Origin of the sequence: Ochrobactrum sp. BTU2, from assembly GCF_024539785.1 — a bacterium.
GTDB lineage: Bacteria > Pseudomonadota > Alphaproteobacteria > Rhizobiales > Rhizobiaceae > Brucella > Brucella anthropi.
The window spans coordinates 55,349-112,574 of sequence record NZ_JAHWRG010000001.1 but is presented as its reverse complement, the minus strand read 5'-3'; the positions used below and the strand labels follow the sequence as shown (position 1 = coordinate 112,574).

Below are 57,226 nucleotides of genomic sequence, written 5' to 3'. Positions count from 1 at the left end.
CTAGGCGCTGGATGATGCGGAAGATCGTATCTTTCGAACCGACATCGACCCCGACTGTTGGCCCATGCAGAATTAACAGTTGCGGGTTAATGGTCAGCCAGCGACCGATCAAAACGCGCTGTTGATTGCCCCCCGATAAAGACAGTACCGGTATGGTGACATCCGGCGCTACAATCTGAAGATCCGCGACACTTTCCTCCGCAACACGGCGTGCGCGACGATCACTGATGATGCCTAGTGCATTGCGCAGGCGATCGAGGATCGGCAAGGTGATATTATCCTGTATGGGCTTTTCGAGGAAAAGGCCTTCCGTCAGCCGATCTTCCGGCACATAACCGATGCCATATTCAATGGCCTGTGCCGTCGATTGTGGTGCGATTTCGCGCCCGTTCAGGCGTACCTTACCATTCGTTGCCGGTTTGACGGCAGCAAGAGCAAGCGCAAGCTCGTTACGACCAGAATCCAGCAGTCCCGTGACACCGAGTATCTCGCCTTTTCTGAGACTGAATGAGACATCCTGAAAGGCTTCACCGTCGCCAAGCTTTTCAACTTCGAGCATGACTTCGCCCAGCTTGGGCTCGGTGCGATAGCGCGTTTGGCTAATTTCGCGACCCGTCATCCAATGACTGAATTCCGCTTTGCTATGCCCAGCGACGTCAAGTTCGGCCACTTTCAATCCGTCGCGCATGATAATTGCACGTCCGCCAAGCAATTTGCATTCATCAAGCTTGTGCGTGACGAACAACACCGCGACACCCTTGTTGCGAAGGCGCTCTACCACATGCAACAGATTTTCAACTTCCTGACGCGTCAGCGATGTCGTGGGCTCGTCCATGATAACGAGACGCGCTTCGGACGCAACGGCGCGTGCAATGGCAATCAGCTGGCGGGTCGCCAGTGGTAGCGTGTCGGTTCGGCGCGAAAGAAACGCCTTGTCGGTTGGTAGGTGCACTTCGGCAAGCGCCCGTCGCGCTGTTTCATTCAGAAGGGAAACGTTCAATCGGCGAGCAAGGCGCCCAGAGGCTTCAACAAGCTGTTCGGTAAAGGCCACGTTTTCCGAAACGGAAAGATTTGGAAGCAGCGACAGGTCCTGATAGACGGTTTCGATCCCGGCGCGAAGGGCTCCTATAGCGCCGAGATCGCCAGCACGCGAGCCTATAACCTCACCATCAATCAGTATTTGCCCTTCATCGGCAGGTTGCGCACCCGAGAGAATTTTGATCAGCGTACTCTTACCGCAACCGTTCTCTCCCATCAGATGGTAGATTTGTCCGGCTTCGATCGTCAGACTGACGTCTTTCAGTGCCTTCACGCCGCCAAAGGATTTCTTGACGTTTCTGACCTCAAGAAACGGTGGTACAGGATGTGTCGTGGCATTGACGGCGTGCATGGCGAATTCCTGAAATTATCGAATATTCTTTCCAGGACCGCCGTAGTGTGGTCGGCCCCGGAAGTCAGCTTTGGTGCGTTATTATTCGATCAGAACGGGAAGTCCTTGTAGTTGGATTTGTCCGCATCGACCCAGGCCTGCCCCTGGATGATGATGCCCTTGCCCGGTCCCTTGATAACAGTCATTTTCTCGTAACCCGGTACACCAAGGTCGATACCATCCTTGATCTCCTCGCCCTTCAGAACGAGATCGGAGACCTTGTTCATGACATAGCCAGCGTCTTTCGGATCCCAGAAGAAGATCTGGTCGACGGCGCCGCTTTCCAGATATGGGCCGGTATCTTTTGGCAGACCGAGACCGTACACACATGTCTTGTCTTGAAGACCGGCCTCCTCGACAGCGCGGCCAATCCCGATCACATCGATGGCAGAGGATCCCTGAAAGCCCTTGATATCCGGATATTTGCGGAGAATCTCCTTGGCTTTTTCATAGGCGCGGTTGGCATCGTTGAACGACTCGTTCTTTTCCGCCACCAGCTCCATGTCCGGATATTGCTTGGCGTTTTCTGCACCAGCATCAACCCACTGATTGTGAGTCAGGCTGCCCAGTGATCCAACGAAAGAAGTCCACTTACCGGACTTACCCATGCATTCAGCAAGCTTTTCGTTGATGCGTGCGCCGAAAGCCTTGTTGTCGAAGGCTTCGATATCGACGTCCGTATTGACCAGACTATCGCCTTCATGGGTGATGACCTTGATACCACGCTGCGAAGCGCGGCGCAGTACACCTTCAAGCGCTGATGGGTCCATAGGCACGATCGCAATCGCTGAGACGTTCTTGGCGACGAGATCTTCGATAATACGGGTCTGCTGGGCGGCATCCGCTTTTGCGGGTCCGACCTGGCTGGTGCTCACGTTGGGATTATCTTTGCCAAAAGCATCAACCCCTTCGTTCATACGGGTAAACCAGTTTTCGCCGGTAACCTTGACCACTGTCACGATGGTGGGCTTGTCTTGGGCAAATGCCGCCCCTGCCACGACTGTACTGGCAAGCATTGTGCCAGCTATTAGTTTGGAAAACATGCTCATATGACTCCTCCATGAATATAAGCAGATTGTTTCTTTAGGTGTTTGCCAGCATCCTTCATCTCGAAGTTGCCGGCTTTGTTTCTATTGTCGTTTTGGTCGTAACCAGTAACCCAAGTGCACGCGTGCCGATGCGAGCAACGCGAGAAGCAGAACACCCCAAGCGAGGTCGCGGAAGAAATTCGAAATGTTCATGAAGTTAAACAGGCTTGAGAGAATCTGCAGCGCGGTTGCAGCCAGCAACACACAGATGACCTTGCCATATCCACCTTCCGGCTTGACGCCGCCAAGAACGGCGATGAGGATAGCAATCAGCACATAAGACCCACCGTAATCCCACTTTACGGACGAGTTGCGTGCCGCGATGATAATTCCCGCAACGGACGCGAGCAGGCCGCACAGCGTATAGGTGATGAGGAGCATGCGTTTCTCATTGATGCCACCGTAGCGCGCTGCCTTGGCGTTGCTTCCGAGCAGCATGAGTTTCACGCCGAAAGGCGTATATTTCAGCAGAAATGAAAGCGCCGCAGCGATAACCAGAAATAGCGCGAAACACATGGGAATGCCGAGAATGGGCATGTTGCCGAAATTATCCAGCGGCTCGATGTAACCCATGCTGACGGCTGAACCGTTAGTGAGATAGACGGCTATGCCGGTAAAAAGAAGCTGTGTTCCAAGCGTAGCGATCAACGGAGTCAGGCGTGCATAGGCTATTACAACCCCATTGATAATGCCGCCAACCAGCCCGACAACGAGCGCTAGACCAGCGAATACCCATGAAAACAGCAAAGGCGCATCAGCAGCCGGAATGTAGTGGCGTGTCAGTAAGAACGCGATAATGCCAGCGAGATTTGCTAGCGCTATGCCGGACAGATCGATCCCGCCATTGCCGGAAATCATCGCCAGCATAACCCCCAGCGCAAGAAGTCCCAACTCCGGGACCTGTGAAGCCATCGACTGCAGATTATAACTGTCCATGAAATTGGAGCCGGCCAGAAAGCCGCCCGCTGCCAGAACAGCAACATTGATCAACGCCAGAAATAGCGTCTGTCGATCCAGGCTATTCGATGACACGTCCATCCTCCCGCTATCGAAGCACCTCTTTGATCATCAAACCCTGCCGCCTCCAGACAGTCTTATGACTTGAAGATCAAACTCACTTTTGACATTTGTCAGTCACTTTTGTCTCTTGTCAATATATTTCCCCCATTCAACGAGATCCTCTAAAAATGGAGCTGCAGGCTGAAACAGCCGAGCACATAGCAACACGCTCTGTCGAAGCCTAACAAGCGCGCAGAACTGCGCTAACAAATTGAATAGAAACGATCATTCATGCCTCCCAGTCCTTAGCCCGGTTATCAAAGGCCAGCGTTTCTCCCCTTTTTTTTACTTTCATACCGCATGGGTTGACATTTGTCGATCATTTATCGAATATTGTCAAAATGGCGACGGCGCTAACTGTTGCCAACGGAGGAACTGCATTGGAATTTCTGCTGGAAGTAGAAGGACTCAAGAAGTCCTTTGGTGGCGTTGCCGCCTTACGGGATGGACGGCTGAAGTTGCGAGCTGGTTCAGTTCACGCACTGTGCGGCGGAAACGGTGCAGGCAAATCCACTTTCCTGAAGATATTGATGGGGATTTATACCCGCGACGACGGTCACATCCGGCGACGTGGAAAAGACGTTGTTTATTCCAGTCCCGCTGAAGCGCTTCAGGCCGGAATCGCCATTATCGAGCAGGAATTAAGTCCGGTTCCGCATATGACTGTCGCTGAGAATATCTATCTCGGTCGCGAGCCGCTCCGTCGCTTCGGCGGAATCGACTTCAAGACGATGAACCGAAATGCTCAGAAACTTCTAGATCAGCTCGAATTCAAGATCCGTGCCAACCAGTTCATGATGAACCTGTCTGTTGCCCAGGTTCAACTCGTCGAGATCGCCAAGGCGCTCAGCCACAATGCGGAAGTCATTTTTATGGACGAGCCGACTTCGGCCATCGGCGAAAAAGAAGCGCAACATCTCTTTGCCGCGATAGAGCGCCTGAAAGCGAGCGGAAAAGGTATCGTCTATGTCTCGCATCGCCTGTCGGAAATTTTCCAGATCGCCGATACCTATACTGTGTTTCGCGACGGCAGCTATATAGATAGCGGCAATCTCGATGGCATTACCCGTGCCGAATTGATCCGGATGATCGTCGGACGGGAGCTGGGCGACGAATATATCAAGACCAATACACCAACTGAAATACCAGGCATTGAGGTCTCCGGCCTTAGCGCGCCCGGCAAGATAACCGACATCTCCTTTACAGCACATAAGGGCGAGATTTTCGGCATTTACGGATTGATGGGGTCTGGCCGATCAGAAATATTCAACTGTCTTTTCGGGCTGGATGAAGCCTCCCAGGGTGCAATCAGACTTGAGAGTAAACCCGTCACCATCCGGCGCCCCTCCGATGCCATGGCTTTGGGACTGGCCTTTGTGACAGAAGATCGCAAGCTGACCGGCCTTAACCTTGATGACAGCGTTCGCAACAATATCTGCCTTGCCAGTCTTCCCGAGATGAGTCCGCATTTTGCAATGAACCAGCGTGAGGAAACATCCGCCAGCAGAGACATGATCGAACGGTTCAGGATCAAGGTCGCGCGCGATACGATGCCCGTTTCCGGCCTTTCGGGAGGCAATCAGCAGAAGGTCGTTCTGGGAAAATGGTTCCTGAGAAAACCACGCGTTCTGCTGCTTGATGAACCCACACGCGGCGTCGATGTCGGCGCGAAACAGGAAATTTATCGCATCATCTGTGAATTTGCCGCTGAAGGCGGGACCGTCATCATGGTCTCTTCCGAGATTGATGAAGTTCTTGGCATGTCCGATCGCATCATGGTCATGCGCAGCGGACAGTCGGCAGGCATTTTTCGCAGGGAGGAAACGGACGCGCAGTCGCTGGTGCATCTTTCGACATGAAAGCCGCCCCAAAAGCACCGTGTTTCGTTCTAGAGAGGTAGAACAGTGTCCACCACAGAAAACAATTCATCGACGAGCTGGTTTGGCTCCGAACGTCGCAGACTGGTCATCCAGGAATATGGCATATTCATCGCCTTTCTGCTCCTGGTTACGATCCTCTCATTCTCCAACCAGTATTTCCTGACAGCAGGCAATATCTCCAACGTCCTGCTACAGACCTCGATCAACGGCATTCTCGCCATTGGCATGACCTTCGTCATTCTGACGCGTGGCATTGACCTCTCCGTTGGCTCGGTGGTGGCATTGGCCGGTATTGTCAGCGCCAGCTTTGCAACCACGTCGGCGACTGCGGGTGTTGCAGGCGCTCCCTATTCGCCATTTATAGCCATTCCCGTTGGTCTCTTGGTGGGCGTTGGCTGCGGCGCGCTCGTCGGCACGATTGTCTCGCGCTTCGCGGTTCCAGCCTTTGTCGCGACATTGGGCATGCTTTCCGCTGCGCGCGGCCTGACGCTCATCTATGGCGGTGGCAAGCCGGTGCCTGCTCTCATCCCGGATTTCCGCTGGATCGGAACCGGAAACATACTGGGTATTCCGGTTCCGGTTATTTTGCTCGCCGTCGTCTTTCTGGCATCGTGGTGGATCCTCAACCGTTCACGGTTCGGGCGCTATATCTATGCTGTCGGCGGCAATCCCCATGCTGCCAATACATCGGGCATCAATATTTCCCGGGTGCGTTTTTCGGTCTACGTCATCTCTGGCGGCCTTGCAGGTCTTGCAGGCATGATCCTGTCAGCTCGCACCGGCTCCGCCCTCCCGCAGGCCGGTATCAGCTATGAACTCGACGCCATCGCGGCGGTCGTCATTGGCGGCACCAGCTTGTCCGGCGGCGTCGGCCGCATCACCGGAACGCTCATCGGCGCACTCATCATTGGTGTCATGAACAATGGCCTCGATCTGATGGGCATCCAGTCCTACTACCAGCAGGTTCTGAAAGGCGCCTTGATCGTCGGCGCAGTCATGCTTGACCAGAAGCGCAACCAAAATGCGTGATCTACCCTGACTTGTAACAACAAACGTGCCGCCCGAACGGGGCCAATTATCAAAGGAGGAGAATGAAATGAAGAAACTTCTCATTGCGCTTGCCGCAGCATCTGCACTGATGGTGACACCATCTCTGGCGCAGGACAAGAAACTCAAGATCGGCGCTGCACCATACGGGCTCAATGCTGAATTCATGCAGGTCTGGTCTGAAGCGCTGAAAAAACACCCTGCCGTGGAGAGCGGAGAAGTCGACCTGACCATCTTCGACGGACGTTACGACGCTCTCGTGCAACAGGAACAATTCAACACGATGATCACGCAGAAATTCGATGCGATCATCTTCGTTCCTATTGACATCGAAGCTGGTGCTACCGCCGTTCAGGCAGCCAATGATGCAGGCATTCCGGTTGTTGGCTCGAACACCCGCGTCAACTCCGAGCTGCTTGCCGCCTATGTCGGCTCCGACGATACGGTTTCGGGCTATATGGAAGCCAAGAACGTTCTCGACAAGATCGGCTGCAAAGGCAATGTCGTCATTCTGGAAGGCCCGATCGGGCAGTCCGCACAGATTTCCCGTCTGGAAGGTAACAAGAAGGCTCTTGCCGAATGCCCGGACGTGAAAGTTCTCGAAGACCAAACCGCAAACTGGTCTCGCGCTGAGGCCCAGACACTAATGGAGAACTGGCTGACGGCTCATCCCGGCCAGATCAACGGCGTGATCGGTCAAAACGATGAAATGGCACTGGGTGCAATCGAAGCGATCAAAGCCGCCAATCTCAAAGTGGGCGATTTTTCCATTGCCGGTATCGATGGCATTACCGATGCACTGCGTGCTGTCAAGGAAGGCACGATGACCTCCATCCTGCAGGACGCGAACGCTCAGGCGCAAGGCGCCCTCGACCTCGCGATCTTCCACGCCAAGAAGGGCGACTACAAACCTCAGTCCGATATCTGGGCCCAATATCCCGATATGCCTTTCAACGACGGCAAGGGCAAGGACTACAATGTTCCATGGACGCCGGTGACGGCTGAGAACGTCGACAAGCTCCTGGAAAGCCGCAAGTAAAATTGTCTGGGCGGCCCGGCACACCCTCTCATGAAAAGTGTCATGAACGCGCCGGGCCATCAGGCTCACAATCCAGAACTCCGAGGCAAAAATGTCCGATCAAGCTCCCCAAATTGACCTGAACTTTCCGCTCACCGGAAAAATTGCCATCGTGACCGGAGGCGCTTCCGGCATTGGTGCTGCAATTTCCAAAGCTTTCATTGCCAAAGGAGCTAAAGTTGCTGTGCTGGACATTAGTGCCGACATAGCGAAAGCCAAAGCCGAGGAGCTTGGCGAAAACGCAAAGCCCTTCGTTTGCGATGTTTCCAACCAGCAATCGGTCAACGATGCGATCGCCAGCGTTATCGAACAATTCGGTGTTATCGATATTGCGGTCAACAGCGCCGGCGTGGTCTATCTGGCCCCGGCGGAAGATATATCGCTCGACTATTGGGACAAGACGATCAACATCAATCTCAAGGGAAGCTTTCTTGTCACTCAGGCCGTTGGTCGCACCATGATTGCGGCAGGCAAGGGTGGCAAGATTATCAATCTGGCTTCCCAGGCCGGAACCGTGGCCATTGAAGAGCATGTCGCCTATTGCGCGTCTAAGTTCGGCGTCATTGGCATGTCGAAGACATTTGCCGCCGAATGGGGCAAATATGGCATCTGCGTCAACACGCTTTCCCCGACCATCGTCCTCACCGAACTTGGCAAGAAAGCATGGGCTGGCGAAAAAGGTGAGGCCGCAAAGAAACGCATTCCGATTGGGCGCTTCGCATATCCGGAAGAAATCGCCGCCGCTGCAGTCTTCTTTGCCTCAGCTGGAGCAGACATGATTACGGGCGCCGATCTTCTGGTCGATGGCGGCTATACCATTCTTTGAGCCCGGCGCTCATTCACCTTATAGGAGATACCATGCAGCGCTTCATCAACAATCCGGACGAAGTCGTTGAGGATACTGTAAAGGGCTTTGTCAAAGCTCATTCCGACATCGTTCGACTTGCAGAAAACCCGCGTGTCATTGTCGCCAGAAACGCCCCGATCGCTGGCAAGGTCGGTGTCGTCACCGGCGGCGGTTCCGGTCACGAACCGGCATTCATCGGTTATACCGGCAAGAACATGCTTGACGCTGTAGCGGTCGGTGAACTGTTTTCCTCCCCCACTGCCAAGAGCTTCCATGACGCAATCCGCGAAGCTAATGGCGGCAAAGGTGTTGTCGTACTTTACGGTAATTATGCCGGTGACAACATGAACGTGAAGATGGCCACGAAACTTGCCGCCAAAGACGGTATAGAAGTTGCCACTGTTGTCGCTAATGACGATGTCTGCTCAGCCCCGGTCGATGAACGTGAAAAACGTCGCGGCGTCGCTGGCGAGATATTCATGTGGAAGGTTGGCGGTGCAAAAGCGGCAACCGGAGCCACGCTCGAAGAGGTTCGCGCAACAGCTCAGAAGGCCATCGACAACTGCCGCTCAATCGGTGTTGGTCTCGGCCCATGCACATTGCCCGCAGTCGGACATCCGAATTTCGAGATTGCGCCGGGTACAATGGAAGTCGGTATTGGTCATCATGGCGAACCGGGCGTGCGGGTTGAGCCGCTTAAGTCTGCTGCCGAGGTAGCAAAAGACATGTGCCAGATCGTGCTTGACGATCATGCACTGGCAGAAGGTACCGAAGTCGCCGTTCTCATTTCAGGTCTCGGTGCAACACCGCTCAACGAACTTTATATTCTGAATGATACGATTGAGTCGGAAATTACCAAACGCGGCCTGAAAATCCATCGCACCTATATCGGCAACTACTTCACGTCACTTGAAATGGTAGGAGCAACGCTGACAGTCATGGCGCTGGACAGCGAGCTGAAGGAATTGCTCGATGTCGAAGTGCAGTGCACCATCATTCTGTAAGGAAGAGACCTGTGCAAACACTTAATAACGCAACAGCCGGAGACATTGTACTCGCAATGGCCGACCGGATTGTCGAAAATCGCGCCTATCTCAGTGAAATTGATGGGAAAATCGGCGACGGGGATCACGGCGTCAACATGGCCAAGGGCTTCAACATGGCTGCTGAACGCCTGAAGGGAAAGAATGAAGCGCTGGCTGCTTCCCTCGATACGCTCGGCACGGTGCTCATGACCGAGATCGGCGGTTCGATGGGGCCACTTTATGGTGTTATGTTCACCGAATTTGCAGAAAAAATCGATGGGATCGACAATATCGATGCCGCTGCTTTCAGCCGTATGCTTCATGCCGGACTGGAGGGCATTCAGTCCATCGGTTCTGCCAAGGTTGGTGACAAAACCTTGCTGGATACGCTTGTGCCAGCGGTCGAAGCCTTCGATGAAGCCACTGCTACCGGAAAAACCTTTGCCGAGGCACTCGAAGCTCTGGTTGCTGCCGCTGAGAAAGGCCGCGACTCCACAATTGATCTGGTGGCGAAAATCGGTCGCGCCAGCCGTCTTGGCGAGCGATCACTGGGCGTACTGGATGCCGGAGCGACCTCATGTGCGATCATCCTTAAAGAGCTTTCCAATGGTGCGCGGGAACGATTGCAGTAATACGAGCATCTGCATTCAAATAGATTTGGCGCACTGTCGCGAAACCGGGCCGATCCGTTCTCCGACAGACTGAATCCGGTAGGAAACAAACAAAAACATTGTATTGCAGGGCAAGCCGGCAGATAGAAGGAAAAACCACGGGAATTAGTGCAAACAAGATGGCGTCAAACGGAAAAACAACCGCAAGCAAAATCGGACAGCTGGTCCCGACTGATGGCATTCCACTGCGATATGGCGACGATCCTTACGTCTGGGCTTGCTGGCTTTACTATGAAGATGGACGCACGCAAGGCGAAATCGCCGAAATCATGGGAATTTCGCGAGCCACGGTGAACAGCTATTTGGCAGATGCACGTAGCCGTGGCATCGTCAATATCTCGATCGAACCCGCACGCCTCAGTTCTCTTGCAATCGCGCAGGAACTCAAGCGTCATTTCGGTTTGAATGACTGTCTGGTGGTGCCCAATGACGACGGTGCACAGACTCTTATTGACCGGCTCGGGACAGCCGCAGCGCAGGCCATCGCCAAGCTTCTGAAATCGGGAGACATACTTGCTGTAGCCTGGGGACGAACAGTTCTCGCGATCGCCGAAAATACTCGCATATCCAACCTGCAGGACGTAACCGTCGTACAGGCGACAGGCGGAACGCGCGCCAGTTTTGCTTACACCCCCGAACTATGCGCGGCCGCCATGGCCCGGGCAACAAATGCACACCTCGTCAACATCACCGCGCCTGCCATCGTATCCAGTCCCGATGTAAAAGCGGCGATTATCGGAGAACCGATTATTGCGGAGCAATTTCAGGCGCTCAATCATGCGAACAAGGCACTGTTCGGCATTTCTTCGCTACGACCAAATTCGACAATTCACACCAGCGGCTTTTTTGAGAGCGTCTCTATACAGGATTATCTCACCAAGAATGCCGTCGGCGTCGTGGCTGGACGCTTCATCGATTCTTATGGGCAGCCCGTGTCCGGACCACTTGACGACAGGACCATCGGTATCACGCTCGACATGCTGCAAAACATCGACACGCGTATCGCCGTTGCGGGTGGCTTCGACAAGGTACCGGCAATTCTTGCAGCGTTGCGAGGCGGCTATGTCAATATTCTGATTACTGATGCTGCGACAGGGCGCGGCATTCTCAATGCGGACGGCGTGACAGAAATCGACAGCAAGCTTTCCCAGAAGCTGCGTGCAGAACCAACAGTCAATGTGTCCAGCCATTATCGTACGCATATCAAGAAATTTCTGAACAGCCCAGACGATGTCGTCGAGGAGATGCTTGACGGTGTTATCAAAGCGCACCGATCCTATCTTGCTCCGATCAAGGAATCGAAACGTGCACTCGTCGCACGTCAGGGTCCGCGCCAGGGAAAAGTTGGCCTGGTGATTGGCGGTGGGTCGGGACATGAACCCTGCTTTCTGGGTTATGTCGGCAAAGGTCTTGCCGATGCTGTAGCTATCGGCAATGTCTTTTCTTCCCCTCCGCCGGCCCCAATCCTTGAATGTGCCAAGGCGGCCTCCGGCGGAGAAGGCGTACTCTTCGTGTACGGTAATTATGTCGGAGACGTCATGAACTTCGAGATGGCTGCCGAAATGGCGCAAGAAGTTGCTATTCCGACGCGCACCGTTCTGACGACAGACGACATATCCTCTTCCCCCATAGAGGATCGCGATGGCCGTCGCGGTGTCGCAGGTAACTTCTTCATTTTCAAGGTGGCAGGTGCAGCCTGTGATCGGGGCATGTCGCTTGAGGCGTGCGAGGCGGTAACACGCAAGGCCAATCGGCGTACCTATACGATGGGTGTCGCGTTGGAGCCCTGCTCTTTGCCTCAGACGCGACGCCACAATTTTGAAATCGGTGCCGAGGAAATGGAAATCGGCATGGGTATTCATGGCGAACGGGGCGTTATCCGCGAAAAAATGATGCCAGCCGACGCTATTGTTGATCACATCATGGATCGGATTTTCAGTGAGATGAATGCGTCACCCGGAGACAGGGTGGCAGTGCTCGTAAATTCGTTCGGTTCAACGCCACTCATGGAACTGTACATCCTGTTCAGACGTGTCGAACAACGCTTAAGTGCTAAACAAATAACAATCGAAGCCAACTGGATCGGCCATTACTGTACATCGTTGGACATGAATGGAGCATCCATATCCATCATGCATCTCGATCAGGAATTGTCCGGCCTCCTATCACACCCTTGCGATACGGCTTTTCTTCGGATCAACTGACTAATGCCGCCGCCGGCGGATCATGAATTCCAGATCATCTGGGAGGTAAAAATGCAGGAAGCTGCAGCGCGTCGTCTTAGCCGAATGTTTCAGCTCATCGCCTTTTCCATGCAGGCGGAGAAAGAGCGACTTTCCGATCTCGACGGAGCTATCGGCGACGCGGATCACGGTATCACGATGGCTCTCGGCTTTTCAGCGGTGAATAGTGCGCTCGCAAAAATGGATCTCGAGAAAGCACTGCCCTCCGATATTTTCACTACTGCAGCATCCGCTTTTCTCGATGCCGTGGGTGCATCAACCGGACCACTTTATGCGACAGCATTCCGTCATGCATCAAAAGCGCTTAAATCACATGAAGCCCTCGATACTGAGGGACAAGCCATCATCGTAGAGGCGGTGACACGTGGCATTCAGGAACGCGGAAAGGGCCAACGCGGCGATAAAACCATGTTGGATGCATGGATACCCGCGATGGAGGTAGCCATCGACGCGCGAACACACAGTCTGGCCAGCCAGGAAATGTGGAGCAAAATTCTCGAAGTCGCCGAAAAAGGTACGGATTCAACCCGCTCAATGGTCGCTACGCGGGGTCGAGCTGCCCGGCTGGGCGAGCGCTCGCTTGGGCATGTCGATCCCGGTGCGGCTTCCGCAATCATCATCCTGCGTGCAATGCGCGATAGCTTCACGGAAGCCAACTGACATCTTACCTACACCGCTTTCTATCAGGGATCGGACGCTTTCGATTACAACGCAACCACGTCACGAACGGGATGCGGTCAAACGTCGAATTCGAAAAGCAGAAACACTAATCGCAGGTGTCTACAAAACTGGGGCTTTTCAGTCTGAGCTAATGTTATATGCCATGTTAAGGGCAATTATCATGGCATCAAGCACTACGTCTGAATCGCTGACTTTATTGATTGTCGGGTTGAACTTAGAGATAGCGACGCGGATTGGCTGCGAGATAGAACGTATTGATCAGCGTGTTGATATCGAACACCGGCAAACCGGATTCAGCAGCCACATAGGACGAAAACGGGCACATATTGGTGCATTCAAACAGAATAGCGCCCGGATTTTCACAGCTTGCCATGAACTCCCGCGTCATTTCCAACATCTCTTCCTTCAGCACTTCCGTGTCAAGATAATCGCGGCCTTCAATATAGGTCTGCGGAAATTCAGCATTCTGCTTCATCCCCTGCACCTGCACGGGGATTACATCGGACGACCAGCCAACGCCTTTGAAATGTGCATCATTCATATGATGCGCGCGCTCGGTAAAGACGCCGATGACTTTGCCAGGAGCCAGCATTGCATGGATGATCGGCGCCTGCATCAAGGATGAAGTGAAGACCGGAATGTTGACCGCTGCTGCGATATCCTTTTGAAACGGCCCAAGAAAGCCACAGCTCGTGGTGATGGCGCGCACGCCTTCCGCTTCCAGTTCACGAGCAGCATCAATAAAGGGTTCGATGAGTTTTGGATCAGGATTGTTGCCCATAATGCGTGTGGCATGAGCACCTTTTACTGTCTTGTAACGCACAGGAAAATCATAGGACAGCGCATTGCCGATATCGCCAGCAGGACGAGGAAAAATCGTGTCCAGCATCAGAACGCCGATCTGCTGGCCATAATTGGTGTAGCCACCTTTTAGCATCATAGTTTCATTCCTTTGAATTCAGGATAATTAGCAGCCGAAGCGTGCGGGCGAGAAGGCGCGAGCGCTTTCGGAAGGTAAGTTGTTGATTTCATCGAGCACCATATCGGCGGTCTTGGGCGCAGCGGCGATCCCGATATGACCGTGACCGAAGGCGGCAACGATCCCCTGATGGTGCGTGAGTTTGCCTATCACCGGAACGCCATCTGCAGGCGATGGCCGGTGCCCCATCCAGAGTTTGAGATTCTGCAGATCCTGCTTTGCCAGGTCGGGATAGCTCGCCAATGCGTGCTTGAGCAGCACCTCCGAGCGTCGCCAGTCGGGCGCTTTCTCCACAGTTGCCAGCTCCACCTGACCGGATAGACGCAAACCCATATTGGTCGGCGTATTGCCCATCCGCCCGGTGCTCGGCATGATCGGGATATCAAAGGGAAGCTCGGCCATCGGCAAGGTTACATGATAGCCGCGCTCGCTTTGCATGGGCACATGCATGCCGAGATCGTGCATGATACGCCCGGAATGAATACCCGCTGCCAGCACGATGTGATCGGCGGCAATACTCTCATCATTATCGAGCACAATACGCGGCGAAACACCGGTGAGAACTCTCACGACATTTCTTCGGATGAAGCGAACACCGGCTTTTTCAGCCTGCGCTGCGATACCTGCAACATAACCTCCGGTATCAAGACAATGCGCACCTTCCGTCACATGAATGGCAAAACGATAGTTACTCCCAAGAGCAGGAATACGTTCGCGCAGCTCCGCTTCCTGCCATTCGTCGAACAGAATGCCGTTATCACGGCGCAACTGCCAGCTAAGCGCTTCAGCTTCAAAGGCTGCACGATCAGGATAGGCGTAAAGCAGGCCTTTCTGCACGATGAGATGTTCCTGCCCGGTCTTGCTGGCCAGCTCAAGGTGGCGTTTCGGTCCATCATTAAGCAACCAGTTGAGCTTAGCCGCAGTTTTTGTCACCCGCGATTTTGTGGCGCCAGCAAGCAGGAAACGCAGAAGCCATGGTGTCAGCCTAGGCACCGATTTCCAGTCAAGGGTCAGTGGCCCGTTGCGATCAAGCAGAAATCCGGGGACCTGTCGCCACAGGCCCGGCATACTCATTGGAATAATCGAGGCGGGACTGATCCAGCCACCGTTGCCATAGCTTGCACTTTGCTCGCCACCCGGTTCTGAGCCGTCGCACAGCGTTACTTTCAGACCGGCTTCAGCGAGCCGCAAGGCGGTGGTGGAGCCGATAATGCCAGCCCCAACGACAATAACATTGCCTGTCATGACATTTATCCGTTCTGCGCGCGCATTTATGCGAGACCGCCATGGAAATGACTCAGAAACTCTCGGGTTGCAGCTTCGCGCGGCTCATTGATCACTTGACGAGCATCGCCGGTTTCAACGACGTAACCGTCCTGCATGAAGATGACCTTGTCGGCGACATCACGGGCGAAAGCCATTTCATGGGTCACAAGGATCATCGTCATGCCCTGCTCGGCCAGTTGCCGGATGACCGCCAGAACTTCACCGACCAGTGCCGGATCGAGAGCCGATGTAGCCTCGTCAAACAGCATCACATCGGGGCGCATTGCGAGCGCTCTCGCAATCGCCACACGCTGCTTCTGACCGCCTGAGAGCTGCTCTGGTCTGGCATCTGCACGGGCGGCAAGCCCAACCTTTTCCAGCAGTTCCATGGCCAGCTCGCGGGCAGCCTTTTTGTCCTGTTTGAGAACAGTGACCGGCCCGATCATAACGTTATCGAGAACGCTCATATGCGGAAACAGATTGAAGTTCTGGAACACCATGCCGGTATTGGCACGGAACGCCGCGAGATATTTGTCCTTGAGAGACACGCTCCCGGACGAGAAGTCTATTTTCTGCTCACCAATTGCGATGTAACCGGCATCAGGCAATGAAAGCAGATTGAGACTGCGCAGCAGTGTCGACTTTCCGGAACCGCTTGGCCCGATAAGCCCTACCACCTGCCCGCGCTCGACTGTGAGGCTGATATTGCGCAGCACCTCGATTTCGCCGAATGACTTTTTCAGCCCGCGTACTTCGATCATCGGTTCAGCGCTCATGGCTTATCTCCACAATGACGGTTCGCTCGATACGGTTCATCATTTCAGCCTGCCTTCCAGTCCATGAGCGAGCCGTGTCAGAGGGAAGAGAACGGCGAGATAAAGCACTGCAATCAGAGTGTAGGTTTCAAGCGGGCGATAGGTTGCCGAGGTGACGAGCTGGCCCTGATAAAGAAGGTCAGGCACAGCAAGAACCGATAAAAGCGATGTGTTTTTGAGCTGAAGCACGGACTGGTTGACCAGCGGCGGCACCATGCGGCGCAGTGCCTGTGGCAGAATGATCTTGCCCATGAGCTGGCCGCGGCGCATGCCGATTGCACGCCCTGCATCCCACTGCCCCGCATCAATGGAAACGATGCCGCCACGGATGATTTCTGCATAAAAGGCCGCGCCATAGAAGGTAAGCGTAATGAAAGCCGCCATGGCCGGCGAAATTTCAAATCCGATCAGCATCGGGAGTGCGTAGTAGCACCAGACCAGCTGCACCAGCACCGGCGTACAACGAAATATCTCAACGACCGTCATGATGGGGACGGTTATGATCTTGTTGCCGGAAAGCCTGCCGAGAGCAAAAACCGTTCCAACAAGAATGCCGGAAATCACAGTGATAACCGTGAAACCAACGGTGTAGCCAAGGCCCTGAAGGAATAATCCCCGATACTGCCAAAGTCCGGAAAAGTCCCATTGATAGTCCATTAATTCACTCTTTCTGACATCCCGGCAACGGCACGGGAAGACGTTGAGCTGAACAGCCAATGTCCAAGCGACAGAACATCGAATACCGGCAAGCCACAGGCTTTTGCGACGGCTTGAGCAAATGGCGGCATGTTCGTGCATTCAAGAACAACAGCACCAAGGTCGGGTTCGCGCGACTTCAACTCTCGCGTCGCATGTAGTATTTCAGCTTCAAGCGCAGCGCGATCATAAGTTCCACTGCCTTCAATCAGTTCACGAAAGGCCCCACCGTCTGGCATGCCAATCCGCGGCGTCCTGATGTCGGCGCCACAAGCAGCGAAGATCGCATCATCAAGGCTCGCTTCGTCATAGGTGATTACTCCCACTTTGCGCCGCGAGCCAACCAATGTGCTGACCATCGGCAACTGAAGCAGGCTGGAAGTGGCAATTGGCACCGAAAGCTTTGCACTCAGCGCGCTTTGGTGGCGTGCCATGAAACCACAAGATGTCACCAACGCGCTGCAGCCTTCAGCGATCAAGGCTTCACCAGCAATGACGAAGTCTTCGATCAACCCGGCGCCACCCTGACGAATAATCTTATCCGGCGATGCTCCGCTGACCTTCTTGAACCTTACCGGCATCTTCCATGATGCCGGATTGCCGACATCTCCAGGCGGACGCGGAAAGCCGGTGTCAAGCATGATGACACCGAGTGATCCTTTCTGATGCTGCATGATGGTTGACGCGTCAGAACTTCAAAGTTGGCGGCAGGTCAGATGGCTGCACGCCAACAAGCGACAGGCTGCTGACAATCCATTCATTGACCTTGCCTTCCTCGCGGCGCTTTTTAAGCCAAACATCAACGTAGTCGCGGAATTCGCCCTTTTCGTCTTTGCGCACACCAATCGTCGTTGGCTGGCTATCCAGCGGCTCTGGAACAAAAACCTTAAATTTGTTGCCAAGCTTGTGCGCCGTCACCACGGACATCAGAGCAACCTGCACAATCACATCTGCCCGGCCAGACTGTAGTGCGATAACTGTTTCATCCGCTCCCTTGAGTGCAACAAGCGTACAATTGGGCAAGGTTTTGCGGGCGAAAAGATCCTGTGTGGAACCGAGATCAACCGTGACGCGGATTTCCGGCTTGTTCAATTCTTCCCAATTTTTGACCTCGCGGTCCTTGCCGGTGATGACGGTAAAGACGTTATCCATCATGGCTTCGGTGAAATCGACGGATTTCGCGCGCTCAGGATTGTTGCTGAGGGCAAACATGATGTCGATTTTGCCGCCCTGAAGGTCCATGACGGAATTACCCCAGGTGGTTTCGACCATTTCGAGCGGAACACCAATATATTCCGCCAAGTCCCTGCCCATGGAAACGCAGAAGCCGTCCCATTCGCCGGTAGCGAGATTTTTCTGATAATAAGGCGGTGTACCATTGAACACACCTATACGCAGGGCACCCCGGTCCTTGATGGATTTCAGTGTTGCGCCGTCTTCGACAGCCCACGAAAAGCCGGGAGCAAGCATGACCGCTGCGCTACCCAAAAGCGTTGTCTGGATAAACTTACGTCTATTCATTGTTGTTTCCCTCTTTTTGAATCGAGCATTCCGTCGAATATTATTGGGCGCTTGAATGCGCCAGACTGCTTTCTCTATTAAACTTATTGGAAAGTACCACCGAGTAACTGACGTTCTCGATTCCTTCGATTTGTGCCAGCTCCTCGATGAGTGCTTCCAGATCTTCGAGAAATCCGACATGAACCCGGCACAATATGTTGGCCGGGCCACTAATAGCATCAGCGGTCAGGATTTCCGGATAGGCATGCAACGTTGCAAATAGACGCTGCACAATGCGTTGCGAGGCTGTGATAAACAAATAGGCGGAAATGCTGTTGTTGTCCTTTGCCCGGCGAACGATAGCCCGATATCCCAATATGACGCCGCGACGCTCCAGACGGCCTATCCGCTCCTGAACACTTGATCGGGCAAGACCCACGCGACGCGCCAGTTCACTCGCCGGGAGACGTGCGTTTTCCTCCAGGATACTGACCAGATTTCGGTCGATACTATCACCGTAGTCCATCGTGTTCCCTTATGTTTATTTTTAATGAGAATGCGGCGCTTTCTCATCAAATAAAAGCATTGAAAATTGGATTAAGCATGACTTAAACTCATGATGAAATTCAGAGGTATCCAATGCGCCGCTTTCTTCCATCCCTTTCGGCTCTGCACGCTTTCGATGCTTCGGTACGCTATCTGAGCTTCACGCGCGCATCGGAAAATCTTGGGATGACGCAAAGTGGCGTCAGCCGCCAGATACAAAATCTTGAATCTTTTCTTGGGCTTAAACTGTTTGAACGCGCTGGACCGCGGCTGGTTCTGACCGAAGAGGGGCAGAGCTATTACGAGGAAGTTTCGCGCATTCTGGCAAAGCTTGAAGAAGTGTCGATGGATGCAGTCCGTGGATATAAAACGCAAAGCCTGCTCAAAGTGGGCTTGCCGCCGACACTGATGCGGAAATGGGCGCCGGGTATTATCAGCACCTTTGCGAGATCTCATCCGCAAATCTGGTTTGAGGTGTTTCCCTGCTCCCACGATCTCGACTGGGGGAAGTCCGATCTCGATCTTGCCGTACTGCGCGGCATCGGCAATTGGGCCAATGTGCGTAGCCATTTGCTTTTCGATGAAGAGCTCGTCGTGATCGGATCGCCTGACATTGTGCCCAAAAACGGACTGTCCGGAGATGTCGAATTGCTCGATTTCCCACTGATCCAGAACTCAAACAGACCCAGCCTGTGGCTGCATTGGCTGCGCGGCGCGGGTATCCATTACAACAAGCGTATCTTTGGTCCGCGTCTGCCAACGCATGACGTTATTATCGAATGTGCTGTTGCAGGTATGGGGCTCGCCATCGCGCCCAGAATTTTTGTACAGGAAGAATTGCGTTCCGGAAAACTCAAACTGGCACTTGAGCGCGTGCAGACATCTGGCGAGAGCTATTTTCTTTGCTCAGCGCAGGCGCGTCAGGGTTCGAAAAATGTCCGTCTGTTCCGCGATTGGTTTATCACTGAAGCAAAACGCCACAAGCATTCTCTGCCTGTGGCGCCGTAAATTACGGTGTTCAAAAACGGCTTAGATGTAGGAGCGTTCAACCGGTTTCAGATTGAGCGGGTCTTCACCGCGCTTTAAAAGCCATGAATAGACCGGCGGCACACGGTCAGCGATCGATTCAACATGAATATCGACAAAGCAAGGACCATCCTTCCACGCGAAAGCTTCCGCCAAGGCTATATCAACCTCATCGGCAGTTTTTGCCGTCCATGCTTTCAGGCCATAAGCTTCGGCGATTGCCTGACCTTTGGGGGCAAGAAAATCGACGCCAAAACATTGATTGTGCCCCTTCAACCTGTGCAAACCTTTGATCCAGCCAAATGTCGCGTTGTTGAACAGGATCAGAATGGCCGGCACCTGCAAACGAACAAGCGTTTCAAGCTCGCCTACCGTCATGCCGAAAGACCCATCGCCAAACAATCCAATGGGACGCTTGTCCGGATCGGCACGCCATGCACCCACTGTGGCTGGAAGTGCTGATCCAAGACCACCAAAAGCACGCGGAATAGCAAACCGTGTTTCCTGATCGTTGATCTTCAAGAAACGTGTCATATAGGGCGTTGGTGTACCTGCGTCAGAGTAAATCAGGGCTGGCTGTCCCGATTGACTCAATGCATCATTGAAGGAACGCACAACCCGTTCAGGACGCAAAGGCACACGCTCGTCATTCAAAGCTTCCTCAGCATGTTCCCAGAATATGCGCCTGCGAGCATTCAATTCCTCGATCCAGCCATCGTGCTTTTTCGGTTCAATCGTCAGCTCGATCTGCAGTAATTCTTCAAGAACCAGCAATGCATCGCCCTGAATGGAGAGCAAGTTCTCATAGTTGTTGGCCATGATTTCAGGCGAAATATCGATCTGTGCAAGGCGCCGATTAAGCGTGATCTTGGGGAAGGTCCAGCCAATCGTCACGACAGAGCCGATGCGTGAGCCGACAAAAAGGGTAAAATCAGAATGTTCCAAAGCCCAATTGGCATGGGGATGATAACCATTGTCGCCGATCACCCCGATGGCCAGACGATGATCATCATCAATCGCGCCCTGCCCCGTCATCGTTGTGCACATTGGAATGTTGTATTTCTCGGCCAGCCTCGAAATCTGATCGCCCGCTCTGGCACGATTGACGCCGCCACCGGCAACGATCAAAGGTCGTTCCGCCTTTGCAATCAGTTCGAGCAGTTCATGTAGCTTCTGTTTTGGCGGCAGTGTCGGGAAAGCCGGGAAGGTTTTGCACTCTTCCTCAATGTGCAGTGAAATGCGCGCGGGATCGACCTCAGCGAGAAGCATGTCCTCGGGGATCTGGAGATGCACCGCACCCGGTTTACCGGAACAAGCGACGCGAAACGCGCGACGGATGATTTCCGGCAATTTCTCCGCTGACTTCACCTGAACGGACAGCTTGGTCACGGGCTCAAACAGTTTGGCGCAATCAAGCTCGGTGAGAACACCACGCCCTTCTCCCGGCAAAGGAATATCGATGGTCAAAAGGATAACAGGTATCGATGATCCATTCGATTCAGCGACAGGTGGCAGCGAATACATAGCACCCGCACCTGACGGACACTCGAAAACACCGGGCTTATTGGAAAAACGGCCATAGGCATCCGCCATATAACCGGCAGAGCGTTCATCCCGCGCCATAACATGGCGGATTTCACCTTCACGTTGCTGGAGCGCTTCATAAAAAGGCACGTTGGTATCGCCCGGCACCCCGAAGATTGTCTCCACGCCATAGCCAATCAACATTTGGACCAAAATATCCGCGCCGCGCATTCCACAACTCCTTCAGAAACTGACGGCCGAGAATAGACGCTATCATTTTCGGGCTGAACCATCGGATCGACGGCCGTAGCATATCAATGCCGACGAAACGCAGGTGTGGGGCGGCATGATCGCAAAAAGCGCACTAATTTTGATGCGACCGGACCTGAATCATGAAACTTATGAGTGTTTTAGACGCCGGCTGTCGTAGAACACAGCTTCTGTAGTGATTTGTCTGTTGGCTGATTTACGTTGCTTCTCAACTAGAACTAAACACGTTTTTGTGGCAAGCAAGAATCCAGAGGAGATAAAGTCCACCCAATAGTCCGGTCGTAAGACCAATCGGCATTTTGATGCCGAATGGCACATGCTGGCTTAACAAGTCAGCGCCGACCAGAAGGGTAGCTCCCATGAGCGCGCCCGATATCAGTGGGACATTCGAACTCGCTGTCAGACGCCGGGCCAGTTGTGGCGCTGCCAGAGCGACGAAGGCAATCGGTCCGGCGGATGCGGTAGCAACAGATGTCAGGGTGACCGCGACCAACACCATTGTCAGACGCGTACGCTCCGGCTGGATGCCGAGCTGGCATGCTGCATCATCGCCCATTTCCAGCAGATTGACAGATTTGGCGTAGTAAAGTGCCAACGGCATGGTTACCGCGAATCCGGCCATCGCCGGGACAGCATGTGCCCAGCTTCTTGTATTGAGTGACCCCGATAGCCAGAGTTGGGCCGACGCGGCCTGGTCCAGATCGCCCGCGACCAGCAGTACAGTATTGATGCCCGAAAGAATGGCCCCCACGCCAATTCCGACAAGGATGAGCCGATAGCCACCGGTTCGTCGCCCTTTGACAGCCAACATAAACACAAGAACTGCCGCCGCCATTCCACTTGCAACGGCTGAAAGCGCTGTTTCAAGCGGACCGGCATTGAACAATATGATCTGTGCAATTGCGCCAGTTGCTGCGCCTGTCGTAAAGCCGATCACATCGGGTGATCCAAGGGCATTGCGCGAGATTGATTGGAAGATCGAGCCCGCCATGCCGAGTGAAGCCCCCACAAACAAGGCCGTGACAAGGCGAGGCAAACGTACGCGCTGGATTATGCGGTCGGCGGTCGCATTGTCGCTTCCACCAAGAAGACTCGAGACGACCTGGGAACAGCTGAATGACATTGTACCTGTTGTGATATGGAAAACCGCAAGCAGCAGGATGGCTGCAAGCAAGAGGCAGCAGATCATCAATGGGCGCGATTTCCAGCGAACAGAAACAGGACCTATTCGCAACATATTCATTGAACTGCTCATAGTTTCGTCAGCCGGAATTTGCGTACGACAAAGATGAAGAATGGCCCGCCGATCAACATGGAGACAATCCCGGCTGCAACTTCCGAAGGTGCTGCAATCAGCCTGCCGATAATGTCAGCGCCTAGCAGCAGGATGGACGCCAGCAAAGCGGAATATGGCAGTATCCAACGATAGTCCGGGCCAGTGATGGTCCGGGCCAAATGAGGAGCAACCAGTCCGACGAACGCGATGGGGCCAGCTCCAGCAGTGGCGGAACCTGCCAGAAGCATTACGGAAAGACAGGCCAAAAGCCAGGTTACATGCAGGTTGACGCCCAGCGCAGCACCAAAATCCCTGCCCAGCGCCATTGCATTCAGGTTACCGGCGATCGACATCGCCACTGCAAGCCCTGCGATGACTGCCGGAGCCAGAATGGCGACGACATCAAGGCCGCGCCCCTCAACTGAGCCTGCGGCCCAGTGACGAAACTGATCAAGGACAGCGAGCGGTGCATTGATGACAACAATGCCCGTGACCGATGCAAGCACAACCGACAATCCGGCTCCGGCCAGCACCAGTTGCACGGGATTGTTCGCTTTGCCGTGGGCGTCTCCGAGAATGAAGACGGCAATTCCTGCAAGACCAGCGCCCGCAAATCCGAACCAGACATATTGCGCCATTGTCGTCAGGTTAAAGGTCACGATCCCCAGAATGACAGCGACGGCTGCACCTGCATTGATCCCCAGCAGTCCCGGTTCGGCGAGCGGATTGCGCGTCACAGCCTGCATGATAGCGCCAGCGGTTCCAAGAGCCATCCCTGCAATGATTGCAACGATGGTGCGCGGGATACGCAGTTCGCGAATGACAAGATGTTCGTTGTTCGAAAAATCAGGCTGCCATAGCGCATGGATGGTCTCGCTAAGGGCGATTGACCGGGAGCCCAGAGCAAGGCTGCAAAGCGCCATTGCGATCAAAACGACGGCGGCAACAATAAGGCCCCGAACACGCCTCTTCTGCAATGGCATGACAAACTGCATCCCGTTTGACGTCATTTGCGAAAATTGGACGCGACAGCCTCGATCATCTGGAGACCGGAATAATAGTCGATACGGAAAGAAGATGGTCCGAGAGGATAGACGTTATGATCGCGGACCGCAGGAAGGTTCGCCAATACTGGATCTTCCAGCAATGCCTGGACGTCATTTTGTGAGCCGCGCAAAAGAAAAATGCTCTTGCCTGTGATCGCTGCCGAAAGGTTCTCGTGGGAAATGAAATCGAAATCGGACCGGCGGGTGACATCCTTGGCTACCGTGTCGGGCAAGCCATCGACCTTGAAACCCAATGCTTGCAGAAGCTGTGACTGCGGGCTCGAAATTCTGCCGACCGAGTAACTGTTGCCAATATTGTAGCCGACGATTGTGACCGGTTCGCTGGGCGGCGTAATCGTTGCAGCCACTTCTGCAACCTTGGCGTCGAAACGAGCGATCGTCGCGCCGGTCCCATCTTCCAACCCCAACGCCGTGCCGAGCTCAGTAGCAATCTCCTGCCAGCTCTGGTTGGAATAATTGACGACCAGCGTTGGAATACCTTGCGCTTTCAATTCACTGTAATGTTGGACGACACTATCCGCTCCGGTCGCCGATGCGATCAGCAGATCTGGTTCAAACCCGATAATGGCTTCCATGTCGAATTCGAGATTGGGATATAGCACTTCAACGCCGCGCTCATCGGCGACTTCTGCCCATTGAAGGAAGAAGCCCTTGTTATCTGTCAGCGGGCTTGGGGTCGTGGCGGCCGTCGCAACCAGAGGAGCGCCCATGGCCAGCAGAATGCCGGTTATACTGGGCGTGGTCGATACGATGCGAACGGGTTTGGCTTTCAGTGTGATTTCGCCCGCTTCATGCTCTACGGTGCGTGGCCAGACCTGCTCGGCGGCCATAACTGTCCGATATGGAGAAAACAGTATGACCATGGTGGCGAGAAGCAAGAAAATCGGACGTGCGGCTTGCATGGCTATTCTCCACCGACGCAAATTGGAAATCTTCAGACGGAAAGCTTTCCGAACGAATGCGCTACCAGCCAGCGTTTCGAATAGGAAAACACTGCGCCGTTATCGAACGAGGAGCGAGCGGTCTGCTTCAGCTTCGAAAACTGGAGCTGATTACTCCATATTGCAGAATGCGTTCTACAATGCAATACGAACAGCCTCGTGATTTCTCAAGGGACCAGCCATGATGCAACGCCTGCATGCGGACGCCGTTACATTGCGCTACAACGATCAGATTGTCGTCGAGAACTTGTCAGTCATTATTCCCGATACGTCTTTCACCGTCATTGTCGGCCCCAATGCGTGCGGGAAGTCCACATTGCTGCGTGCCTTGTCACGATTGCTTGCACCGGCCAGTGGAAAAGTCGTGCTGGATGGCAGGAATATAAGCCAATTTCCGGCAAAGGAAGCTGCGCGCAGGCTCGGTCTTCTTCCGCAAACCTCGGTTGCTCCCGATGGCATCACCGTTGCCGATCTGGTGTCACGCGGTCGTTATCCGCATCAGTCCTTTCTGCGACAATGGTCGGTGAAAGACGAAGAAGCGGTAGCACTCGCCATGGAAGCCACCCGCATTTCCGACCTCGCCAACCGTTCAGTCGACGAACTTTCCGGCGGACAGCGTCAGCGCGTCTGGATTGCGCTTGTGCTGGCCCAGGAAACACCGATCCTTCTGCTCGATGAACCGACAACCTATCTCGATATCGCGCATCAGATCGAACTTCTGGAATTGCTGGCGGAACTTAACCGCGAGGGCCGGACTGTCGTTGCCGTACTACACGATCTCAATCATGCCTGCCGATATGCTTCGCATTTGGTGGCCATGCGAAACGGGGCGATCATGGCGGAAGGCACTCCATCCGAGATCGTTACAGAAAAGCTGATGGAAGATGTGTTCGGCCTTGCATCGGTAATCATTACCGATCCGGTTTCGGGAACGCCGCTCGTCGTCCCCCGAGGAACGACCCCGCAATCTCCGTGACATTTCAATCGCTGGCGTCGCCCCCCTCCCCGTCTACGATCCTTCCGCCAGTTGCCTGATTGACCAGTGACGCTTCATGAAAGAGCGCTCTCCGCTCGTCCTCGCTTCGCAATTGTCCAAGATCAGCCACCGTCGTCATGACGCAGACGATTTCCCGCTGCGCGTCGAAGACCGGGGCGGCCTGCCCTGTCACATTTGAAAGAAGATGGCTGGTCATTTCTGACCATCGTTCGTTGCGCACCTGTTCCAGCAGTGACTTTGCCGGCGGGCTGCCCCGAAAGTGAGCTGGCTGTACCTTACGCGCCGCATCGACCGTAGCTTTGGGTAGAAAAGCCTGAAAAACCAGACCACAAGCCGTATTATCGATGGGCAATGTGTCTCCCAGCGCCAGCGGATTGACCGAGAAATACGCACTTCGATACCAGCGCACGAGCGTCGGACCACGATCTGTCCAGATAGCAACACCACCGCTGACGGCATGTCGTTGCGAAAGGGCCTTCATGTGTTGCGCCGCAATCTCCACAGCGTCCACACGTTTCAAAGCGCCTATGCCGATGCTCAGCGCAGTCGGCCCCAGATCGTAAAGACCGCTTGCAGCGTCCTGTTTTGCAAGGCCTTCCTTGACCAGGCTCTGCAGATAACGATGCGCTGTCGATCCGCCCGTCTTTGCCCGCCGGGCGACTTCGCCCAACGCAAGCTCGGTTTCAGCATTGGCCAGAATCCGGAGAAAGCGCGCGGCAATGGAAACCGACTGTATTGTACCCGAGCGTTTTTCACTCGTGGTGTCGCTCTCATCGGACAGGTCGTTCTCGTTCAAATGCTTTGCCTCCTCCTCGGTAATAGCAAATCGATGTTTAGCGACAAGCCGTTGGAAAGTCATGTCCTCTGCGTTGCGAATGCGATGGGCGGACCTCGAGGGTTTTGACCGGATTGAATTGCCCCTCCCTCACTGTTGCGGGCATGCAACACATATCGGAGGCTTGATATTATACTGTATTGCGGTATGCATTCCTTATTGCGGAATGATGCCCTTATGCTTTAACAGAACATGACTAATATACTCATGTTTGGGGCGACTTATGAATATCCGTTTGAATCGTGGCTTGATGTCCAGCGCCAGTGCACTCACGCTGGCGGTGTTTGTGGTAACGCCTGCGCTTGCCCAGGAGGCTGCGAAAGCCAGCTCCGACGCGATCGTGCTTGATACTGTGGTCGTGACGGGGGAAAAAGTCGCGCGCGACATCAAGAACACGGCGTCATCGGTCACCGTCATTTCGGCCAAGGAGATCGACAAGGAAAAGACAGGCGATTCATCCGTGGCTGAAGTGATCGCGAACGTCCCAAACGTGATCTATACTGATAATGTCGGCGCTCCCATCATTCGCGGGCAGGATACGCAGGGCCCAAACACAGGGCAGAACGTGTTCTGGGGCGGCACCGTGCCGCGCGCCACGATCAATCTCGATGGGCATTATCTGAATTATAACGAATACTATTTCGGCGCGACTTCGGTGTGGGATCTCGACAGCATCGAAGTGTTCCGTGGCCCGCAGACGACATCTCAGGGTGCCAATGCAATTGCAGGTGCGATCATCGTGAACACCAAGGACCCGGTATTCACGCGCGAAGGTGCTTATCAGGTCGAGATCGGCAATTACAACACCAAGCGCACCTCAATCATGCTGAACAGTCCCATCTACAAGGATGAGCTGGCAGCGCGCCTTGCAATCGACTATTCGGGCCGTGATACCTTCATCGACTATGTCAGCCCCAACTTCATTTCCGAGAAGACAAATCAGGATTTCGAGGCCCTGAATGCGCGGCTGAAACTGCTATGGGAACCGGCAGAGATTCCCGGCCTTACGGCAAAGCTGACCTATTCCCACAATCGATCCAACCGTCCAAGCCAGGAAGCAGCGTCCGCACCATTCGACGAGCTCGAACATCTAACCACGACCATGCCAAGCTGGAAGCAGGATACCAATACAGGCATCCTTGATGTTGGCTATGATTTTGGCAATGGCGTGAAATTCTACAACCAAGCACAATATTCGGCGTCGTCGGTGCATCGACATACCGGAATTGCGAATAACGGCAAGGCCGATATCAATCAGAAGAACATTTCCAATGAGTCTCGTATCACGTTTGGCGAGCAGGAAGACGTCATCAGCGGTGTCGCCGGTATTTTCTACGCCAATACCAAGTCGGACGAGTTCATGCTGCTTCAAGGCACGACGACATTTGACGATACGAAAGACAATCTGGGGCTTTTTGCCGAAGTAAGCTACCGGCTCGACGACCAGTGGACGTTGACCGGTGGGCTTCGTTACCAGCAGGATCGTGTACAGCGCATCGGAAAATCGGCGCTAGCGCCAACGCCACTCGATTACGACGAAACATTCTCCGCGCTCTTGCCAAAAGTATCGCTGGCATATGCTGTCACACCCGATCTGACGATCGGAGCACTGGTCAGCAAGGGTTACAATCCCGGCGGGGTTTCCCTCAATCTCAATTCAAGGCAGTGGAAGCCTTTTGAGGATGAGACGCTGTGGAACTACGAGTTGTTCACGCGCGCCAATCTGCTCGATGACAAGCTGACACTGACAGGCAATCTGTTCTACATGGACTTCAAGAATGCCCAGTACAACATTCCTGTCGTCGTCTCTCCCGGTGTGGCGCAATCCTATACGATCAATGCCGAAAAGGCTCATGCCTATGGTCTTGAAATGGGGCTCGACTATCAGCTTTTGTCTAATCTGACGATCAAGACAAGTGCTGGCATTCTCCGCACCGAAATCGACGAAATTTCGAGCAATGTGAGCTATGAGGGCAACGAGTTCGCCAAGTCTCCCGGTTATATGTTCAGCATCGGTGCAAGCTGGGATGCAACGGAAAAGCTCAATATCTCCGGACAGGTTCGCCACACTGACGGCTACTATTCCGACCTTGCCAATACACCGACCTATGTCGTGGACGCCTATACGATTGCCGATGCGCGTGTGAGCTATGATTTCCATGAATCACTGCAGCTTTACGGCTATGTGAAGAATATTTTCGACGAGCGTACCCCGACCTATCTGCAGCAGAACCGCGGCATTGGTGGCATCGAGGCAAGCATGACCATGCCGCGCACATTCGGCGTCGGCATCAAGGGCACGTTCTAAGTATTTAGTAAACCCGCCAATCCAGCCGGTCACATCCGTGGCCGGCACAGCCTTTTTATACATTAACGGGAGCCCGAAATGGGTGAGCAACGGAAACTTCACATTGGTATGTCGCTGGCACCGACCTGGCTGAGTGGCGACGGGTGGCGGCATCCGGACAGCAACATCGAGGGGACACTCGGATCAGATTTCTATATCGATATCGCCCGGCGAGCCGAGGCGGCGAAGCTTGATTTCGTATTCCGTCCCGATAGCCTTTTCATGAACCATCAGATCATGGAAACCACTCCGGGCTTCGGCAGCATGGATGCGACGCTCGTCATGGCAACGCTGGCGCGGGAGACTTCGCATATCGGTCTTCTGACCACGATATCGACAACTTTCATGCCGCCTTATGTCGTTGCCCGTCAGGTCCAGTCCCTGCACTGGCTCAGCAATGGCCGGGCCGGGTGGAATATTGTCACGGCACTCGATGGCAACGAGAATTTCGGTTTGACGGAAATGCCTTCATCCGACGAACGCTATGCAAAGGCAGCCGAATTTACCAGCGTCGTGCGTGATTTATGGAAGAGTTTTCCCGGATCGGCCTTGAAACGTGATCGTGAAAGCGGCCGCTTTGCAGATACGGCAGCCATAAATCCGATAGATCACGACGGTACCTATTACCGGGTTAAAGGTCCGCTCAATGTCCCTTCTGTTCAGGATGCTCCCATCCCGCTTATTCAGGCTGGCGCGTCACCGGCAGGGCGCGACTTCGCGGCATCCGTTGCCGACGCCGTCTTTTCCGCGACCCCGGATATGGAAGCGGCAATCGATCTTCGCCGCAATCTTCGTGACCGTGCGCAATTCCATGGCCGAAAGTCGGACGACGTTCGCCTGCTTCCCGGTCTCAGCCTCTATCTGGCATCAACGCGGAAAGAAGCGGAAGAACTTTTCGCCTACACGCATGCGCGAGGTGATCGCGCTCGCAAAATCGCATTCATCCGTGAGATGACCGGTCTCGACCTATCCGAATGGCCCGCAAATCGTCTCATTCGACCAGCCGACCTGCCACCCCCACCCGAAAAGGTCCGAAGCAAAACCCATGCGGGATTGCTTCGGCGTTTGCTGCAACGTGAGGAGCTTTCGCTTGATGAGCTCTTGCGCAGACCCGAGGTCATCAGCGCCGCACATTGGCAGGTGATCGGGACGGTTGAGGATGCAGCCAAAGAGATTCGCAAATGGTTTGAGGCAGGCGCAATCGACGGCTTCATAACCGCACCCGGTGGCTCAACCGGCTCCATGAGGCTCGCCCTTGACGAACTTATGCCGAGGCTCAGCGCAGAAGGGTTACTGCGTTCAGAATATTCAGGAAATACCTTCTTCGGACATCTCACGGAGTAAGGTGATTTTGGTACAAAAGGTGGATGGACTTTTAGAGGACAACTTCCAGCCGAGTTGTTACCGGTCTTTCAGACATTCAGCACCGCAGACTGAAGTCAGTCAAGATTATCGCCCCACTCGCTAACCATTATATCCCTGCTCTTGAACGAAATATGAACCGCCAACTGATCATCAATTTTGTGAATGGCCGGAATGGGGCCAGGAATGGACTATCAGCTTGTGGCTTCCAAGATGGCGATAGCGGACGTTCTGCCCTATTAAGAGCGACATGCGGTTTTTTGGGGCACCGGAGGGAGAAAACGGGCACACCAGCGCGAGCTTAGATTAGAAACGAAAACAACGTCTTATGAGATTCCAAGCATATTTTCGAGCTTTCTTCTGGGTACTAAGCGATCCGATTAATGTCAATATTTCGCCTGAGGAGCGACAACCTTCTTAGTGTTTAGTTGCCGGCTCTTGGTTGAGGGAGAACAGGCCGGCAAGCACGTCCTCTTCCGGCAAGTCGACCGCCAAACCGTATGCTGCAGCTACAACCTCATCCAGAGCCTCGTGTTCAAGGCCCCACCAAGTAGGATGTTCGTTACATAGGTTTGTCAGCGTCCGCTTTTTCAATATTTTCTGCTTCTTCGTCAACAGGAACGATCCGGCCTGGAAATCCAGGCACAACTTCTTGGGTTCAGCCCGCTTTCTCGTAGCTCGTTTAGCTGTTTTTCGACGTCTGCAATTTTGACGGCCCTGGAATCAATTGTCTCGGATGACGTACGAATACATACCTGTATTGACTGGTATGGTAGTATGGTATATCCGAAATTCGAGGAGTCAAAATCATGCGAAGCCCATTGTTGCAACCGAAACACGTCAGTGTGGTCGATCAGCTTTACGCAACGCTGCGGGCTGCCATCATTGATAATGCATTGTCGCCAGGCATCCGGATTTCCGAGGCCGATGTGGCTCAGCAATATGGGGTTAGCCGTCAGCCTGTGCGTGAAGCCTTCATCAAGCTTGCCAACGAAGGGCTGCTGGAGGTTCGGCCTCAGCGAGGCACCTTCGTCGCGAAAATTTCACTTCAGGCCGTAATGGATGCGCGCTTCGTGCGCGAAGCGGTTGAAGCGGACATCGTTAAGCTTCTGGCCCAATCTCCTGATCAGACGTTGGTTACCGAGTTGCGAGCCCAGCTCGTTTGTCAGGAAAAGCTCGTTGGCGGGTCTGCACGGGATTTCATGGAGGCGGATGAAATATTTCACCGCACTCTGGCCGAGGGAGCTGACAAGGGAAAAGCCTGGCGCGTCGTCGTCGAGATGAAGGCTCAGATGGACCGGGTACGGTTTCTTTCCAGCATGCATTTCCCGGTTGATCGCCTCATTGCACAACATCGCGCAGTGGTGGAAGCAATTGCGGGCGGCGATGCCCTGCAGGCCGAACAGTCGATGCGAGGACATCTGCGAGGAATTCTGAGCGATTTGCCTGTCATCGAACAGGAGCGGCCCGAATATTTTCTGTAGGGCACACAGCAACAGCAAAGACATTATCCAGAGGAGGAAACAATGAAATTTCGGATTCTTACGCGTCTGGCAGCAACCTGTGCTGTTCTCGCTATCATGGGAGGAACATCGCTGGCGCAGGAGGTAACACTCAAGCTCGGCCATCTGGCCAATGAAGAGAATATCTGGCACAAAGCGGCACTGAAATTCGCGGAAGAGGTCAAATCTCGTACCGAAGGGCGCGTTGCCGTCGAAGTCTATCCGAATGAATCGCTCGGTAAGGAAATCGACGTCATCAACGGCATGCAGCTTGGCACGGCCGATATGACCATCACCGGTGAAAGCCTGCAGAACTGGGCGCCAAAAGCAGCCCTGCTTGCTCTGCCATATGCATACAAATCGCTTGAACATATGGACAAGATTGCCTCCGGCGAGATCGGAAAGCAGATCGAGGCAGAGATCGTCGAAAAGGCGGGTATTCGCCCGCTGACCTATTTTGCACGCGGCCCGCGCAATCTTTCAGCCAATCGCGAGATAACAAAGCCGGAAGAGCTGAAAGGCTTCAAGGTTCGCGTGCCGAATGTGCCGATCTTTGTCGCCGCATGGCAATCGCTTGGTGCGAACCCAACCCCGATGGCCTTCTCGGAGGTTTTCACCTCACTCCAGAACGGCACTATCGAAGGTCAGGAAAACCCGCTCGCGCTTTTCAAGTCTGGCGGCTTCTATGAAGTCCAGAAAGTCGTCAACAAGACGGAACACGTTCGCTCGTGGATCTATCTGGCCATATCGGAACGAAGCTGGGGCAAGCTTTCGGAGATCGATCAGGCTGCATTGCAGGAAGCCGCCAAGGCCACGCAGGCTTACGAACGCGAATTGTTCATCGCTGACGAAAAGGCACTCGTCACCGATCTCGAAGGCCGGGGCGTGAAGTTTGTCGACGTGGATCAGGCTGCCTTTGCCGACAAGGCGCGCGACGCTGTCATCAACTCTGTTCCGCAGGAAATCCGTCCCCTGGTCGAACAGGTTTTCAACGACTGAGATAATGGGGCTGCCGGACCCAATCCGGCAGCTGCCACGTCGAGGATACCATGACAAAACTATTCAAAGGATTGGAAGGCATCTGTCGCCTTCTGATACTGGCAGCATTTCTCTTATTGATGGGGGCGGTGCTATTGCAGGTCTATGCGCGCACGTTTTTGAGCAGCGCCCCAGTCTGGACCGAGGAACTGACCAGGTTCTGCCTGCTCTATATTGGTGCGCTCGGCGCGGGCCTCGCGCTGCGTAGTGGCGATATGGTCAATGTCGACCTTCTTTGCGAAAGCCTTCCCGGACGTATGCCGTGGCTTTTGCGACTGGTCAGCGCCGCATTGACGGTGGCTTTTGCGGCTATTCTTCTGCCCGCTGCGTGGGATTACACCATGATCGGCAGCCGTCAGACCGCCCCGTCGCTTGGCTGGCGCATGGATTTCATCCACGCAACACAGTTCATTCTTCTCGTCGCTCTGGGTCTCTGGGCACTGATGCGCATCATTGAAATGCTCTCGGGCCGTCATGATGGGCGCCCTATCCCCAATTCGGAGGAAAATTGATGGGCCTGACCCTTCTTCTTGGCTCGTTCGTGCTGGGCCTTGCCATCGGCTTGCCCGTAGCTGTGACATTGGGCCTTTCCTCGATGGCCTATCTTCTGTTCGCGGACATCCCCTTGGTTGTCATCCCGCAGAAAATGTATGCCGGGATGGACAGCTTTGTTCTGCTCTGCATTCCAGGGTTCATTCTGGCTGGTAACCTTATGAATTCCGGCGGCATTACCGAACGGATTATTCGCTTTGCAAATGCCCTTGTGGGCTGGATGCGCGGCGGGCTGGCACAGGCCAATATCGCAGCCTCGATGCTTTTCGGCGGTATTTCAGGAACCGCAGTCGCAGATGTAGCTTCCGTTGGCGGCATGATGATCCCCGGCATGAAGAAGGTTGGTTATCCGGCCGATTTCTCCGCTGCAGTCACAGCCGCCTCATCGACTGTCGGCCCGATGATCCCGCCAAGCGTGCCGATGATTATCGTCGGATCGCTCTCCGGCCTTTCGGTCGGCAAGTTATTTCTAGCCGGTGCGGTACCCGGCCTTCTGATGGGTTTTGCCATGATGGTGACGACCTATTTCATCGCCAAGAAGAAAAACTTCCCTCGCGAGGACTGGAAGGGCGCCCGAGAGTTGCTGTCGTCATTCACCGGAGCGATCTGGGCTATTGCAATGACCGCACTGATCGTGGGTGGCCTGCTGATCGGCATCACGACACCGACCGAAACGGCAGTGGTTGCATGCCTTTATGCAGCGGTGGTGGGGCTGTTCGTCTATAGAGAACTGCCAGTAAGCCGGATTCCGAAAATCATCATCGATAGTGCAATCAGTTCGGCAGGCATTCTCGTACTGGTGGGCACAGCCAATGTGTTCGGCTGGATTCTCGTCGCCGAACGTATTCCGCAGACATTGGCCAATGCGGTTCTCTCCATCACCGATAACAAGTTTCTCGTTATCCTGCTGATCAACATTCTGCTTCTTTTCGTCGGCATGTTCATGGAAACGATTGCAGCCCTGATCATTCTATTCGTACCATTGCAGGCTCTAGCCTTGGCAGTCGGTATCGACCCCATTCATTTTGCGTGTTTTGCGGTCCTGAACCTTATGATCGGCCTGACTACACCACCGGTCGGCGTTTGCCTGTTTGTCGCATCCAATATTGCGCGTCTCCCACTCTCGCCGGTGATCAGGGCGATCATTCCCTATATCATCACCAATCTGATTGTCCTTTTGATGGTCAGCTACATGCCGCCTCTGGCGACCTGGCTGCCCAACACGCTGATGCCGTGAGGTGGAAATGACTGAGTTGTCGAACACGCGCGTGATCTGCCTTCACGCGCAGGACGATCTGAGGATCGAAAGTCGGCCTGTCGGAACACCAGGGCCAGGAGAAGTGCTGGTCGCGGTCGAAGCAGGCGGGATTTGTGGATCGGATCTGCATTACTGGTTGGAAGGCGGCATTGGTACTATCCGTGTCCGGGAACCGATCATCCTAGGTCACGAGGCCTCGGGACGCATCAAGGCTCTCGGCGAGGGAGTGACGGGGCTGGTGCCGGGTCAGCTCGTTGCAATGAACCCTTCGCAGCCTTGCGGCACCTGCAGTTTCTGCCAGCAGGGTCTGACGCGCCATTGCAGTGCGATGCGCTTCAAGGGATCGGCAATGTATCTCCCGCACCAACAAGGCATGTTCCGCGACAGGATAGTGATTGCGGCGGACCAGTGTTTTCCTGTCCCGAACGGTATTGATCCGGGAGCCGCAGCCTGCTCTGAACCACTGGCAGTTTGCCTTCATGCCGCCAATCGTGGGGAAGCGATTGCAGACAGCTTGGTCGGTAAGGTCGTCATGGTGACGGGTGCAGGCCCGATCGGCGCCCTTTGCGTGGCGGTAGCGCGACAACGCGGCGCGTCGGAAATCATTGTGACTGATATTCAGGACGCCACTCTGGCTGTCGCCGCACGCATGGGCGCAGATCATACGGTCAATATTGCAACCGACCCGACAGGGCTCGCCCGCTGGCAGGAAGGCAAAGGCAAGGTCGATCTGGTATTTGAATGCTCTGCTGCAGCACCGGCCATCGGCGACGCAATTTCCTGCCTTCGACCGCTCGGCACCCTCGTACAGGTTGGCGTCGGCGGACCGACCGTCCTGCCTCTCAACGTCATGGTGGGTAAAGAAATCCAGTTTGTCGGCTCGCAGAGGTTCGATACAGAATTCGCCGAGGCCGTACGCCTTATCGGATCAAAAGCTATCGATCCTCGACCGATCATCACCGCAACCATTCCCCTGACGGAAGCCTTGTCTGCCTTTCAGGCGGCTACGGATCGTACGCGGTCCGTTAAGGTTCAGATTAGTTTCGCTGATGCGTCAGCCTAGTACTGAAAACAGAAAGACGAATAAATGAGACAGACCTGGCGCTGGTTTGGCCCCAAGGACCTCGTATCCATCGATGATATGCTACAAGCAGGTGTTGAAGGCGTTGTCACCGCCCTGCACCATGTGGCGACCGGATCCGTCTGGTCGCCCGCCGAAATCGAAAAACGGCAGGTCGAAATTGCCCGGATGAAGAACGGCGAACCTTCGGGACTGAAATGGGAAGTCGTGGAAAGCCTTCCGGTTTCAGAAGATATCAAACGCCAGACAGGTGACTGGAAAACTCATATCTCGAACTGGAAGACATCGATGCATAACCTGCGTGACGCAGGCATCGAGGTCATTTGCTACAATTTCATGCCCATCCTCGACTGGACACGCACCGACCTTGCCTATCGGCTGGCGAACGGGGCAACCTGCATGCGTTACGACGCCCTCGATTTCGCCGTCTTCGATCTGTTTCTGCTCGAACGCAAGGGCGCATCGGACAGTTACAAACCTGAACTCATCGAAGCTGCACGCAAGCGTTTTGCGGAGATGTCCGAGGAGCGACGGCTTGAGCTTTCCGGCAACGTCGTCTTCGGTCTGCCTGGCGCTGCCGAACGCATGTCGATGGACGATGTGAAGGTTCATCTCGCCCATTACGACAATATTTCGCCAGAGCGCCTGCGAAACCACCTGATCGACTTTCTGGCAGAGGTGAGTCCGCTTGCGGAAGAGCTTGGCGTACGTCTGTGCTGCCATCCAGACGATCCGCCCTTCCCCCTTCTCGGACTGCCGCGCATCATGTCCACCGAAGCTGATTATAAAGCGGTCATGGATGCAATAAACATTCCGGCGAACGGTATCACACTTTGCACTGGCTCGCTGGGCGCGCGCGCCGATAATGACCTGCCAGGCATGATGAAGCGCCTGGGTGACCGTGTGCATTTTCTGCATTTGCGCAATGTCGCACTTGAAGAAGCCCACCTTGGCGGATCGTTCCATGAGGCCGCTCATCTTGAAGGCCATACGGATATGGTGGCGATGATTGCTGCCATTTTGTCAGAGGAGAACCGCCGCAAGGCCGAAGGTCGTGCCGACTGGCGCATTCCTATGCGCCCTGATCACGGTCAGGATATTCTCGATGATCTGAACAGACGCGCTCAGCCGGGTTATCCATCCATTGGGCGCCTGAAAGGCCTGGCCGAATTGCGCGGAATCATGACCGCCCTGTCCCATCCAAATGTCAGGATAGACAAGTGACACGGCTTTCAGCACTGGTGAACGATGCCGTAGCAGCCAGCTGGCCCGCTTATACTCCCGAAAATCACGAGGTCGGTATTGTTCATCTCGGCCTCGGCAATTTTGCCCGCGCGCACTTGTTATCCTATACCGATACCGTGTTGGCACAGAAAGGTGGCAATTGGCGGGTGACGGGAGTGTCGCTGCGCGGAACCGCCGTTGCTGATAGTCTGAATCCACAAGACGGGCGCTATACCCTGATCACACGCGGTCCGGTCACAGAAGCACGTGTGATTGGCGCACTGAACCGGGTGCTATCCGGCCCGACGGTTGGCAATGATGCCCTGGATGCGATGACCTCGCCCGGATGTCGCATCGTCAGTTTAACCGTAACGGAAAAAGGATATGGCATCACCAGTGACGGTAGGCTGGATCGTGAGCATCCGGCAATCGTCGCTGACCTCGCTAATCCAGACGCGCCCACCAGCGTGATCGGGCTTATTGTGGCAGCGCTATCTCGCCGTATGACCGGTGGATTGCCACCCTTCACGGTGCTCAGTTGCGATAATCTCTCTCACAATGGTCAGAAGTTGCGGGACGCAGTATTGGCGTTCGCCGATCAAACGGGTGGAAGACTGCTTTCGCGCTGGATAGCAGAAAAAGTCGCCTTCCCGTCCACTATGGTGGATCGGATCACGCCGGCGTCAAATGCCCAGACCGTCAAGCTCGCCGTGGAGCTGACGGGGCGAGAAGATCACGCTGCCGTTGAAACCGAACCTTTCAGCCAATGGGTGATTGAGGACAAATTCTGTGCCGGACGACCGGAATGGGAATGTGCTGGCGCCCTCTTTGTCGACAATGTCGCCCCATATGAAAGCATGAAGCTGCGAATGCTGAACGGGGCACATTCTATGCTTGCCTATAGCGGGCAGCTCTCGGGTAAAAGCTTTGTCCGAGACGTGATGGCCGACCCGGATCATGCTGTACTCGTCCGTCGTCACCTTGCTGTCGCTGCGGCAACTGTAGAAGGACTGTCCATCGATCTCGACGCCTATGCTGCGGCTCTTGCCGAGCGGTTCGCCAACCCGGCTATCGCCCATTCCACCGCACAGATTGCAATGGATGGAACACAGAAGCTTCCCCAACGCATCACAACCCCGGCCCTGGAAGCTCTGGCATCGGGCAAACCGTACGGACCCTTCGTATTTGCTCTCGCTGCGTGGCTCGCCTATCTGGCTCGAAAGGAGGACGACGGCCACCCGGTTCCATTGAATGACCCCAAAGCGACCGAGCTTCAGACCGGCTTGAAAGACATCAAGACGCCCGAGGAAATAATCCGTGCGGTTGCGTCTGTGTGTCCCGATATCCTTCCCAGTAAGCTAACAAATGGCGTATTCGGTTCAGCGCTGCGTGATACGCTTCACACAATCCAGTCGGAAGGGATGCCAAAGGTCATCAAACAAAAAGCGGCAGAAGCTTCCTGAGCGTCGATACAAGCAGAAGACTTTGCTGTCATTGCTCTGAACACAAGAGCCTGAATCATAATGAACGTGACGATATCAGGCTCCGAGCGGCTAACCATGGCTTACTTTGTTTATAGTTCTCGGCGCATTTGGTAATTTTCCCTATCCTAAAATGAAATTCCGACAACGTTATTGCGATCTGATATAATAAGGAGTGCCTGACATTTTTCGGGCACATTTGTTGGTGAACAGCCGAGCTCTCTATCGCCACCATCCGGTGAAGCGTATGGGACGCCAACAAACAAAGGCTGGAGGCAACATGGTTCAATCAGCAGATGCCGTGCATAAAGCAGCGGCCGGACACATACCCGCATTTATAACACCCCCAGGTCAAGCCGATGTACTTTTGAACATCGTCATTATTTTTCTTATCTGCGTAGTATTCTTAACTGGTATTCTCTACCTGAGACTCCATGCTCTCCCCGAACACATCGCTCATCAGACGAACAAGATTCAGATTCAGCTTGTTGCTGTATTGGGCTTGATAGCGCTCTTCACCCACAATCAGCTCTTCTGGATTGCAGCTCTTTTGCTAGCAATGACGGATCTTCCAGACTTCCTGTCGCCGGTAACATCAATGGCAAGGTCTCTGCGTACCATTGCTCGGCGAGGACTTCACCTGACGATTCCGCCATCCGCCCCAACGACAGGCGATGATGTTTCGTCACAGACTGCATCACCGACGCCGCAAAATGTTGCCGCTTCGACAACCGCGCCCGACACCGGATTATCCCTCGATCAGAACAAAGAGGAGCAGAAATAATGTTCGAATTCCTGCTTTGTTCGATGATCACCATACTTCCAGATTATCTTTACCGTCGATTTGGCCAGGGAAAGCGAATTGGACACGAGATCACGATCTATTCCATGTGGTTTGAACTCAGATGGGGGATCACGGCGTGCCTCATCCTCACAATTTCCCTGATTACGATGATCTTCTATTACCATCCGTCTACATCTAACGTAACGGCTGCAATTCGAACCGTTACGATCCTTCCTGAAATAGGCGGACGTGTCGATGAGGTATATGTCTCGCGAAACCAGAAGGTAAAAGCCGGCGAGGCGCTCTTCAAGCTCGACGACAGCAAACAAAAAGCCGCGCTGGAAACAGCCCGGAAACGCATTGCAGAAATCGATGCGGAGATGGTTGTCGCCAAAAGCGATCTTGTCGCTGCCGACGCCCGTATCAAGCAAGGTGAGATAGCATTTGTTCAAGCACAGAACGATGTAAACACGCAGCTTGAACTGCAACGCCGCAACCCAAACATCGTCGCCCGCAAGGATATTGAACGTCTCCAGTCGATAGCCGATGGCAAAGGCAGCGAACTGGCAGCCGCAACCGCCAGCAAGCAGACGCTCGAAACCAAAATCACCTCATTACTTCCGGCGCAGAGGGCAAGCACCGAAGCTGCCGCCGCTCAGGCGGAAGTTGAACTTAATAAAACGATCGTGAAGGCGGGCGTTTCGGGAACCGTTCAACAGTTCACCCTGCGCGCAGGTGAAGTCGTCAATCCACTGCTCCGCCCTGCTGGCATACTGGTGCCAGAAACAGCAGGCCGAACGGCTCTTATCGCAGGATTCGGTCAGATTGAGGCACAAGTCATGAAGCCCGGCATGATTGCTGAAGCTACATGTATCGGAAAGCCGTTCACGATTATCCCTATGGTTGTAACCGAGGTGCAAGACGTTATCGCTGGCGGACAGGTACGCGCCAGCGATCAGTTGGTCGACATCCAGCAATTGGCGAAACCGGGAACAATCACAGTCACTCTGGAGCCTCTCTACGAAGGACAGCTTGCAGGCATACCCCCGGGTAGCAGTTGTGTGGCCAATGCCTACACGAGCAATCACGAGGAACTGCAATCCGGTGAAGCGGGTACGCTGCGGTCGATATTCCTGCATGCCGTCGACGCAACCGCGCTCGTTCATGCCATGATCCTGCGAATACAAGCCGTGATGATGCCAGTGCAGACCCTTGTGCTTTCTGGGCACTAATTCTCATCACATCGCCTATGAAACGGGGGGCCATCATGGCTCCCCGTTTTTCCCAGCTCACAGGCAGATCACGTCGCAGCAAAACGCTATTTCGCAGGTTCCTTGTGCAAAGCCGTCGCACATCAAGGTGAGCAGAACGAGTGAACTACAGGTAAAAGAGACCTAACTACACGACTTGATATGGATCGGTGTCTCCTCCGTCTTTCCAAGTTCAACACATTTTTGTTCCGAACAGAAAGTCCAGCCTCCAGTCGTCTTGCCGGAGGCAGCCAGAACAATTTCATGACGCGGAGGGATGGTTGGGTGATAGATATACCAACCGTCTTTAAGAACGGCATCGGCAGGTGGATCCATGCCTGCGCCAGAGCCTTTGATGCGAGCTTCTGACAATACCAAGCCCTGGGACGTAACATTCCAGAACTCCTGCCATGGCACTTTCTCAACGCTGTGCGTCCATGAAAGAACAAAGCTCGTGGCGGCGATTTTCAGTACGCCGCCAGCCGTCGCAATGCAGACCGCCATCAACCGGATGACGCGACGACGGAAGGTCGCGATCTCCAGAAATGCCATGCAAGGAAAGCTGCACAGGCAGCAAAACCGAGTTCATCGCTATAGGGATAGGTTGCGAGCATCAGCGCGATAGCGACGAAAGCCCATATGCGTTCCCACATGTTCAACGGCGTTCGAAGATGGCCGATAGCGGCTGCGCCCCATAGCAGAATACTGAGCAGTGCCTTGATGAACATATAGGCGAATGCAGGCCAGAACCCGAGCGTTTCCGAAAGAGGCCCTCCTTCCTGAAGCATGATGACCGGCTCGTACACCGCCATGAAAGGCACGGCAAAACCCGCAACCGCAATACGGATCGCCTGCATGCCGATCTTCATGCCGGACTCGCGCGCGATTGGCGCTGCCGCAAAAGCCGCAAGCGCAACAGGCGGCGTGAGATCAGCCATGATACCGAAATAGAAGACGAACATGTGCGATACCAGAAGCGGCACTTCCAGGTGAAGGAGTGCTGGGCCAGCGATCGAGGATGTGATGATGTAGTTTGGGATAGTCGGAATGCCCATACCGAGTACCAGACAGGCCAGCATGGTCAGCACCAGCGAGAAGAACAGTGAGTTTTCTCCAACGCTGACAATCACACGAGCGAAAGTAGACCCGGCTCCGGTAAGCGCCAGAATGCCAATGATGATGCCAACCAGCGCGCAGGCAACGCCCACGGGCAGCGCATTCTTGGCACCTTCCCCGAGGCTTTGAAGACACAGACTGAGCGTTTCCCGACCACCGCGCACCAGAAAATTTATCATGACCAGCAGCACAACGAGGGCGATGATCAGCGTAATACCGCGCAGGGCATAGCCGAAAATGTTGAAGGTCGTGCCGAAGGCTGCTGCTGACATGACGCCGAGCGCGACCCAGAACAGCACACGCAAAGGCATCGACATCGAGCCGGAAACCGGCACGCCGAGAATGATGAGCGCGGTCAGACTGAGGCCGACAGTGCCTGCAAAAAGTGGCGTATAGCCGGAGAAAAGGAGCCACACCAATGCGACGAGCGGCAGAACCAGAAACCAGCGTTTTCTGATTGCTTCGAGAGCGCTTGGCATTTCGCTTTTATTGAGGCCTTTCATCTTGAGGCGACGCGCCTCAAGGTCAACCATCACGAAGACAGTTATGAAGTAGAGAATAGCAGGTACGATTGCCGCTTTGACGATCTCAACATAAGGCAGACCCAGCGTTTCAGCCATGATGAAAGCAACCGCCCCCATGACCGGGGGCATGATCTGGCCACCCATCGACGCAACGGCTTCGACACCACCCGCGAATGCCGGGCGGAAACCGGAGCGCTTCATGAGCGGAATGGTGAAAGCGCCTGTGGTCACAACATTGGCGACACCGGAACCGTTGATCGTTCCCATCAAGGCTGACGAAATCACCGAAACTTTTGCAGGGCCGCCACGCGACGCGCCAACCGTTCCCATGGCAATGTCATTGAAGAGTTGGATCATGCCCGCGCGTTCGAGAAATGCGCCGAACAGAATGAAAAGGAAAATATAGCTCGATGAGACATAGATCGGCGTGCCGTAAATTCCTTCTGTTCCCAGAAAGAGAACTTCGACCACCTGCTCGAAATCATATCCGCGATGGTTGAACGGGTGCGGGAGATATTGTCCGAACAAGCCGTAAGCCAGAAAGATCGCGCAGATGAGAGGTAAGGTCCAACCCATCATCTTTTTTCCCGCCCAGAAGACGAGAGCGACCACGAGAATGCCGATTATGATATCCGGCGTGTTGGGTTCGCCAGCCCGGATCACCAGGTCTTCGTAGAAAACCCAATGATAAAGACTGAGCACGAAAGCAACGATGGCCGCCAGCCAGAAGGCCGCTCGCTTTGCAGCGACTGTGCTCGCATTGGCGTAAAGGCCGAAGAGAAGCAGAAGCAGAAATCCGACATGGACGGAGCGGACCACCTGACTTGGCAGTGGTGAATAAGCGGAAGTCCAAAGCTGGAAAACCGAAAAAGCCACGGCGATGGCAAACAGGACTTTTGCGCCTGTGCCTGTGCCCCAGGCGGGAATATGCTCGGCCGATTCTACGGCGCTGTTCTCGCTCTGCGTCATGAACGAACCTTCATCAGATTGTGCATTTAAAATGAACAGTTAAGGGAGCGATCCGATTAACAAGGATCGGACACCGTCTGTCAGAAAAAGGAAGGAACCCGGGATTGTCACCCGGGTACCAACCGCCGCGCAGGATTGCTGCCAGCCTATTCGATGCCTTTTTCCTTGTAGTAACGCAGAGCACCGGAATGAACCGGAACAGGTGACACGATGGTGCTTTTATCGAGCTTGATTGCCTTTGCGGAAGAATGGGCGGCAGTTAGCTGGTCGAGATTTTCGAATAGCCCCTTGGTCATCTGGTAAACCAGTTCTTCATCCATATCGGGGCGAACGATCAGATAGTTGATCACGGAAGCTGTCACGACATCCTTGTCCTGCCCGCTATAGGTATTCGCCGGGATCGTGTTGACCTGATACGGCGCGCCGATTTTCTCGATAACGTCTGCCGGAACCTCAACCACATTGATGTCCACGGAATTGGCAAGATCGCGCAGCGAGGCGACGCCAAGTCCGGAAGATTGCAAGGTTGCATCCAATTGGCGGTTCTTCATCAGCTCGACGGATTCCGCGAAGGGCAGATATTCGATCTTGCCGAGATCATCATAGGAAAGTCCGGCAGCCCCCAGAATGGTGCGCGCATTGAGTTCGGTTCCCGATTTCGGTGCACCGACGGACAAACGCTTTCCTTTGAGATCAGCCAATGTCTTGATGCCGGATTCCTTGGAGGCGACGATCTGCACATAATTCGGATAGATTGCCGCAAGCGTGCTCAGATTGGTGAGCTTCTTTTTAAAACCGGCTGCTTCATTGCCTTCATAGGCATCGCGCAGGGAATCGCCCAGCGTGAACGCCACTTCACCCCGGCCGCTGTTGATGAGATTGATATTCTCAATGGATGCTTTCGTCGCCTGAACCGAGGGACGCACATCAGGAATGCTCGAATAGATTTTTTCCATAGCGACGCCGAGCGGGTAGTAGACGCCACTGGTGCCACCGGTCAGAATATTTACAAACTCCTCGGCTTTCGCTTGAGCAGCACCGAACACAAGCCCCAATGCGGTAGCCAGAGAAACAGTCGTTTTCCGATTAAAGATTTGCATATTTCCTCCTCACTCCAATAGATTTTGCCATGGTGCAGACACCACGACTAAGCGGGAAGTTTTTGCAGATTACTTCCCCCACTGCATTTCATAAGGTCCTCCCACGGAACTGCGAAGACGCTAACGCATTCTGGGGAGAATCCAAAATGTTTTTGACCGTTATTGCCCAGTGAGTTTAATTCACCATGTTTGCTTTGAAGACGACGAGGTTCTGCCACCGTTATGCAGAGCGCACGGCAAAGCCGTGTTTCAACCAAGATCAAAGCCCACTCGTCCGGGGCTAGCAGTTAACTCGCCAGTGAGAGGTCTGTTACTGGTTCAAACCAGGATAGAAGCTGTCCGCTTTCAGGTCTTACCATTTGAGTAAAACGCGCCCGCCAATCATGCCCAAAAAACCCATGATTGCGATGCCGAGCGTATACCAGATTGCAATAAACGGCATTCCGGATTCCGGACAGTGTAGTGAATAGATAAGAACTCCTACGGCGCCAGCAACGATACCGGCGACAAGACCGGTCAGAGCAGGATCGGCCGGAGCAAGCCGCCGCATGGCAGTAAGCAGAAACCCGAGCATGGGAAGAGCGATGAGAACAATCAACCATGGACAGACCAACGCCGTCCGCCCCCATATCAACACCTCTGCTTGTCCGGGCTCGGCGTTCAGCAGCTGGATTGATGCAGCGCCTGCAAGACAAGCCAGAAGTATGGCCAGCGGCAACCAGTGCAATCCCGTGCGAACGGGCCGCGACAAGGTGAATAATGCGGGGATCAGTATCAATAAAAGCAGGACTGCGTAGCCGAATTTCATCCAATAGGCTGTCGTCGTCATCGCCAACAACAAATCGTGACGCACGCCAAGGAAAACCAGCATAATCGCAAGCCCGCCTACAATGCCTCCCGTCGCATAGCGCAAGAAAAGCTGGCGCATTGCGTGAGGGCCAACCGGTTTGACATCTGCTGTCAGCTTGTCGATCAGATCATCGGTCATGCCCTTTGCCTCCAAATCTTTGCGCTATTGTTGCAAGACCGCGGTGGATGGCGACTTTGACCGCGCTCTGGCTCAAGCCGGTGTCACGTGCGGCTTCATCTATGGATTGTCCCTCGATTTTTACTTTGCGGATCAAACCTGCCGTGCGTTCGGAAACACCGCTCAACATCCGGTCCACATCCATGCGCGCATCGGCGGCTTCAGCATCATCGGACACGGGAACATCCTCTTCCAGAGGTGTAGCAGTCTCACGCCCGTGACGGCGTAGATGATCGACAAGCTTGTGATGTGCAATTCCATTCACCCAGGGTAGAAACGCCATGCCCCGATCATAGGTTATGCGTCGGGTATGGATCGCCAGCAAAGTCTCCTGAATAAGGTCCTCCGCTTGCGATTTATCGCCGAAAAGACGCCGCAGAAAATAAGGTTTCAGTCGGCGCGACAGATCCTCAAGCAAGGTCCGATAGGCTGCCTTGTCTCCGTCGAGCGCCAATATCATCAGTTTTTTCAACCTCTCTTCGTTCGAATAGGTCAGGTTACAACTCCCAATCACCGGCATATTCGTGAAAGAAGCGGAAAAGGTTACATCTTCCAATGAGGTGATCACATCGCCGTGATCGGTGTAACCATTTGCCTCTGCCTGTCGAAACTCCTCCCGTTACGCGCCGCTGGCGCCCAGATGAACAGGAGTATCGTCATGACCATCAAACAGAACATCATCGTCCTTCCGGCGCTCGCCCTGCTTGCCGCTATATCTTTCACGCCGGTTTCTTTCGCGCAAGACGCGATGAAAACCGACACCATGAAGTCTGACACTATGAAGAAGGATTCCATGGGCAAGCATGACGCCATGAAAGGTGACGCCATGCATAGCGATACAAAAAAGAAAATGAAGAAACATGACGACAAAGCGATGAAGAGCGATGCCATGAAACAGGACGCAATGCAGTCCGACTCCATGAAGAAGCCACAGTAATTGTTCTGGCCCGCCAGTCTTCCCTCACGATTGGCGGGCAAATTACCGGAGCGCAACATCATGAAACAGCTCGTCTATCGCCAGCGTCTGCTGACGCGTCTCACACACTGGATTTGGGCTGCAAGCCTCTTCTTTCTGCTGCTGTCCGGGCTGCAGATATTCAATGCGCACCCCACACTCTATCTCGGCAACGAATCCGGTTTCGACTATGATAATGCCATTCTGGCAATTTATGCCGTCGAGGGCGAAAGCGGCCCTGAAGGTCGTGTCGATATCTTGGGCAAAAGCTTCCAGACAACCGGTTTTCTCGGCGTATCGGGAGCCACAGGCGCTCCCGACTATCAGGCATTTCCCCCAGCGTTGACCATTCCGTCCTATCGCGATCTGGCAACCGGACGTGTGGTTCACTTCTTCTTCGCCTGGGTTCTGGTGGGCACGCTCATGCTATGGTTGATCGGCAGTGTTCTGAACAGGCATCTGAAGAACGAGCTACTGCCATCTGCATTGGAAATAAAGAGCCTGCCCGGCGATTTTCTCAACCATCTAAAATTTCGTTTCCAGCATGGGAAAACATACAATCCTATGCAGAAACTGACCTATTGCATGGTATTTTTCGGCCTTTTCCCGATGGTTATAATTACGGGGCTGGCCATGTCTCCCGGCATGGATGCCGTACTGCCGCTGACGGAATGGCTCGGCGGACGCCAGACAGCCCGCACTCTTCATTTTGTAGCCGTTTTCCTGCTTTGCGCATTCGTCGTCATTCATATCGTGATGGTGCTTGCGGCAGGTCCGTTCAACGAAATGCGATCGATGATTTCCGGTTGGTATCGCGCCGATCTTCCGAAAAAAGACGAGGACAGGCACCCATGAGCAAGCTGAATCTTTCCAGACGACAGTTCCTAACTTTTTCCGGAGCCGCAGCCTCTTCCATTATGTTGAGCGGTTGTGATGCTTTCGATTTTGTCGGCAACAACGAAAGCGCTACGCGGCAAGTCCTCGAAAAGGCGAACGATCTGACCTACCTCATTCAACGGCAACTGCAGGGACATAATGCACTTGCAAGGGAGTATGGGGAAAGCGAGCTGCGTCAGGGTCAAAAACCGAATGGTGAAACCAATCCTGCGACGGAAGAATATGAAGCACTTCGCGCAGCCGATTTCTCAGACTATGTTTTGCAGGTAACAGGTCTCGTGGAAAAACCGACAAGTTTTTCGCTGGAGCAACTGCGCAACATGCCAGGGCGCACCCAGATCACCCGCCACGACTGCGTGGAAGGCTGGAGTACAATCGCCAAATGGACAGGCGTCCCCTTGAGCCAGATTCTCGATGTGACACGCCCCACGCCATCCGCGCGCTTTGTCGTCTTCCACTGCTTCGATAGGGTAGACGGCGCGAAAGGAGCAGCGTCATTTTACGGCAGCATAGATCTCATCGATGCCCGTCATCCGCAGACTATTTTGGCATATGGTCTCAATGATCGTGTCCTGCCGGTAGAAAACGGAGCTCCGCTTCGTCTGCGCGTAGAGAGACAACTCGGATACAAGATGAGCAAATACATCAAGTCGATTGAGCTTGTCTCAAGCTTTGCGGCCATTCAAGGTGGGAAAGGTGGTTACTGGGAGGACTATGGCTATGACTGGTATGGTGGAATATGAGCCTTTGAAATGCCCGGCTCCGGTGCTGGTTAAACGCAGATATTCCGAGTGGAATAAGCACTTTCCGCACTGGAACAAAGCGGCCACTAATTATTTTGGATCTTCGTGACCGGATTATCAGCCCCCAAAGCACGCTTCACCGCTGCACGCGCCGACGCCAGATCCGGCATGACCCAGTTCGGCTCGCTACCAAGAAACTTATCAAGAAATGCTATCGCATAACCCGGCATTTCCGAGACGTTTTCCTTGTAAGACCACCATGTCCGCAGCTCATCAGCACACTGATCGATATCCGGAACAGTACCGAATTCCTGCTCCTGCACAGCAGCAATCGCGCAGATACAGTAGTTTGTGTAGAGAAAACCTTCTGGCCAGAAGCTGACGATTTCGTAAAGACGCGCGGCATCGTCTGCAGCGTGCTTTGGCGGCGAAACGACCTTCGCAGGTGACAAGCGGATCAGCTCTCGCAACACAAGGCCCGCAGCAAAGGTGATGAAATCCTTACGATCCACCTTGGCGAAACGCTTGTTCTGATTAACGAGCTCCACCCAGTTCAGGAAGGCTTCTGTGAGCTTCTTTTCATCAATCTCATATTCGACGCCATAAAGCTCATGCAGTAAGCTCGCATGTTTACGGAACGTCGCCCTGAACCAACGCAGCTGGCGCAGTCGATGACGCAAATCTGGCATCGATGCCATTTGTTCTCTGAGTAGCAAATCCATGTTGCGAGCGGCCTCCCGTTTACAAACGACATTATGCGAAACCGATTGCAATGTCAGTCGTCATTCGTCTTCATTTGCTGACAAAATTATACATATTGACATTCAAGAAGACAAATGTTCTCTATTTACTGAAGGACGAACTCGGAAAATATCCTATTCGTCCTTCGTGGGAGGAGAACAAAATGGCTATCTGGCAATGGGCTTTGCTGGCGCTCGCCTTGCTTTGGGGCTTTCAGTCTCTGGGCGTCTGGTTTCAGATGCGTCACTATTCCGATGTGATGAAAGGCATCACCTCGAAATATTCTGACGGCTTTGTCGGCGCGGGTCATGTGCGAGGCCGCTTCGGCAGAGGCGTTATTGTTTTGCTCGTCGTAGACCGCAATTTGGTGGTGCGACGCTTCCTGCAAATGAGCGGACGAACAGTTTTTGCAAAATTCAGCCGCCGCGAAGGCTTTGAGGGCATGCGCCTCAGCGAGTTGCAGGACAATCCCGCAATTGGAGAAGGAACGCCTGAAGTGGTGGCTGCTGCCAAGCAGGCGATAGAGCAGATCGGTCGCATAAGAGATCAATCCGATGGGATCGAACTCGAAGGTCTGAAGGCAGTGGGAGCATAGGAGTTGCTTGCCTGAAACAAGCAATCGAGGAGGAGCAATGTCGATAGTGACGATGTTGGCACAACATGCCGACGTAACAATGCAATCTATACATATGGCCGGCAGCATGATTTCCGATGCGGCCCTGCATGGCAAACATGCTGCAGAGCACGCGGGAAATGATCTTCTGCAGCTTGCGCAAGCAACAACCACCGCGCCAGCCGATGTCGGCAGCGGCGGAATTACCGTTGATCAGTTCAAGGAACGCCTTCAGAACGTCCAGCAAGAAGAACAGCTGGGCTGGCTTGCTTCAATCGGCAAGCATTTCATTGGCGTCTTCCAGAAGGGCGGCGAAGTTTTTGCCGGGTTTGTAACGGGTATTATTCCGACGCTCGTCGTGCTGATGACCGCCTTCTATGCCGTAACCGAACTGGTCGGTGAAAAGCGCGTCCACGGCATTGCCCGCAGCGCCGGACGTATCGCGCTTACCCGCTATACGGTTCTGCCGGTTCTTTCGGTGTTCTTCCTGACCAACCCGATGGCCTACACATTCGGGTCGTTTCTGGACGAAAAATACAAGCCCGCCTTCTATGACGCGGCTGTTTCCTATGTTCATCCGCCACTGGGTCTCTTCCCGCATATCAATCCGGGCGAATACTTTGTCTGGGGCGGCGTGCTCGTTGCACTTCTCGAACTTGAGAAGAAGGGCGCAGTTCCAACGGGTTATCACATCAACGTCGCCATCTGGTACGCCATCGTTGGTCTCGTCGTGATCCTCCTTAAAGGCATGCTCACAGAACGCATCACCGCCATCATGGCGCGGCGTCAAGGCATTGAGCTTTAAGCGGGAATTGGGGAGGACGACATGGTGAAGACCTATAAGGCAGTTAAAATTTCCCGCGGCTCAAATGGCTGGGGCGGTCCGCTTGTCATTCAGCCGACAGAGCAACGCAACAAGGTGGTTTCGGTCACTGGCGGCGGCATTCATCCGCTTGCACGCCGGATTGCCGAACTGACCGGAGCAGAGGCCGTTGACGGCTTCCGCTCACCACCAATTGAAAGCGAAATGGCAGTCGTGGTTGTCGATTGTGGCGGCACTGCCCGCTGCGGCGTCTATCCGCGCAAGCGCATTCCAACGGTAAACATCACACCGGTTGGACAATCCGGGCCACTGGCGCAGTTCATCACCGAGGACATTTACGTGTCAGGTGTGAAGCCGGAAGACATCGTTTCTGCTGATGGCTCGGCCGCCGCTGCCCCTGCAGTTGCCGCAGTTGAAGAAGAAGAGTCTGCACCGGTAGAACAGCCGAGCGAAGGCGGCTTGGTCGGACTGATCAGCAGTATCGGTCGTGTTATGGGCCGTGTGGTTGGTATCTTCTTCCAGGCGGGTCGCCGCACAATCGATCAGGTTATCCGTAACGTTTTGCCATTCATGGCATTCGTGACCATGCTGATCGGTCTGATCCTCTATACAGGCATTGGCGATATTCTTGCCCAGCCGCTTGGCCCCCTAGCCAATAATATTGTCGGCTTGCTCGTGCTTTCCGCCATCTGCGGCTTGCCGTTCCTGTCGCCAATCCTCGGACCGGGCGCGGTTATCGCGCAGGTCGTGGGCGTGGCGATCATAGGACCGCAGATCGCCAACGGCACCATCGCTCCGGCCATGGCCCTGCCTGCGCTCTTTGCCTACAACACGCAGGTCGGTTGTGACTTCGTGCCGGTTGGTCTCGCGCTCGGGGAAGCGAAACCCAAGACAATCGAAATTGGTGTTCCGGCAGTTCTGATCAGCCGTCAGATCATGGGGCCACTTTCGGTCCTGATCGCATGGGTTGTCAGCCTCGCAGTGCTTTAAGACGTTCAGCCTGTCGCAGCAAAAGCGGCGGCAGGCAATCTCCCAAACATCTGCAATGTCGATGTCCCCTGATCACTATTTCCGGGCATCGAAGACCATACCAAGAAAGGACCGCCTCTATGTCGATACATCTGAAAACGCGGATCACCGCGATCGGCCCGGAAGTTGCGGATCTCGCTGAAGGCGGCGTTCTCATTCTTTTTGCAGATGGGTCGCCACCCGAACTCGCTGAAGTTTCCGTAATGCATGTCGTGGAAGAAGGCCCGGAAGCGGCCGCACCTGCTGTCGGAGCCCGCATCACCATCGGCTCGCTCAACGCAGAAATCACTGCTGTCGGTGATAGCGCCTGGCAAAAAGTACGCGAAATCGGCCACGTCGTTATTTCGTTTACGGGCGCACAATCGACAGATCGTCCAGGCGAAATTTGCGCTACTGAAATCGTCGGCGAAGAGCTTGTCGCTGCTCTCAAAGAAGGGCAGATTATCACCATTGGCGGCTGAATCTGGCCATCATTGGATTTAGAATTACGTGTTAAAACAGATAATTGGAACAAGTTTTGACATTCAGGATGTTGGAATGTTTCAGATGTCGCTTTGAGGCTTATATAAATGGAACGCTCGACTATCGTCCGGGTGCATGAAGGGCTGCATGCGCGCCCCGCAACCCGCTTCGTTAAACTGGCCAAGGGTTTTGAAAGCGACATCGAAATCGCCAAGGCCGGGAAAAGCGTAAGTGCCAAAAGCTCCGTCAAGCTGATGCTGCTTGGTGTGAAAGAGCTTGATGAAGTGACCGTTCGTGCCGATGGTGCCGATGCCATTGAAGCCATCGAAGCTTTGATTGGCTATCTGGAAAACCCGCAAGCTGGTCTTGAAGAGGCCGCTGCACCCACTGCTACCCCTCAAGCAGAAACCACGCCGCCAGCCGCTACTCAGCCTGCGATTTCGATAAAGCTGCCCACGGGTCAGATAAAAGGCATTGGTGCGAGCGAAGGCATCTCATTGGGTACTGCGTTTCCGTTTTTTCCTGAAGAAATCAAGCCGTTGGGCCGGAAGCTTGCAGCATCTGAAATAGACACCGAGATTGCCCATTTTAAGTCGGCTATCGCGACGGTACAGCAACGCATGGATGCTTCGCTCTCCAGCGGCAACCTCGCTGACGCTGACAGAGGCATCATTGCGGCATTAAAGGATATTGCTGCGGATGATAGCCTGACCGACGAAGCACTTGGGCTCATTCGAGATGGTTTAGATGCCATTTCGGCGATGCTTGCTGCAGCTTCCACGGTTGCCGGGCAGTTTGCGGCACTCGACGATCACTATCTTAATGCACGTGCAGACGATGTGCATGCTGTCAGCCGCCAGATCTGCCTTGCCCTTCTCGGCAAAGAAGACATCAATCTGGAAGGCTTGCCGGAAGGATCGGTGCTTATTGCCGAAGACATCGGCGCCTGGGATCTGGCACGTGCACCGCTCAAGAAAATCAAAGGTGTTGTCTGCGGACATGGCGGCGCCACATCGCATGTTGCGATCATCGCCCGCACGCATGGCATTCCGGCTGTTCTTGGCCTGGGGAGTGCAATCCATGAGCTCGAGAATGCAAAGACCGTAGCAGTGGACGGAACGTTCGGCATCGTTCATGCCGATCCAGACCTGGCTATCCGCAACGAAATCGAAGCGCGTATTTCCAAAGCAATGCAGGAAAAGCAGGCTCTGGATGCTTATCGCTCGATCACGCCGCGTCGCGCAGATGGAAATATTATCGAAGTTGCCGCCAATATGGGCGCACTTGAGGAGATCGACGTCGCGCTCGAAGCCGGTGCCATGGGGGTTGGTCTTTTCCGCACTGAGCTTCTCTTCATGAAGCATATTCATCTGCCGTCCGAAGACATGCAGGCCGAAACCTATTCGGCGCTTCTCAAAGCATTTGCACCACATTCGGTTATTGTCCGGACGCTCGATATCGGTGGCGATAAGCCCATTGCAGGCATCGAGTTTCCCGAGGAAGAAAACCCTTTCCTTGGCTGGCGCGGCATTCGCATGTGTCTGGATCGTTTGGATGTATTCAAGCCGCAGTTGCGCGCATTGCTGCGCGCAGCAGTCAATGGCAACCTCAAGGTGATGCTGCCGATGGTCTCGGATGTCGAAGAAATTCGCGCAACCAAACGACTGATTGCAGAATGCATCAGCGAACTTACAAACGAAGGTAAAGCTTTCGCCCAGTTCGACCTTGGCGTTATGATTGAGACACCGGCGGCTGTTTTTGCCGCCAGAGAACTCGCAAAAGAAGCGGCTTTCTTCTCCATCGGCACCAATGATCTCACGCAATATGTGATGGCTGCGGATCGGCTCAATCCAACCGTTGCGAAGCTCAACGACGTAAGCCACCCGGCTGTCATGGCGGCAATTGAGATGACCGCAAAGGCGGGTACCGAAGCAGGCATCATGGTGGGCATGTGCGGCGAAGCTGCAGGAAAGCCGGAACTCATCGGCGAATTCCTGCGCATGGGACTGACCGAGCTCAGCATGAGTCCGGCTTCAATTCCCCGCGCAAAAAAGCTGATCGCAGATATGTTTGGAAACTAAACTTCATCTGCGACGCATCTATAAAACAAAGCCCGGATCATCGTATCCGGGCTTTGTTTTATGGCAGGTGTGCAATCAAGGTCTGGAACAGATTTTCGAGCTGTGGATGATCTCGATCTTCAGCAGCCTGCATCAGACGCTCATGTCTTGCGTCCAAAGCCAGAATGGCGCTCTCAAGTGGGTCAATTCCTTCCAGGTCGCCAGCTTTCGCTGTGGCCAGTCCGCATGCCAGGCCAACAGCAGCGAAACACATTGTTTCGAATTTACGTAAAGCCTGCGGATCGCAATGGCCATCCAATGAAATAAAACGAACCGGCTTTTCCGCAAGAAGCTCGAAAAACATGGCCGTGATGGCCTTGGCCGTTTCGGCTACTTTTTTGTCGCCCGCCTCGGCGGCAACCGCGCTCTTCAAGAGAGCTCCATGTTTGCGCATTACTTTTGCATGCACGGTGACAAACACAGCTTCCTGAATCAGCACATTCTGCAACTGATGGCGGCGGAGCACTTCCTTCGTGAGATAGTACATATCCTTGCGGAACGCGCGCCCACCTTCAGCTCCTGCGCCGAAATAAACCGACAGGCTTCTCACATGCGGCGCACTGTTATGAACATTCGGGTTCGATGAAATCAACGAAATGGAGATTGTTTCAGCTGTGGTCAGCGCCTTGTCCATCATGCTCGCAGCATGTCCCAGCAGCAGTTCCGGTGACACGATTTCACCCGGACGCGAAGAGGCCTGTTCGCCCTGCAAACTTTCATGACGATTGCGGCGAATCATATATCGAACCTCACGCAGCCGGTCTTTCAGATTGACTGCAATTTCTTCCGAAAGAATGCGTAACATGTTCATTTTCCTTAACCGAAGCGCCACCGGAACAGCCTGGACAGAGCACATGAATTATTGTTTGCCTTCACGTGGAAAAGCAATAGGTTCGCTTTAAGAGTATCACTTCTATAAAGCAGTATTGCGCCAATAATTTGAGGGATTATTTTGAAAAAAGCTGGCAAGAAGACGCAAAAGAATCCGGAGACAGCTGACCTCATCATTGGATCGGAAGGCGTTGCCGCCGAAAACCGCACGAGCCGGTTGAGAACGCGTGCCGCGTGGATGTATTACGTCGAACAAATGACCCAGAATGACATCGCAGAAGCGCTTGGTGTTGGTCGTGTCACAATCGTTCGTCTTCTCGCTGATGCCCGTGCTCGCAATGAAGTAAAAATTACCATCGAAGGCAAGCTGGCAAGCTTGACCGCATTGGAAGTGGAGCTTGAAAAGACCTTTGGTCTGGAACGCGCGATTGTCGCGCCGCTCTCTTCATCCGACATTGATCCTATTCCACCGATCAGTGCTGCCACTGGCGCCTATCTGTCGGAAAAGGTGCAGCACGGCATGACGATTGGCGTCGGCTGGGGGCGTACTCTTTCCAGCACGCTTCAACATATTGGTGCGCGTCCGCTTAATGACCTCAAAGTCATTTCTTTGCTCGGCGGTATTGTGCAGCCACGGCGCTCGAACCCGCCGGAATTTGCATGGCAATTTGCGCAGATTTTTCAGGGCGAAGGCTATCTGATCCCAGCGCCTGCGTTGGTTGACAGCAAGGAAACCCGGATTGCGCTTATCGAGCGCTGCGGCTTGAACACTGTGCTTGATATGGCAGAGCAACTCGACATGGTGCTGCTCAGCGTCGGTGACATTCAGACAGCCAGCAGCACGTCTTATCGCGTCGGCCTGATTGACGAGGAACAGAAGCTATCGCTCATTGCAAATGGCGCTGTTGGCGACGTACTTTTCCACTTCTATGACAAGAACGGCAAGATCGTTGATGATCCCGTGCACGACCGCGTCATGTCGGCCAAAATTGAAAGTCTTCAGAAGACGCCGCAGCGTATTCTTACATCAGGCGGCAAAGAGAAGATTGCCGCTCTGCTTGGTGCAATCGAACTTCTGAAACCCACCGTTCTCATCACCGATGAAGAAAGTGCGACACAGATGCTGAAAGACAAGGCTTAATAAGGCTAAAAACAAAAAGCACATCGTCGCAAACGATGTGCTTTTTAAATTGCTTTAGGCTCGTATTAATTGGCAGCGGCGGCGCATTCTTTGAGAATTTGCAACACCGCAGCCCGCTCTTCGATTTGTGGCATATGTCCACAACCTGCGAAAATGTGGACGCCAACTTTCCCTGGCAAACCATGGGCCTGGGCAACGGGAATAACCCGATCTTCGGCACCGAAGATGAGCCGCACCGGCATTGCAAGCGAAGCAATGCTTGAACGAACCTCAAAAGTCTGTGTGCCATCCGCAAAAAACCGATGACCAATCGCTTCCTGCGTATCGCGCAGTTCTGCATCAGCGGCTTGAGCAACTGTTGCATTGATGAACGGCTTCGTCAGATGGCTCTCATCGGCAACGAGCAGTTTCAACCAGGGAACGATGCTGGCTTCGCTTTTCGCGCCGACGAGACCTTTTATGAACGCGCCGTTGACCTGCGGTCCCAAGCCCCCCGAAGAAATAAGCAACAGGGAACGCACATCGACAACACCACGCGCAGCGGTGACTGTGGCGACGGCTCCGCCAAGCGAGTGACCAACCAGCAGGCACGACGTCACGCCGAAAGCAGAAAGCGTCGCTTCGACTGCCGTAGCAATATCATCGATGCTTTCAGGAACAACACGTGGCGAATTACCGTGTCCCGGAAGATCAAGCGCCAGTATCGGGTGGCCAAGCGATGCCCCGGCAAACAAGCCACGCCATGAGTTGAGGTCTGCGGCAAAGCCGTGGATCAGCACAATCGGCAACCGATCGGCCTCGCCCTCACGCAACCAGACTGCATTGAGCTGACCGGGCGCGGATGGTTCAGCATTTTTAATCGCAGGCGATTTAGCCGATACTGTATGCTTCGCAATGCCGGTATTGCCTTCAACGTCCTTCTTCTGCACGCGGCCCTTCGGACCTGAGCCCTGAATGGTGGCGAGATCAATGCCTGCTTCACGGGCGAGCCGCCGTGCAAGCGGCGTTGCCCGCACATCATCAGCTGAACCATTTTTATCGTCTTGGGAGGATTTTGGTTCAACCGGGTTTGGTGCTACCGTCTCAATGATAGTTTCGACGGGCACAGCAACAATTGGCTCTTCAACGACGGGCGCTGACTTGGCACTACGTTCTTCACCTTCGTCGTAAATCCAGGCGACAGTCTGACCAACCGGGACAACAGTGCCTTCTGCGGCACTGATATCCGCAATGATGCCTGATGCCGGAGCATCGACTTCCATCGCCGCCTTGTCAGTCTCAATTTCAAAGAGAAGCTGGCCCTTCGTGACAGTATCACCATCCTTGGCATACCAGCGCGAAATCTGCCCCGTCTCCATATCCATATCGACCTTGGGGAGAATGACTTCCACAGCCATGGTCAGCGCACTCCTTTAGCCAGATCACGAGCGCTTTTCAGGATGTCAGGCACCTGTGGAACGGTCGCACGTT

55 protein-coding genes (2 of these 55 cut by a window edge) are annotated in these 57,226 nt (G+C 54.1%); 30 read left to right on the top strand and 25 right to left on the bottom strand.

Annotation, left to right across the window (positions count from 1 at the left end; translation table 11 throughout):
* The 3 genes from KWJ32_RS00565 to KWJ32_RS00555 all read right to left on the bottom strand — a co-directional run.
* Window positions 1-1,390: the 5' portion of a sugar ABC transporter ATP-binding protein gene (locus tag KWJ32_RS00565; RefSeq protein WP_012093394.1), read on the bottom strand. It extends 179 nt beyond the left edge of the window; the window shows 1,390 of its 1,569 coding nt (coding positions 1-1,390); its start codon is at window positions 1,388-1,390; its stop codon lies beyond the left edge, outside the window.
* An 89-nt stretch (window positions 1,391-1,479) separates the two neighbouring features.
* Window positions 1,480-2,478 (bottom strand): autoinducer 2 ABC transporter substrate-binding protein, encoded by a 999-nt coding sequence (locus KWJ32_RS00560; RefSeq protein WP_012093395.1) that lies wholly within the window; start codon window positions 2,476-2,478, stop codon window positions 1,480-1,482.
* 81 nt (window positions 2,479-2,559) lie between these two features.
* Window positions 2,560-3,555 carry an ABC transporter permease gene (locus tag KWJ32_RS00555; protein ID WP_036563508.1) on the bottom strand — a complete coding sequence of 332 codons (996 nt, stop codon included), beginning with the start codon at window positions 3,553-3,555 and terminating at the stop codon, window positions 2,560-2,562.
* Window positions 3,556-3,956: 401 nt separating this feature from the next.
* On the opposite strand from KWJ32_RS00555, the gene KWJ32_RS00550 reads away from it, so the two are divergent.
* The 8 genes from KWJ32_RS00550 (at window position 3,957) to dhaL (KWJ32_RS00515) (ending at window position 13,027) form a co-directional block, all read left to right on the top strand.
* On the top strand, window positions 3,957-5,435 hold the full coding sequence (locus KWJ32_RS00550) for a sugar ABC transporter ATP-binding protein (RefSeq protein ID WP_151691144.1): 1,479 nt from the start codon (window positions 3,957-3,959) through the stop codon (window positions 5,433-5,435).
* A gap of 45 nt (window positions 5,436-5,480) precedes the next feature.
* The gene (locus tag KWJ32_RS00545; protein ID WP_010659246.1) at window positions 5,481-6,485 is read left to right on the top strand and encodes a sugar ABC transporter permease; all 1,005 of its coding nucleotides are present in this window, start codon (window positions 5,481-5,483) and stop codon (window positions 6,483-6,485) included.
* Window positions 6,486-6,552: 67 nt separating this feature from the next.
* A complete protein-coding gene (locus KWJ32_RS00540) occupies window positions 6,553-7,542 on the top strand; it encodes a substrate-binding domain-containing protein (protein ID WP_151691145.1) in 990 nt (329 codons plus the stop codon).
* A gap of 91 nt (window positions 7,543-7,633) precedes the next feature.
* Window positions 7,634-8,407 (top strand): SDR family oxidoreductase, encoded by a 774-nt coding sequence (locus tag KWJ32_RS00535; RefSeq protein WP_151691146.1) that lies wholly within the window; start codon window positions 7,634-7,636, stop codon window positions 8,405-8,407.
* Between the two features lie 32 nt (window positions 8,408-8,439).
* Entirely contained in the window at window positions 8,440-9,432 is a 993-nt protein-coding gene (locus tag KWJ32_RS00530) for a dihydroxyacetone kinase subunit DhaK (protein WP_012093399.1), read from the top strand.
* Between the two features lie 11 nt (window positions 9,433-9,443).
* Window positions 9,444-10,085 carry a dihydroxyacetone kinase subunit DhaL gene (dhaL, locus tag KWJ32_RS00525; protein WP_012093400.1) on the top strand — a complete coding sequence of 214 codons (642 nt, stop codon included), beginning with the start codon at window positions 9,444-9,446 and terminating at the stop codon, window positions 10,083-10,085.
* A gap of 158 nt (window positions 10,086-10,243) precedes the next feature.
* A complete protein-coding gene (locus tag KWJ32_RS00520; RefSeq protein WP_151691147.1) occupies window positions 10,244-12,328 on the top strand; it encodes a bifunctional sugar-binding transcriptional regulator/dihydroxyacetone kinase subunit DhaK in 2,085 nt (694 codons plus the stop codon).
* A 51-nt stretch (window positions 12,329-12,379) separates the two neighbouring features.
* Window positions 12,380-13,027 carry a dihydroxyacetone kinase subunit DhaL gene (dhaL, locus tag KWJ32_RS00515; protein ID WP_012093402.1) on the top strand — a complete coding sequence of 216 codons (648 nt, stop codon included), beginning with the start codon at window positions 12,380-12,382 and terminating at the stop codon, window positions 13,025-13,027.
* A 235-nt stretch (window positions 13,028-13,262) separates the two neighbouring features.
* Here dhaL (KWJ32_RS00515) and KWJ32_RS00510 read toward each other — a convergent pair whose 3' ends face one another.
* From KWJ32_RS00510 to KWJ32_RS00480, 7 genes are read right to left on the bottom strand one after another with little or no spacing between them, the layout of a single operon-like run.
* The gene (locus KWJ32_RS00510) at window positions 13,263-13,988 is read right to left on the bottom strand and encodes an aspartate/glutamate racemase family protein (protein ID WP_114048056.1); all 726 of its coding nucleotides are present in this window, start codon (window positions 13,986-13,988) and stop codon (window positions 13,263-13,265) included.
* A gap of 27 nt (window positions 13,989-14,015) precedes the next feature.
* Window positions 14,016-15,272, bottom strand: coding sequence for an FAD-dependent oxidoreductase (locus KWJ32_RS00505; protein ID WP_114048057.1), 1,257 nt, complete (start codon window positions 15,270-15,272; stop codon window positions 14,016-14,018).
* Window positions 15,273-15,298: 26 nt separating this feature from the next.
* Window positions 15,299-16,069 carry an amino acid ABC transporter ATP-binding protein gene (locus KWJ32_RS00500; protein WP_114048058.1) on the bottom strand — a complete coding sequence of 257 codons (771 nt, stop codon included), beginning with the start codon at window positions 16,067-16,069 and terminating at the stop codon, window positions 15,299-15,301.
* Between the two features lie 39 nt (window positions 16,070-16,108).
* Window positions 16,109-16,765, bottom strand: a complete 657-nt coding sequence (locus tag KWJ32_RS00495; protein ID WP_010659256.1) for an amino acid ABC transporter permease — start codon at window positions 16,763-16,765, stop codon at window positions 16,109-16,111.
* Complete coding sequence (locus KWJ32_RS00490) at window positions 16,765-17,478, bottom strand: aspartate/glutamate racemase family protein (RefSeq protein ID WP_151691148.1); 714 nt, start codon at window positions 17,476-17,478, stop codon at window positions 16,765-16,767. The genes KWJ32_RS00495 and KWJ32_RS00490 overlap by 1 nt, the downstream gene beginning before the upstream one ends.
* 13 nt (window positions 17,479-17,491) lie before the next feature.
* A complete protein-coding gene (locus KWJ32_RS00485; protein WP_012093408.1) occupies window positions 17,492-18,325 on the bottom strand; it encodes a transporter substrate-binding domain-containing protein in 834 nt (277 codons plus the stop codon).
* A gap of 40 nt (window positions 18,326-18,365) precedes the next feature.
* Window positions 18,366-18,830: an Lrp/AsnC family transcriptional regulator gene (locus KWJ32_RS00480; RefSeq protein WP_012093409.1), complete on the bottom strand. Its 465-nt coding sequence runs from the start codon at window positions 18,828-18,830 to the stop codon at window positions 18,366-18,368.
* A gap of 113 nt (window positions 18,831-18,943) precedes the next feature.
* Here KWJ32_RS00480 and KWJ32_RS00475 point away from each other — a divergent pair, with 113 nt between their 5' ends.
* The gene (locus KWJ32_RS00475) at window positions 18,944-19,858 is read left to right on the top strand and encodes a LysR substrate-binding domain-containing protein (protein ID WP_012093410.1); all 915 of its coding nucleotides are present in this window, start codon (window positions 18,944-18,946) and stop codon (window positions 19,856-19,858) included.
* Window positions 19,859-19,879: 21 nt separating this feature from the next.
* Here KWJ32_RS00475 and KWJ32_RS00470 read toward each other — a convergent pair whose 3' ends face one another.
* The 4 genes from KWJ32_RS00470 to fepB all read right to left on the bottom strand — a co-directional run bounded on the left by KWJ32_RS00470 (window position 19,880) and on the right by fepB (window position 24,915).
* A complete protein-coding gene (locus KWJ32_RS00470; protein ID WP_012093411.1) occupies window positions 19,880-21,631 on the bottom strand; it encodes a thiamine pyrophosphate-binding protein in 1,752 nt (583 codons plus the stop codon).
* A gap of 247 nt (window positions 21,632-21,878) precedes the next feature.
* Window positions 21,879-22,859 (bottom strand): iron chelate uptake ABC transporter family permease subunit, encoded by a 981-nt coding sequence (locus KWJ32_RS00465; RefSeq protein ID WP_115179326.1) that lies wholly within the window; start codon window positions 22,857-22,859, stop codon window positions 21,879-21,881.
* 62 nt (window positions 22,860-22,921) lie between these two features.
* Window positions 22,922-23,929: an iron ABC transporter permease gene (locus KWJ32_RS00460; protein ID WP_012093413.1), complete on the bottom strand. Its 1,008-nt coding sequence runs from the start codon at window positions 23,927-23,929 to the stop codon at window positions 22,922-22,924.
* Between the two features lie 23 nt (window positions 23,930-23,952).
* The gene (gene fepB / locus KWJ32_RS00455) at window positions 23,953-24,915 is read right to left on the bottom strand and encodes a Fe2+-enterobactin ABC transporter substrate-binding protein (protein ID WP_012093414.1); all 963 of its coding nucleotides are present in this window, start codon (window positions 24,913-24,915) and stop codon (window positions 23,953-23,955) included.
* A 220-nt stretch (window positions 24,916-25,135) separates the two neighbouring features.
* Between fepB and KWJ32_RS00450 the strand changes: the two genes are divergently transcribed.
* Window positions 25,136-25,930 carry an ABC transporter ATP-binding protein gene (locus KWJ32_RS00450; RefSeq protein ID WP_012093415.1) on the top strand — a complete coding sequence of 265 codons (795 nt, stop codon included), beginning with the start codon at window positions 25,136-25,138 and terminating at the stop codon, window positions 25,928-25,930.
* A gap of 4 nt (window positions 25,931-25,934) precedes the next feature.
* Here the strand turns inward: KWJ32_RS00450 and KWJ32_RS00445 are convergent, their stop codons facing one another.
* Complete coding sequence (locus KWJ32_RS00445; protein WP_049768440.1) at window positions 25,935-26,747, bottom strand: IclR family transcriptional regulator; 813 nt, start codon at window positions 26,745-26,747, stop codon at window positions 25,935-25,937.
* 262 nt (window positions 26,748-27,009) lie between these two features.
* Here KWJ32_RS00445 and KWJ32_RS00440 point away from each other — a divergent pair, with 262 nt between their 5' ends.
* Both KWJ32_RS00440 and KWJ32_RS00435 read left to right on the top strand, forming a co-directional pair.
* Window positions 27,010-29,094, top strand: a complete 2,085-nt coding sequence (locus KWJ32_RS00440; RefSeq protein WP_012093417.1) for a TonB-dependent receptor — start codon at window positions 27,010-27,012, stop codon at window positions 29,092-29,094.
* Between the two features lie 78 nt (window positions 29,095-29,172).
* Window positions 29,173-30,477 (top strand): NtaA/DmoA family FMN-dependent monooxygenase, encoded by a 1,305-nt coding sequence (locus KWJ32_RS00435; protein WP_012093418.1) that lies wholly within the window; start codon window positions 29,173-29,175, stop codon window positions 30,475-30,477.
* Between the two features lie 435 nt (window positions 30,478-30,912).
* Here the strand turns inward: KWJ32_RS00435 and KWJ32_RS00430 are convergent, their stop codons facing one another.
* Window positions 30,913-31,110 carry a hypothetical protein gene (locus KWJ32_RS00430; protein WP_125335686.1) on the bottom strand — a complete coding sequence of 66 codons (198 nt, stop codon included), beginning with the start codon at window positions 31,108-31,110 and terminating at the stop codon, window positions 30,913-30,915.
* A gap of 194 nt (window positions 31,111-31,304) precedes the next feature.
* On the opposite strand from KWJ32_RS00430, the gene KWJ32_RS00425 reads away from it, so the two are divergent.
* The 9 genes from KWJ32_RS00425 to KWJ32_RS00385 all read left to right on the top strand — a co-directional run bounded on the left by KWJ32_RS00425 (window position 31,305) and on the right by KWJ32_RS00385 (window position 40,647).
* Window positions 31,305-31,979, top strand: a complete 675-nt coding sequence (locus tag KWJ32_RS00425) for a GntR family transcriptional regulator (RefSeq protein ID WP_012093419.1) — start codon at window positions 31,305-31,307, stop codon at window positions 31,977-31,979.
* 42 nt (window positions 31,980-32,021) lie between these two features.
* Window positions 32,022-32,996 (top strand): TRAP transporter substrate-binding protein, encoded by a 975-nt coding sequence (locus tag KWJ32_RS00420; RefSeq protein ID WP_012093420.1) that lies wholly within the window; start codon window positions 32,022-32,024, stop codon window positions 32,994-32,996.
* Between the two features lie 50 nt (window positions 32,997-33,046).
* Window positions 33,047-33,547: a TRAP transporter small permease gene (locus KWJ32_RS00415; protein ID WP_012093421.1), complete on the top strand. Its 501-nt coding sequence runs from the start codon at window positions 33,047-33,049 to the stop codon at window positions 33,545-33,547.
* Window positions 33,547-34,824 carry a TRAP transporter large permease gene (locus KWJ32_RS00410; protein WP_036577572.1) on the top strand — a complete coding sequence of 426 codons (1,278 nt, stop codon included), beginning with the start codon at window positions 33,547-33,549 and terminating at the stop codon, window positions 34,822-34,824. Before KWJ32_RS00415 ends, KWJ32_RS00410 begins: the two co-directional genes overlap by 1 nt.
* Window positions 34,825-34,831: 7 nt before the next feature.
* The gene (locus KWJ32_RS00405) at window positions 34,832-35,908 is read left to right on the top strand and encodes an L-idonate 5-dehydrogenase (RefSeq protein ID WP_036563512.1); all 1,077 of its coding nucleotides are present in this window, start codon (window positions 34,832-34,834) and stop codon (window positions 35,906-35,908) included.
* Window positions 35,909-35,932: 24 nt separating this feature from the next.
* Window positions 35,933-37,150, top strand: a complete 1,218-nt coding sequence (gene uxuA / locus KWJ32_RS00400) for a mannonate dehydratase (protein WP_010659275.1) — start codon at window positions 35,933-35,935, stop codon at window positions 37,148-37,150.
* Window positions 37,147-38,613, top strand: coding sequence for a mannitol dehydrogenase family protein (locus KWJ32_RS00395; RefSeq protein ID WP_010659276.1), 1,467 nt, complete (start codon window positions 37,147-37,149; stop codon window positions 38,611-38,613). The genes uxuA and KWJ32_RS00395 overlap by 4 nt, the downstream gene beginning before the upstream one ends.
* A 298-nt stretch (window positions 38,614-38,911) precedes the next feature.
* On the top strand, window positions 38,912-39,415 hold the full coding sequence (locus KWJ32_RS00390) for a hypothetical protein (protein WP_036563570.1): 504 nt from the start codon (window positions 38,912-38,914) through the stop codon (window positions 39,413-39,415).
* On the top strand, window positions 39,415-40,647 hold the full coding sequence (locus tag KWJ32_RS00385; RefSeq protein WP_151609373.1) for a biotin/lipoyl-binding protein: 1,233 nt from the start codon (window positions 39,415-39,417) through the stop codon (window positions 40,645-40,647). The genes KWJ32_RS00390 and KWJ32_RS00385 overlap by 1 nt, the downstream gene beginning before the upstream one ends.
* 162 nt (window positions 40,648-40,809) lie before the next feature.
* On the opposite strand, the gene KWJ32_RS00380 is transcribed toward KWJ32_RS00385, so the two are convergent.
* From KWJ32_RS00380 to KWJ32_RS00360, 5 genes are all read right to left on the bottom strand, one after another.
* The gene (locus KWJ32_RS00380; protein WP_010659279.1) at window positions 40,810-41,217 is read right to left on the bottom strand and encodes a DUF1850 domain-containing protein; all 408 of its coding nucleotides are present in this window, start codon (window positions 41,215-41,217) and stop codon (window positions 40,810-40,812) included.
* Window positions 41,169-43,274, bottom strand: a complete 2,106-nt coding sequence (locus KWJ32_RS00375) for a TRAP transporter permease (RefSeq protein ID WP_010659280.1) — start codon at window positions 43,272-43,274, stop codon at window positions 41,169-41,171. Before KWJ32_RS00375 ends, KWJ32_RS00380 begins: the two co-directional genes overlap by 49 nt.
* 146 nt (window positions 43,275-43,420) lie before the next feature.
* Complete coding sequence (locus KWJ32_RS00370; RefSeq protein ID WP_151609371.1) at window positions 43,421-44,374, bottom strand: TAXI family TRAP transporter solute-binding subunit; 954 nt, start codon at window positions 44,372-44,374, stop codon at window positions 43,421-43,423.
* A gap of 352 nt (window positions 44,375-44,726) precedes the next feature.
* Window positions 44,727-45,362, bottom strand: a complete 636-nt coding sequence (locus KWJ32_RS00365; RefSeq protein ID WP_010659282.1) for an NrsF family protein — start codon at window positions 45,360-45,362, stop codon at window positions 44,727-44,729.
* Entirely contained in the window at window positions 45,352-45,861 is a 510-nt protein-coding gene (locus tag KWJ32_RS00360) for a sigma-70 family RNA polymerase sigma factor (RefSeq protein WP_029376017.1), read from the bottom strand. Before KWJ32_RS00360 ends, KWJ32_RS00365 begins: the two co-directional genes overlap by 11 nt.
* A 198-nt stretch (window positions 45,862-46,059) precedes the next feature.
* Between KWJ32_RS00360 and KWJ32_RS00355 the strand changes: the two genes are divergently transcribed.
* Genes KWJ32_RS00355 through KWJ32_RS00345 form a run of 3 tightly spaced genes read left to right on the top strand, consistent with a single transcriptional unit; the run spans window position 46,060 to window position 47,996 of the window.
* Window positions 46,060-46,338 carry a pentapeptide MXKDX repeat protein gene (locus KWJ32_RS00355; protein WP_029926454.1) on the top strand — a complete coding sequence of 93 codons (279 nt, stop codon included), beginning with the start codon at window positions 46,060-46,062 and terminating at the stop codon, window positions 46,336-46,338.
* A gap of 60 nt (window positions 46,339-46,398) precedes the next feature.
* On the top strand, window positions 46,399-47,211 hold the full coding sequence (locus KWJ32_RS00350; protein WP_010659285.1) for a cytochrome b/b6 domain-containing protein: 813 nt from the start codon (window positions 46,399-46,401) through the stop codon (window positions 47,209-47,211).
* The gene (locus KWJ32_RS00345; RefSeq protein ID WP_010659286.1) at window positions 47,208-47,996 is read left to right on the top strand and encodes a molybdopterin-dependent oxidoreductase; all 789 of its coding nucleotides are present in this window, start codon (window positions 47,208-47,210) and stop codon (window positions 47,994-47,996) included. Before KWJ32_RS00350 ends, KWJ32_RS00345 begins: the two co-directional genes overlap by 4 nt.
* Before the next feature lie 86 nt (window positions 47,997-48,082).
* Here KWJ32_RS00345 and KWJ32_RS00340 read toward each other — a convergent pair whose 3' ends face one another.
* On the bottom strand, window positions 48,083-48,718 hold the full coding sequence (locus KWJ32_RS00340) for a hypothetical protein (protein WP_029376018.1): 636 nt from the start codon (window positions 48,716-48,718) through the stop codon (window positions 48,083-48,085).
* Window positions 48,719-48,900: 182 nt separating this feature from the next.
* Between KWJ32_RS00340 and KWJ32_RS00335 the strand changes: the two genes are divergently transcribed.
* The 5 genes from KWJ32_RS00335 (at window position 48,901) to ptsP (ending at window position 53,745) form a co-directional block, all read left to right on the top strand.
* Window positions 48,901-49,332: a transcriptional regulator GutM gene (locus KWJ32_RS00335; RefSeq protein WP_029376019.1), complete on the top strand. Its 432-nt coding sequence runs from the start codon at window positions 48,901-48,903 to the stop codon at window positions 49,330-49,332.
* Between the two features lie 37 nt (window positions 49,333-49,369).
* Window positions 49,370-50,155, top strand: a complete 786-nt coding sequence (locus tag KWJ32_RS00330; RefSeq protein ID WP_029376020.1) for a PTS glucitol/sorbitol transporter subunit IIC — start codon at window positions 49,370-49,372, stop codon at window positions 50,153-50,155.
* 21 nt (window positions 50,156-50,176) lie between these two features.
* The gene (locus KWJ32_RS00325) at window positions 50,177-51,163 is read left to right on the top strand and encodes a PTS glucitol/sorbitol transporter subunit IIB (protein WP_151609369.1); all 987 of its coding nucleotides are present in this window, start codon (window positions 50,177-50,179) and stop codon (window positions 51,161-51,163) included.
* Between the two features lie 119 nt (window positions 51,164-51,282).
* The gene (locus KWJ32_RS00320) at window positions 51,283-51,663 is read left to right on the top strand and encodes a PTS glucitol/sorbitol transporter subunit IIA (protein WP_010659291.1); all 381 of its coding nucleotides are present in this window, start codon (window positions 51,283-51,285) and stop codon (window positions 51,661-51,663) included.
* A gap of 108 nt (window positions 51,664-51,771) precedes the next feature.
* A complete protein-coding gene (ptsP, locus tag KWJ32_RS00315; RefSeq protein ID WP_151609368.1) occupies window positions 51,772-53,745 on the top strand; it encodes a phosphoenolpyruvate--protein phosphotransferase in 1,974 nt (657 codons plus the stop codon).
* Between the two features lie 58 nt (window positions 53,746-53,803).
* On the opposite strand, the gene KWJ32_RS00310 is transcribed toward ptsP, so the two are convergent.
* Entirely contained in the window at window positions 53,804-54,589 is a 786-nt protein-coding gene (locus tag KWJ32_RS00310; RefSeq protein ID WP_256885946.1) for a hypothetical protein, read from the bottom strand.
* A 147-nt stretch (window positions 54,590-54,736) separates the two neighbouring features.
* Here KWJ32_RS00310 and KWJ32_RS00305 point away from each other — a divergent pair, with 147 nt between their 5' ends.
* Window positions 54,737-55,756: a sugar-binding transcriptional regulator gene (locus KWJ32_RS00305; protein ID WP_012093442.1), complete on the top strand. Its 1,020-nt coding sequence runs from the start codon at window positions 54,737-54,739 to the stop codon at window positions 55,754-55,756.
* 65 nt (window positions 55,757-55,821) lie between these two features.
* On the opposite strand, the gene KWJ32_RS00300 is transcribed toward KWJ32_RS00305, so the two are convergent.
* On the bottom strand, window positions 55,822-57,153 hold the full coding sequence (locus KWJ32_RS00300; RefSeq protein ID WP_012093443.1) for an acetoin dehydrogenase dihydrolipoyllysine-residue acetyltransferase subunit: 1,332 nt from the start codon (window positions 57,151-57,153) through the stop codon (window positions 55,822-55,824).
* Between the two features lie 2 nt (window positions 57,154-57,155).
* Window positions 57,156-57,226, bottom strand: partial view of an alpha-ketoacid dehydrogenase subunit beta gene (locus KWJ32_RS00295; RefSeq protein WP_012093444.1) — the final stretch only. The gene runs 928 nt beyond the window's last position; 71 of the gene's 999 nt are visible here — the last part of the coding sequence; its start codon lies beyond the right edge, outside the window; its stop codon occupies window positions 57,156-57,158.

Bases quoted from the DNA above. Each gene is read 5' to 3' on its own strand.
- KWJ32_RS00375 (WP_010659280.1), bottom strand. From the start codon at position 43,274: ATGACGCAGAGCGAGAACAGCGCCGTAGAATCGGCCGAGCATATTCCC.
- KWJ32_RS00450 (WP_012093415.1), top strand. From the start codon at position 25,136: ATGATGCAACGCCTGCATGCGGACGCCGTTACATTGCGCTACAACGAT.
- KWJ32_RS00510 (WP_114048056.1), bottom strand. From the start codon at position 13,988: ATGATGCTAAAAGGTGGCTACACCAATTATGGCCAGCAGATCGGCGTT.
- fepB (WP_012093414.1), bottom strand. From the start codon at position 24,915: ATGCAAGCCGCACGTCCGATTTTCTTGCTTCTCGCCACCATGGTCATA.
- dhaL (WP_012093402.1), top strand. From the start codon at position 12,380: ATGCAGGAAGCTGCAGCGCGTCGTCTTAGCCGAATGTTTCAGCTCATC.
- KWJ32_RS00345 (WP_010659286.1), top strand. From the start codon at position 47,208: ATGAGCAAGCTGAATCTTTCCAGACGACAGTTCCTAACTTTTTCCGGA.
- KWJ32_RS00370 (WP_151609371.1), bottom strand. From the start codon at position 44,374: ATGCAAATCTTTAATCGGAAAACGACTGTTTCTCTGGCTACCGCATTG.
- KWJ32_RS00325 (WP_151609369.1), top strand. From the start codon at position 50,177: ATGGTGAAGACCTATAAGGCAGTTAAAATTTCCCGCGGCTCAAATGGC.
- KWJ32_RS00490 (WP_151691148.1), bottom strand. From the start codon at position 17,478: ATGCAGCATCAGAAAGGATCACTCGGTGTCATCATGCTTGACACCGGC.
- KWJ32_RS00350 (WP_010659285.1), top strand. From the start codon at position 46,399: ATGAAACAGCTCGTCTATCGCCAGCGTCTGCTGACGCGTCTCACACAC.
- KWJ32_RS00415 (WP_012093421.1), top strand. From the start codon at position 33,047: ATGACAAAACTATTCAAAGGATTGGAAGGCATCTGTCGCCTTCTGATA.
- KWJ32_RS00425 (WP_012093419.1), top strand. From the start codon at position 31,305: ATGCGAAGCCCATTGTTGCAACCGAAACACGTCAGTGTGGTCGATCAG.
- KWJ32_RS00310 (WP_256885946.1), bottom strand. From the start codon at position 54,589: ATGTTACGCATTCTTTCGGAAGAAATTGCAGTCAATCTGAAAGACCGG.
- KWJ32_RS00500 (WP_114048058.1), bottom strand. From the start codon at position 16,069: ATGAGCGCTGAACCGATGATCGAAGTACGCGGGCTGAAAAAGTCATTC.
- KWJ32_RS00385 (WP_151609373.1), top strand. From the start codon at position 39,415: ATGTTCGAATTCCTGCTTTGTTCGATGATCACCATACTTCCAGATTAT.
- KWJ32_RS00335 (WP_029376019.1), top strand. From the start codon at position 48,901: ATGGCTATCTGGCAATGGGCTTTGCTGGCGCTCGCCTTGCTTTGGGGC.
- KWJ32_RS00320 (WP_010659291.1), top strand. From the start codon at position 51,283: ATGTCGATACATCTGAAAACGCGGATCACCGCGATCGGCCCGGAAGTT.
- KWJ32_RS00505 (WP_114048057.1), bottom strand. From the start codon at position 15,272: ATGACAGGCAATGTTATTGTCGTTGGGGCTGGCATTATCGGCTCCACC.
- KWJ32_RS00410 (WP_036577572.1), top strand. From the start codon at position 33,547: ATGGGCCTGACCCTTCTTCTTGGCTCGTTCGTGCTGGGCCTTGCCATC.
- KWJ32_RS00300 (WP_012093443.1), bottom strand. From the start codon at position 57,153: ATGGCTGTGGAAGTCATTCTCCCCAAGGTCGATATGGATATGGAGACG.
- ptsP (WP_151609368.1), top strand. From the start codon at position 51,772: ATGGAACGCTCGACTATCGTCCGGGTGCATGAAGGGCTGCATGCGCGC.
- KWJ32_RS00470 (WP_012093411.1), bottom strand. From the start codon at position 21,631: ATGCGCGGCGCGGATATTTTGGTCCAAATGTTGATTGGCTATGGCGTG.
- KWJ32_RS00475 (WP_012093410.1), top strand. From the start codon at position 18,944: ATGCGCCGCTTTCTTCCATCCCTTTCGGCTCTGCACGCTTTCGATGCT.
- KWJ32_RS00460 (WP_012093413.1), bottom strand. From the start codon at position 23,929: ATGCCATTGCAGAAGAGGCGTGTTCGGGGCCTTATTGTTGCCGCCGTC.
- KWJ32_RS00405 (WP_036563512.1), top strand. From the start codon at position 34,832: ATGACTGAGTTGTCGAACACGCGCGTGATCTGCCTTCACGCGCAGGAC.
- KWJ32_RS00355 (WP_029926454.1), top strand. From the start codon at position 46,060: ATGACCATCAAACAGAACATCATCGTCCTTCCGGCGCTCGCCCTGCTT.
- KWJ32_RS00495 (WP_010659256.1), bottom strand. From the start codon at position 16,765: ATGGACTATCAATGGGACTTTTCCGGACTTTGGCAGTATCGGGGATTA.
- KWJ32_RS00380 (WP_010659279.1), bottom strand. From the start codon at position 41,217: ATGGCATTTCTGGAGATCGCGACCTTCCGTCGTCGCGTCATCCGGTTG.
- uxuA (WP_010659275.1), top strand. From the start codon at position 35,933: ATGAGACAGACCTGGCGCTGGTTTGGCCCCAAGGACCTCGTATCCATC.
- KWJ32_RS00365 (WP_010659282.1), bottom strand. From the start codon at position 45,362: ATGACCGATGATCTGATCGACAAGCTGACAGCAGATGTCAAACCGGTT.
- KWJ32_RS00330 (WP_029376020.1), top strand. From the start codon at position 49,370: ATGTCGATAGTGACGATGTTGGCACAACATGCCGACGTAACAATGCAA.
- KWJ32_RS00390 (WP_036563570.1), top strand. From the start codon at position 38,912: ATGGTTCAATCAGCAGATGCCGTGCATAAAGCAGCGGCCGGACACATA.
- KWJ32_RS00420 (WP_012093420.1), top strand. From the start codon at position 32,022: ATGAAATTTCGGATTCTTACGCGTCTGGCAGCAACCTGTGCTGTTCTC.
- KWJ32_RS00535 (WP_151691146.1), top strand. From the start codon at position 7,634: ATGTCCGATCAAGCTCCCCAAATTGACCTGAACTTTCCGCTCACCGGA.
- KWJ32_RS00360 (WP_029376017.1), bottom strand. From the start codon at position 45,861: ATGATATTGGCGCTCGACGGAGACAAGGCAGCCTATCGGACCTTGCTT.
- KWJ32_RS00555 (WP_036563508.1), bottom strand. From the start codon at position 3,555: ATGGACGTGTCATCGAATAGCCTGGATCGACAGACGCTATTTCTGGCG.
- KWJ32_RS00435 (WP_012093418.1), top strand. From the start codon at position 29,173: ATGGGTGAGCAACGGAAACTTCACATTGGTATGTCGCTGGCACCGACC.
- KWJ32_RS00465 (WP_115179326.1), bottom strand. From the start codon at position 22,859: ATGATCTGCTGCCTCTTGCTTGCAGCCATCCTGCTGCTTGCGGTTTTC.
- KWJ32_RS00340 (WP_029376018.1), bottom strand. From the start codon at position 48,718: ATGGATTTGCTACTCAGAGAACAAATGGCATCGATGCCAGATTTGCGT.
- KWJ32_RS00440 (WP_012093417.1), top strand. From the start codon at position 27,010: ATGAATATCCGTTTGAATCGTGGCTTGATGTCCAGCGCCAGTGCACTC.
- KWJ32_RS00530 (WP_012093399.1), top strand. From the start codon at position 8,440: ATGCAGCGCTTCATCAACAATCCGGACGAAGTCGTTGAGGATACTGTA.
- KWJ32_RS00560 (WP_012093395.1), bottom strand. From the start codon at position 2,478: ATGAGCATGTTTTCCAAACTAATAGCTGGCACAATGCTTGCCAGTACA.
- KWJ32_RS00520 (WP_151691147.1), top strand. From the start codon at position 10,244: ATGGCGTCAAACGGAAAAACAACCGCAAGCAAAATCGGACAGCTGGTC.
- KWJ32_RS00480 (WP_012093409.1), bottom strand. From the start codon at position 18,830: ATGGACTACGGTGATAGTATCGACCGAAATCTGGTCAGTATCCTGGAG.
- KWJ32_RS00540 (WP_151691145.1), top strand. From the start codon at position 6,553: ATGAAGAAACTTCTCATTGCGCTTGCCGCAGCATCTGCACTGATGGTG.
- KWJ32_RS00485 (WP_012093408.1), bottom strand. From the start codon at position 18,325: ATGAATAGACGTAAGTTTATCCAGACAACGCTTTTGGGTAGCGCAGCG.